This is a genomic window from Hydrogenophaga sp. FW305-3-2-15-A-LB1 (assembly GCF_058787875.1).
In genome coordinates this window covers 1-41,783 of sequence record NZ_JBYTAE010000004.1, presented here as the reverse complement: position 1 = coordinate 41,783, position 41,783 = coordinate 1, and the positions used below count along the sequence as shown (strand labels likewise).

At 69.2% G+C, this 41,783-nt stretch carries 44 protein-coding genes; 20 read left to right on the top strand and 24 right to left on the bottom strand.

The window, feature by feature from the left end:
• On the bottom strand, window positions 1-1,632 hold a 1,632-nt coding region (locus AC3WPZ_RS01905; protein WP_492437879.1), incomplete at its 3' end, for an ABC transporter permease.
• A 166-nt stretch (window positions 1,633-1,798) separates the two neighbouring features.
• Between AC3WPZ_RS01905 and AC3WPZ_RS01900 the strand changes: the two genes are divergently transcribed.
• Window positions 1,799-2,680, top strand: coding sequence for a transglutaminase-like domain-containing protein (locus AC3WPZ_RS01900; RefSeq protein ID WP_444686953.1), 882 nt, complete (start codon window positions 1,799-1,801; stop codon window positions 2,678-2,680).
• Here the strand turns inward: AC3WPZ_RS01900 and AC3WPZ_RS01895 are convergent.
• Complete coding sequence (locus tag AC3WPZ_RS01895) at window positions 2,677-3,366, bottom strand: GntR family transcriptional regulator (protein ID WP_382320746.1); 690 nt, start codon at window positions 3,364-3,366, stop codon at window positions 2,677-2,679. The two genes, AC3WPZ_RS01900 and AC3WPZ_RS01895, sit on opposite strands and share 4 nt — an antisense overlap.
• Before the next feature lie 176 nt (window positions 3,367-3,542).
• Between AC3WPZ_RS01895 and AC3WPZ_RS01890 the strand changes: the two genes are divergently transcribed.
• From AC3WPZ_RS01890 to AC3WPZ_RS01850, 9 genes are all read left to right on the top strand, one after another.
• Window positions 3,543-4,580 carry a porin gene (locus AC3WPZ_RS01890; RefSeq protein ID WP_382320744.1) on the top strand — a complete coding sequence of 346 codons (1,038 nt, stop codon included), beginning with the start codon at window positions 3,543-3,545 and terminating at the stop codon, window positions 4,578-4,580.
• A 49-nt stretch (window positions 4,581-4,629) separates the two neighbouring features.
• Window positions 4,630-5,628, top strand: coding sequence for a Bug family tripartite tricarboxylate transporter substrate binding protein (locus AC3WPZ_RS01885; RefSeq protein ID WP_444686952.1), 999 nt, complete (start codon window positions 4,630-4,632; stop codon window positions 5,626-5,628).
• A gap of 38 nt (window positions 5,629-5,666) precedes the next feature.
• Complete coding sequence (locus AC3WPZ_RS01880) at window positions 5,667-6,554, top strand: alpha/beta hydrolase (protein ID WP_444691258.1); 888 nt, start codon at window positions 5,667-5,669, stop codon at window positions 6,552-6,554.
• 11 nt (window positions 6,555-6,565) lie between these two features.
• Window positions 6,566-7,315 (top strand): SDR family NAD(P)-dependent oxidoreductase, encoded by a 750-nt coding sequence (locus tag AC3WPZ_RS01875; RefSeq protein ID WP_444686950.1) that lies wholly within the window; start codon window positions 6,566-6,568, stop codon window positions 7,313-7,315.
• A gap of 10 nt (window positions 7,316-7,325) precedes the next feature.
• A complete protein-coding gene (locus AC3WPZ_RS01870; RefSeq protein ID WP_382156563.1) occupies window positions 7,326-7,676 on the top strand; it encodes an EthD domain-containing protein in 351 nt (116 codons plus the stop codon).
• Between the two features lie 137 nt (window positions 7,677-7,813).
• Window positions 7,814-8,788 (top strand): VOC family protein, encoded by a 975-nt coding sequence (locus AC3WPZ_RS01865; RefSeq protein WP_382320738.1) that lies wholly within the window; start codon window positions 7,814-7,816, stop codon window positions 8,786-8,788.
• 21 nt (window positions 8,789-8,809) lie between these two features.
• A complete protein-coding gene (locus AC3WPZ_RS01860) occupies window positions 8,810-9,034 on the top strand; it encodes a recombinase-like helix-turn-helix domain-containing protein (RefSeq protein WP_382156567.1) in 225 nt (74 codons plus the stop codon).
• 43 nt (window positions 9,035-9,077) lie between these two features.
• On the top strand, window positions 9,078-10,106 hold the full coding sequence (locus AC3WPZ_RS01855) for a Rieske 2Fe-2S domain-containing protein (RefSeq protein ID WP_382156569.1): 1,029 nt from the start codon (window positions 9,078-9,080) through the stop codon (window positions 10,104-10,106).
• 10 nt (window positions 10,107-10,116) lie between these two features.
• Window positions 10,117-11,085 carry a PDR/VanB family oxidoreductase gene (locus tag AC3WPZ_RS01850; RefSeq protein WP_382320733.1) on the top strand — a complete coding sequence of 323 codons (969 nt, stop codon included), beginning with the start codon at window positions 10,117-10,119 and terminating at the stop codon, window positions 11,083-11,085.
• On the opposite strand, the gene AC3WPZ_RS01845 is transcribed toward AC3WPZ_RS01850, so the two are convergent.
• Window positions 11,082-11,642 (bottom strand): MarR family winged helix-turn-helix transcriptional regulator, encoded by a 561-nt coding sequence (locus AC3WPZ_RS01845; protein ID WP_492437876.1) that lies wholly within the window; start codon window positions 11,640-11,642, stop codon window positions 11,082-11,084. The two genes, AC3WPZ_RS01850 and AC3WPZ_RS01845, sit on opposite strands and share 4 nt — an antisense overlap.
• 250 nt (window positions 11,643-11,892) lie before the next feature.
• Between AC3WPZ_RS01845 and AC3WPZ_RS01840 the strand changes: the two genes are divergently transcribed.
• From AC3WPZ_RS01840 to AC3WPZ_RS01820, 5 genes are read left to right on the top strand one after another with little or no spacing between them, the layout of a single operon-like run.
• Window positions 11,893-12,873 (top strand): Bug family tripartite tricarboxylate transporter substrate binding protein, encoded by a 981-nt coding sequence (locus tag AC3WPZ_RS01840; RefSeq protein ID WP_444686947.1) that lies wholly within the window; start codon window positions 11,893-11,895, stop codon window positions 12,871-12,873.
• 19 nt (window positions 12,874-12,892) lie between these two features.
• Entirely contained in the window at window positions 12,893-15,178 is a 2,286-nt protein-coding gene (locus AC3WPZ_RS01835) for a xanthine dehydrogenase family protein molybdopterin-binding subunit (protein ID WP_492437874.1), read from the top strand.
• Window positions 15,171-16,037: an FAD binding domain-containing protein gene (locus tag AC3WPZ_RS01830; protein WP_492437872.1), complete on the top strand. Its 867-nt coding sequence runs from the start codon at window positions 15,171-15,173 to the stop codon at window positions 16,035-16,037. Before AC3WPZ_RS01835 ends, AC3WPZ_RS01830 begins: the two co-directional genes overlap by 8 nt.
• A gap of 3 nt (window positions 16,038-16,040) precedes the next feature.
• Complete coding sequence (locus tag AC3WPZ_RS01825; protein WP_492437870.1) at window positions 16,041-16,517, top strand: (2Fe-2S)-binding protein; 477 nt, start codon at window positions 16,041-16,043, stop codon at window positions 16,515-16,517.
• Window positions 16,507-17,220: an SRPBCC family protein gene (locus tag AC3WPZ_RS01820; RefSeq protein WP_382320724.1), complete on the top strand. Its 714-nt coding sequence runs from the start codon at window positions 16,507-16,509 to the stop codon at window positions 17,218-17,220. The genes AC3WPZ_RS01825 and AC3WPZ_RS01820 overlap by 11 nt, the downstream gene beginning before the upstream one ends.
• Before the next feature lie 48 nt (window positions 17,221-17,268).
• Here AC3WPZ_RS01820 and AC3WPZ_RS01815 read toward each other — a convergent pair whose 3' ends face one another.
• Genes AC3WPZ_RS01815 through AC3WPZ_RS01805 form a run of 3 tightly spaced genes read right to left on the bottom strand, consistent with a single transcriptional unit; the run spans window position 17,269 to window position 21,017 of the window.
• Window positions 17,269-18,849 (bottom strand): sulfatase family protein, encoded by a 1,581-nt coding sequence (locus tag AC3WPZ_RS01815; RefSeq protein WP_492437868.1) that lies wholly within the window; start codon window positions 18,847-18,849, stop codon window positions 17,269-17,271.
• A gap of 13 nt (window positions 18,850-18,862) precedes the next feature.
• Window positions 18,863-19,846 carry a Bug family tripartite tricarboxylate transporter substrate binding protein gene (locus tag AC3WPZ_RS01810; protein ID WP_492437866.1) on the bottom strand — a complete coding sequence of 328 codons (984 nt, stop codon included), beginning with the start codon at window positions 19,844-19,846 and terminating at the stop codon, window positions 18,863-18,865.
• 31 nt (window positions 19,847-19,877) lie between these two features.
• Window positions 19,878-21,017: an FAD-dependent monooxygenase gene (locus AC3WPZ_RS01805; RefSeq protein WP_444686942.1), complete on the bottom strand. Its 1,140-nt coding sequence runs from the start codon at window positions 21,015-21,017 to the stop codon at window positions 19,878-19,880.
• Window positions 21,018-21,109: 92 nt separating this feature from the next.
• Between AC3WPZ_RS01805 and AC3WPZ_RS01800 the strand changes: the two genes are divergently transcribed.
• Entirely contained in the window at window positions 21,110-22,099 is a 990-nt protein-coding gene (locus AC3WPZ_RS01800) for an AraC family transcriptional regulator (protein ID WP_382320715.1), read from the top strand.
• 1 nt (window position 22,100) lies between these two features.
• On the opposite strand, the gene AC3WPZ_RS01795 is transcribed toward AC3WPZ_RS01800, so the two are convergent.
• From AC3WPZ_RS01795 to AC3WPZ_RS01780, 4 genes are all read right to left on the bottom strand, one after another.
• Complete coding sequence (locus tag AC3WPZ_RS01795) at window positions 22,101-23,885, bottom strand: alkaline phosphatase D family protein (protein ID WP_444686941.1); 1,785 nt, start codon at window positions 23,883-23,885, stop codon at window positions 22,101-22,103.
• Window positions 23,886-23,899: 14 nt separating this feature from the next.
• Entirely contained in the window at window positions 23,900-25,015 is a 1,116-nt protein-coding gene (locus AC3WPZ_RS01790; protein ID WP_444686940.1) for a DUF4062 domain-containing protein, read from the bottom strand.
• A 146-nt stretch (window positions 25,016-25,161) separates the two neighbouring features.
• Entirely contained in the window at window positions 25,162-25,656 is a 495-nt protein-coding gene (locus AC3WPZ_RS01785) for a DUF1579 domain-containing protein (protein WP_444686939.1), read from the bottom strand.
• 24 nt (window positions 25,657-25,680) lie between these two features.
• Window positions 25,681-26,490, bottom strand: coding sequence for a phosphatase PAP2 family protein (locus AC3WPZ_RS01780; RefSeq protein WP_444686938.1), 810 nt, complete (start codon window positions 26,488-26,490; stop codon window positions 25,681-25,683).
• Window positions 26,491-26,742: 252 nt separating this feature from the next.
• On the opposite strand from AC3WPZ_RS01780, the gene AC3WPZ_RS01775 reads away from it, so the two are divergent.
• The 3 genes from AC3WPZ_RS01775 (at window position 26,743) to AC3WPZ_RS01765 (ending at window position 28,053) form a co-directional block, all read left to right on the top strand.
• Window positions 26,743-27,111 carry a DUF1428 domain-containing protein gene (locus tag AC3WPZ_RS01775; RefSeq protein WP_382156601.1) on the top strand — a complete coding sequence of 123 codons (369 nt, stop codon included), beginning with the start codon at window positions 26,743-26,745 and terminating at the stop codon, window positions 27,109-27,111.
• 121 nt (window positions 27,112-27,232) lie between these two features.
• The gene (locus AC3WPZ_RS01770) at window positions 27,233-27,604 is read left to right on the top strand and encodes an ArsR/SmtB family transcription factor (protein ID WP_444692736.1); all 372 of its coding nucleotides are present in this window, start codon (window positions 27,233-27,235) and stop codon (window positions 27,602-27,604) included.
• Window positions 27,601-28,053, top strand: coding sequence for an SRPBCC family protein (locus AC3WPZ_RS01765; RefSeq protein ID WP_382320702.1), 453 nt, complete (start codon window positions 27,601-27,603; stop codon window positions 28,051-28,053). The genes AC3WPZ_RS01770 and AC3WPZ_RS01765 overlap by 4 nt, the downstream gene beginning before the upstream one ends.
• Before the next feature lie 51 nt (window positions 28,054-28,104).
• Here the strand turns inward: AC3WPZ_RS01765 and AC3WPZ_RS01760 are convergent, their stop codons facing one another.
• A complete protein-coding gene (locus AC3WPZ_RS01760) occupies window positions 28,105-28,614 on the bottom strand; it encodes a DUF1993 domain-containing protein (protein ID WP_444686937.1) in 510 nt (169 codons plus the stop codon).
• A gap of 393 nt (window positions 28,615-29,007) precedes the next feature.
• Between AC3WPZ_RS01760 and AC3WPZ_RS01755 the strand changes: the two genes are divergently transcribed.
• Window positions 29,008-29,466: an NYN domain-containing protein gene (locus AC3WPZ_RS01755; RefSeq protein ID WP_444686936.1), complete on the top strand. Its 459-nt coding sequence runs from the start codon at window positions 29,008-29,010 to the stop codon at window positions 29,464-29,466.
• A gap of 7 nt (window positions 29,467-29,473) precedes the next feature.
• On the opposite strand, the gene AC3WPZ_RS01750 is transcribed toward AC3WPZ_RS01755, so the two are convergent.
• From AC3WPZ_RS01750 to AC3WPZ_RS01690, 13 genes are all read right to left on the bottom strand, one after another.
• On the bottom strand, window positions 29,474-30,697 hold the full coding sequence (locus tag AC3WPZ_RS01750; protein ID WP_492437861.1) for an MFS transporter: 1,224 nt from the start codon (window positions 30,695-30,697) through the stop codon (window positions 29,474-29,476).
• An 86-nt stretch (window positions 30,698-30,783) separates the two neighbouring features.
• A complete protein-coding gene (locus AC3WPZ_RS01745; protein WP_382156613.1) occupies window positions 30,784-31,152 on the bottom strand; it encodes a RidA family protein in 369 nt (122 codons plus the stop codon).
• 17 nt (window positions 31,153-31,169) lie between these two features.
• Window positions 31,170-32,156, bottom strand: coding sequence for a Bug family tripartite tricarboxylate transporter substrate binding protein (locus AC3WPZ_RS01740; RefSeq protein ID WP_382156615.1), 987 nt, complete (start codon window positions 32,154-32,156; stop codon window positions 31,170-31,172).
• A gap of 79 nt (window positions 32,157-32,235) precedes the next feature.
• On the bottom strand, window positions 32,236-33,015 hold the full coding sequence (locus tag AC3WPZ_RS01735; RefSeq protein WP_382156617.1) for an SDR family oxidoreductase: 780 nt from the start codon (window positions 33,013-33,015) through the stop codon (window positions 32,236-32,238).
• A 6-nt stretch (window positions 33,016-33,021) separates the two neighbouring features.
• On the bottom strand, window positions 33,022-33,468 hold the full coding sequence (locus tag AC3WPZ_RS01730) for a RidA family protein (protein WP_492437859.1): 447 nt from the start codon (window positions 33,466-33,468) through the stop codon (window positions 33,022-33,024).
• Window positions 33,468-33,857 (bottom strand): hypothetical protein, encoded by a 390-nt coding sequence (locus AC3WPZ_RS01725; protein WP_382320691.1) that lies wholly within the window; start codon window positions 33,855-33,857, stop codon window positions 33,468-33,470. The genes AC3WPZ_RS01730 and AC3WPZ_RS01725 overlap by 1 nt, the downstream gene beginning before the upstream one ends.
• A 5-nt stretch (window positions 33,858-33,862) precedes the next feature.
• Window positions 33,863-34,852 carry a Bug family tripartite tricarboxylate transporter substrate binding protein gene (locus tag AC3WPZ_RS01720; protein ID WP_382156623.1) on the bottom strand — a complete coding sequence of 330 codons (990 nt, stop codon included), beginning with the start codon at window positions 34,850-34,852 and terminating at the stop codon, window positions 33,863-33,865.
• A 4-nt stretch (window positions 34,853-34,856) separates the two neighbouring features.
• On the bottom strand, window positions 34,857-35,840 hold the full coding sequence (locus tag AC3WPZ_RS01715; RefSeq protein WP_444686932.1) for a Bug family tripartite tricarboxylate transporter substrate binding protein: 984 nt from the start codon (window positions 35,838-35,840) through the stop codon (window positions 34,857-34,859).
• A 34-nt stretch (window positions 35,841-35,874) separates the two neighbouring features.
• On the bottom strand, window positions 35,875-37,347 hold the full coding sequence (locus tag AC3WPZ_RS01710; RefSeq protein WP_382320689.1) for an aldehyde dehydrogenase: 1,473 nt from the start codon (window positions 37,345-37,347) through the stop codon (window positions 35,875-35,877).
• 125 nt (window positions 37,348-37,472) lie between these two features.
• Window positions 37,473-38,333 (bottom strand): aspartate dehydrogenase, encoded by an 861-nt coding sequence (locus tag AC3WPZ_RS01705; protein ID WP_444686931.1) that lies wholly within the window; start codon window positions 38,331-38,333, stop codon window positions 37,473-37,475.
• Window positions 38,330-40,003 (bottom strand): thiamine pyrophosphate-binding protein, encoded by a 1,674-nt coding sequence (locus tag AC3WPZ_RS01700; RefSeq protein ID WP_382156629.1) that lies wholly within the window; start codon window positions 40,001-40,003, stop codon window positions 38,330-38,332. Before AC3WPZ_RS01700 ends, AC3WPZ_RS01705 begins: the two co-directional genes overlap by 4 nt.
• Window positions 40,000-40,827: an IclR family transcriptional regulator gene (locus tag AC3WPZ_RS01695; protein WP_382156631.1), complete on the bottom strand. Its 828-nt coding sequence runs from the start codon at window positions 40,825-40,827 to the stop codon at window positions 40,000-40,002. Before AC3WPZ_RS01695 ends, AC3WPZ_RS01700 begins: the two co-directional genes overlap by 4 nt.
• Window positions 40,828-40,841: 14 nt before the next feature.
• The gene (locus AC3WPZ_RS01690) at window positions 40,842-41,666 is read right to left on the bottom strand and encodes an alpha/beta fold hydrolase (protein ID WP_444686930.1); all 825 of its coding nucleotides are present in this window, start codon (window positions 41,664-41,666) and stop codon (window positions 40,842-40,844) included.
• Window positions 41,667-41,783 lie beyond the last annotated feature (117 nt).

Sequence of the window (41,783 nt, the reverse complement as noted above, 5' to 3'; positions counted from 1 at the left end):
CAGCGTGTCCACGCGCGCCACGCCGGGGACACCGGCCACGGCGGTCACGAACCCGGTGGGCAGGTGGCTGCCGTCGCCCGCGCCGCTGCCCACGCTGCGCACGTAGAGCTGGGCGGGCAGCACGGCGTCGAGCCAATGCGTGACCGAGTCGCGAAAGCTCGCCACCATCACCGTGAGCGCGACCGACAGCGCCAGGCTCGCGACCACGCCGCTGGTGGCCACGGCGGCGGTCTCGCGCAAACGGCGCGCGCGCTCCACCGCGAGCACCGGCAGGGCGTGGCGCGCGATGCGCGGCGCGATGCGGTCCAGCAGCCAGCCCACGCCCAGCGGCAGCGCCGCGATGCCACCCACCAGCAGCAGGCCCACCGACACATAGGCCGCCAGGGGAATGCCCGCCACCGGTGGTGCCCAGGCCATGGCGGCGGCCAGCAGCACCAGGGCCAATGCCAGCGTGTGGCGGCGCGCGCCGGGCCGCGGCGGCGCGCCCAGGCCCTTGAGCGCGAGCGCGGGCGCCAGGCGCGCGGTGGCCTGCGCGGGCCACCAGCCGCCCACCAGCGCCGCCACCACGCCCAGCAGCAGGTAGACCATGGCCGCGAGCGGGCTCCACAGCAGCGGCGCCACGCCCGAGAAATAACCCCCGCCCAGGTCGCCGCCGAGCAGGCGCAGCGCGAGCGCGGCCAGGGCCGTGCCCAGCGCGATGCCCAGCGCGCTGCCCAGCAGGCCGAGCAGGGCCGACTCGGCCAGCACCAGGCGCAGCCGTTCGCGGCTGGACAGGCCCAGCACGCCCAACAGCGCGAACTGCGGCTGGCGCCGCGCCACCGACAGCGAGAGCACCGAGAACACCAGGAAGGCGCCGGTGAACAGGGCCACCAGCGCGAGCACCGTGAGGTTGACGCGGTAGGCGCGCGAGAGGTTGCTCACGCGCTCGCCCGACTGCTCGGGCCGCTGCGCGATCACGTTCGGCGGCAGGTCCAGCGCGGCCAGCACCTCGCTGGCGCGCGCGCCGCTGGCCAGGCGCAGGTCGATGCGGCTGAGCTGGCCCACGCGGTCCATCAGCGCTTGCGCGGCGGCCACGTCCATCACCAGCAGCGGCGCGCCGGGGGCGTTCACGCGGCCGGCCACGCGCAGCACCGCGCCGTTCTGCAGCCGCACGGTGCTCTGCCCCGCGAAGGCCTGTTGCGCCGCCGCGTTGAGGAACACGGTGTCGGGCGCGAAGAGGTCGAAGCGCCGCGTGGTGTTTTCGCCGTCGGTCACCGGCATCAGGGCGGGCGAGAGGCCGGCCACCACCAGCGCGTCCACACCCACCAGCTTCGCGCCCAGGCGCTCGCCGTCGCGCGCGAGGGCCTGCACGGGGCCTTCCAGCACCGGGCTGGCGAGCGCCACGCCGGGGTGCGCGGCCACGCGGGCGAGCAGGGTGTCGTCCAGCGAGCCCTGACGCGCGCGCAGCTCCACGTCGGGCTGGCCGTTGACCGAGCTCACCGCGCTGGAGAACTCGGCCAGCGCCGAGGCGTTGATCAGGTGCACCGCGAAGGCCAGCGCCACGCCCAGCATGACCGCCACCACCGCCGAGGCGTTGCGCCAGGGGTGGTGGCGCAACTCTTGCAAGGAGAAGGTCGAGAGCAGCGCGCGCATGGCGTGGAGCTTAAGCCCTCGCGCTTGGTGAGGCAGCGCACCGACGAAGCCGCGGCAAAGGCCTAAGATGGTCCAACGGTTGTCTGGCGTTCACCGATCACACAGCGCCTTCACGCGCTGCCGCCCGCCGCAAGGCGGGTCCACTTCTCCCCACACGGTGACCCCCATGGTTCGCATCCACCTCGCCATCGATCTGCAGTACGAGATCCACCCACCCGGTGCCGATTTCATCTTCAACGTGCAGGCCGCGCATTCGCCCCAGCAGACCGTGAGCTGGGAGCAGCTGCAGGTCAGCCAGCCCGTGCCCCTGCTGATGCACACCGACGCGGCCACGCGCACGCGCACGCTGCGCCTGAGCGCCGGGCCGGGCGCGCTGTCGGTGCGCTACCGCGCCACGGTGGACATCGAGCACCACGTGGCGCAGCCCGACAGCGTGTTCGAGACGCCCGTGGCCCAGCTGCCGCCCGAGGCGCTGGCCTACATCTACCCCAGCCGCTACTGCCAGTCCGACTGCGTCACCGCCATGGCCAACGAGCTGTTTGGCCAGTTGCCCATGGGTTACACACGGGTGCAGGCGATCCAGCAATGGGTGCAGAGCCAGGTGACGTTCGAGTCGAACACCAGCAATTCCATGACCTCGGCGCTGGACACGCTCAACGACCGCAAGGGGGTGTGCCGCGATTTCGCGCACCTCATGATCACGATGTGCCGCGCGCTCAACATTCCCGCGCGCTTCACCACCGCGGTCGACTTCGGCGCCGACCCCGCCCTGGGCCCGACCGACTTCCACGCCTACGTGGAAGCCTATGTGGGCCACCGCTGGTACATCTTCGATCCCTCGGGCACCGCGATCCCCATGGGCTTCCTGCGCATCGGCACCGGGCGCGACGCGGCCGACGCCTCGTTCGCCACCATCTTCGGCGGGGTGGTCACGCACGCGCCGCGCATCGACATCTCGGCCCAGACCAGCCCGCAGCACGGCTGGCTGATGCCGGTGCACCGGCCCGAGGCCTTGTCGACCGACGGCGGCTGGCAGGCGGGCGGCTAACGCTGCTCAAGCGCGGCGCGGGCCGCTTTCTCCGTGGCGAGCAGGTGCTGCTCCATGAGGGCGACCGCGGCCGTCGTATCCCTGCGCAGGACCGCGTCGAGGATCGCCTGGTGTTCCGCCTGCACGTCCCGGGCCACCAGCGGGCCCTTGTGGCGGGCCTTGCGGTAGCGCTGCGAATGGTCCATCAACTGGTTCCAGAACCGCAGCAGCCACTCCGAACCACAGGCGCTCACCAGCGCCGCATGAAAGTGGCGGTGCTGCTTCTCCCACTCGAGATCCGTGGTGCTGCCTTCGCTCCCGGGCAGGGGGGTGCGCCCCAGCACGTGCAGGGCGGCAACCACCTCTGCTTCCCAGCGGGCGTCGCCGTGCTGGATGGATTCGGTCAGGCAAAGGCGTTCGATCTCACGGCGCGTCTTCATCAGATCGGCCAGCTCGGCGAGTGAGATCTCCAGGACGCGCGCGCCCCGCCGCGCTTCCATGGACACCAGCCCCTCGCTGGCTAGGCGGGCCAGCGCCTCGCGGATGGGCGTGAGCCCCAGGCCGAACCGCTCTTCCAGCTCCGCGACCCGCAAGCGGTCGTTCGCCCCCAGGTCGCCCAACAGGATTTCCTGCCGCAGGCGGTGGTACGCGCGCTCGGTGCGCGAGCCCGAATCGAGGGCGGGGTCTTCTACAACGAACTGATTCATGAAGTAAATAGGAGTTTATACGAAGCACAATATTTCATGAAAAACGTATATTTCATGAAATTCAGCGACTTTCGCAAACGGAGAAATTATCGCACCGACCGCCCTCCGTGGGCCGGTGAGCCGCCTTCTCCCCGCCGCGAAAGAGGCGTTTTCACCCCCCTGTCCCGAAAGTACCCATGAAACTGAAACGATGCACCCTTCTCCCCGCGCTGGTCCTGGTCAGCGGCGCCGCGTGGTCCCAGAGCACCAGCACGGTCTACGGCCTCGTCGACCTGGCCTTCGTGCGCGAAAGCGGCGGGCCCAACGGCGCCAGCGCCTCCAAGCTCACCAGCGGCGTCGCCGGCGGCTCGCGGCTGGGCTTTCGCGGCACCGAAGACCTCGGTGCGGGGCTCTCGGCGTTCTATGTCCTGGAAATGGGGCTCAACGCGGACAACGGCACGCTGGGGCAGGGCGGTCTCGCGTTCGGGCGGCAGTCGCTCGTGGGCCTGCAGGGCGGTTTCGGCAGCCTCTCGCTCGGCCGCCAGTACACCCCCATCGCCTTCGTCCAGACCGAGACGGATCCCTTCATCACGGGCCTGGCCGGGACGTCCGCCAACCTGATCAGCGCCGGCGGCGCGGGCGGCAACAACCGCATGGACAACACCGTGCGCTACACCTACGCGGCCAAGGCCGGCTGGACCGCCGATGTGGTCTACGGCCTGGGCGAAACGCCCGGCGACAGCAGCGCGCGGCGCCAGTACGGTGGCGCGATCGGCTATGTGTCGGGTCCGGTGTACGTCAAGCTGGGCCACCACAACGTCAACAGCGCCGCATCGGTGCCGGCGAAGATGAGCTTCCTCGGGGCGAAATACGACTTTGGCGTGGCGACGGCGCATTTCAACTACGTGGTGAACAAGGGCTCGGCGGTGTTCGGCCTGGTCAACGCGGATTCGCGCGACGTGTTGCTGGGGGTGTCGGTGCCTTATGGGGCAGGGCGGTTCATGGCCTCGTACATCCGCAAGAACGACCGGACCGCCGCCCACCACGATGCGAGCCAGTGGGCGCTGGGCTACACGCACGCCCTGTCCAGGCGCACGGGTGTCTACGCCTCGATCGCGCGCATCGACAACAGCGTGCCCGCGGGCTCCCCCACCGGCTTCTACCGGGTGGGCAACGCCACCGAACAAGGGCTGGGCAACCGGGCCTACAACGTCGGCATCCGCCATGCCTTCTGACGCCTGCCGCGCGCCAGAAGCGTCCTTCCCTCCATTGCCTTCAGACACCATGAACACCTCCTTCCATCGCCGCTCCTCGCTGCGGCTGCTGCTCGCCACCTTCGCCGCCGCGGCGCTGCTCGCGCCGAAGGCGCAGGCCCAGGCGCCGAACTACCCCAACAAGCTGGTCACCATCGTGGTGGGCTACCCCGCTGGCGGCGACACCGACGTGCTGGCGCGGTTGATCGCCGAGAAGCTCGCCCCCCGCCTGGGACAACCCGTGGTGGTCGACAACCGCACCGGCGCCGCCGGCACCATCGCGACCAACTACGTCTCCAAGGCACGCCCGGATGGCCACATCCTGCTGCTGGCCCCCAACACCGCGGCCATCACGCCCCACGTGATGACGGCCGCCGGCAGCGCGATCGACCCGAGCACGGAACTGACCTCCATCGTCCAGCTGGGCAGCCAATCGCTGTTCGTCGTCGCGGCGACCGTGACCGGCGTTTCTTCCGTGAAGGAGCTGGTGGCCAAGGCCAAGGCCGGCGGCATCGTGAGCTACGCCAGCCCTGGCAACGGTTCGCCCATGCACATCCTCGGCGAACTCTTCAACAAGTCCACCGGCACGAAGATCACGCAGATTCCGTACCGGGGCAGCATGCCCGCCATCGCCGACGTGGTGGGCGGGGCGATCCCGCTGATGTACACCACGCTGGGTCCCGCCGCGCCGCACATCAAGTCGGGCCGCCTGGTGCCGCTGGCGGTGGCCGACCTGAAGCGCTCGCCCTTTCTGCCCGATGTGCCCACGCTCGCCGAGCAGGGCATCATGGGGGCCGAGGTCGGGGCCTGGCAGGCGCTGATGGGGCCCAAGGGCATGCCCGCCGACCTGGTCCAGCTGATCAACCAGCATGTCAACGAGATCCTCAAGATGCCCGATGTGATCGCGCGGATGGAGACCATCGCGCTCGCGCCAGCGGGTGGAGACCCTGGCAAGCTCGCGAAGCTGGTGGCCGCCGACTATGTCCGCTATGGCAAGGTCGTGGCCGAATTTGGTATCAAGGCGGACTGAGCGCCGCAAGCACCGTGACCCACCATCCACAGAACCTTTTGTCCCGCCTTTCACCGCAGCCGCCGCTTCCCTTCGAAGCCGCGCAGGCCTACGAAGAGACCGTGCTGGGCTGGGCCGCCGACGCGCCGCTGCCGGCCGGCATCGCCGTCGCGCGCGACCGCGCCTATGGCCCCGATCCGCAGCACCGCTGCGACGTGTACCGGTCCACCGATGCGCGGGACGACGCCCCCATCCTGATCTTCTGGCACGGCGGTGGCTGGACCAACGGCTACAAGGAGTACGTTGCCTTCATGGCGCCAGCCGTGGTCGGCCTGGGCATGGTGCTGGTGGCGCCGGGCTACCGGCTGGCGCCGGGGCACCGGCTGCCGGCGGCGTTCGAAGACGGCCTGGCGCTCACCCGCCATGTGATCACCCATGCGGCCGACTTCGGCGGTCGCGGCGACCAGATCTACCTGGCGGGGCATTCCGCCGGCGCGCATCTGGCGGCGCTGGTGGCCTTGCGGCGCGAGGAAGCGGGCGGCGCCGGCATTCCCCCGGGCGCGATCCGGGCCTGCCTGCCCGTGAGCGGCATCATGGATCTGCACCACCCCGATCCCCCCGCGGCCAGCCTGGAAGAGCGCATCTACAGCATGGTGCTGAGCGACGCGGCGCACGACGCCGTGATGAGCCCGCTGTGCTGGACGGTGGGCAACACCATCCCCATGTACCTCAGCCATGGCGAGTCCGACAGTGCCCGGGTGGTTCATTCGAACCGCCGCATGGCGGCCTTGCTGGCCAGGCAGCCGGCGCCGTCCCAGCTGCACGAAGAGCCCGGCCTGGACCATTTTGCGACCCACACCTGCCTGCGCGACCCGAAGGCGGCGTGGTACCAGCGCCTGGCCGGCCTGCTGCAGGCCCACCGGCGCCTGGATCCATCCGCTGTTTGAGAGGAAAAAGAATGCAGACCACCCCCACCCCCGCCGAGAGGGAAACCGCTTTCATCACCGGAGGCGCCTCCGGCATCGGCCGCGCCACGGCGCTGCGCCTGGCCGAGGACGGTTTCCGCGTCGTGGTGATCGACCGCAACGCGGCGCAGGTCGACACGCTGCTCGCGGAACTCACCCAGGCCGGGCGCGACGCGGCCGGCCACGCGGTCGACGTGTGCGACCGCCCGGCCATCGCGGCGCTGATCGCCGCCGAGGCGCGGGTCGACGTCATGGTGTGCGCGGCGGGGATCGGCCCCGCCCGGTCCTTCGACGACATCCGCGACGAAGACTTCCGCTCTGTGCTGGACGTGAATGTGCTGGGCGTCTTCATCGCCGCGCAGGAAGCCACGCGGCGCATGAAGCCGGGCGGTCGGGTCGTGACGGTGTCCTCGCGCGCGGCGCTGGGCGGCACTGGTTTTGCGCACTACGTGGCCTCGAAAGCCGCGGTGGTGGGCCTGACCCGGGCCATGGCGATGGACCTTCGCCAGCGGCAGATCGCGGTCAACTCGATCGCGCCGGGCTTCACCGACACCGGCATGACGCGCGCCATGACGCCCGAGCAGCACGCGGCGGCCAGCGCGCTCGAACCGAGCGGGCGGCCCGCCGATCCGGGCGAGATCGCCCATGCCATTGCCTTCCTCGCGTCGCCGCGCACCCGCTTCATCACGGGCCAGACCCTGTTCGTGGATGGTGGCAAGTCGCTGGGCGGCCTGGGCCTGTGAGGAGGCCGCGATGATCGTTCGAACCGCGTGTCTCGAAGGCACCGTGAAGCCGGAGGACGTGGACCGCCTGGATGCCTTCGTGATCGAGCAGGTGGTGCCGCTGATGAAGCGCTTTCCAGGCGTGCGCGCCGTGCGGGTGCTGCGCGCCCTGTCCATCGAGGACGGCGGCCCGCGCCTGCACATGACCTTCGAATCCTCCTACGACTCGGTGGACGCCATGGAGCGCGCCTTTGCCGATCCCGTTCGCCAGGTGCTGAAAGCCCAGCTCGCGCAGATCCGGCCCTGGTTCCAGGGCCGCCTGTTCCACGTCACGCAAAAGGTGCTGGCCGACGGGCCTTGCCCGACGCCCGACAGGGCATAGCCGACCAAATTAGTCTGCATGCCACTTCCCACGCCGAACGTTTGCCGGTAGAATTCAGTTTGTTTCAAGTAAGAAACACGGGTTTACTAAAGAAACGTTTGGCGCCCGGAGGCGGCCAGGCACTTCAAGGATTGCAGATGAGCGTACTGGGCATCGATCAAATCACCTACGGCGCCGCCGACCTGCCGCGCTGCCGCCAGTTCTTCCTGGACTGGGGCCTGTCGCTGGTGCAGGAATCTCCACAGGAACTGGTGTTCGAATCGCTCAACGGCTGCCGCGTGGTCGTGGCGCACTCCGACAAGCCCGGCCTGCCGGCCGGCGTGGAGCCCGACCCGACGCTGCGCGAGGTGGTCTGGGGCGTGGACACGGCCGAGAGCCTGGCGCTCTACCGCAGCCGCCTGCAGGGCCAGCCCGGCTTCGTGGAGGCCGATGGCCGCTTCGGCTGCACCGACCCCAATGGCCTGGCGGTGCGCCTGCAGCTCACGAAAAAGCGCGAGGTGCAGATCGAGAGCGCGCTCGTCAACACCTGGAGCGACCGCCCGCGCCGCAACCAGCGCAGCCCGGCCTACGACCGCGCCACGCCGGTCGAGGTGGGCCACGTGGTGTTCTTCGTGACCGACCTCAAGGCCACCGGCGCCTTCTACATCGACAACCTGGACTTCGTGGTCTCCGACCTGTACCCCGAGCGCGGCCTGTTCCTGCGCTGCGCGGCCGAGGGCGGCCACCACGACCTGTTCCTGCTGCAGCCGCCCGAGCCGCGCAAGGGCCTGAACCACGTGGCCTTCTCCGTGCGCGACCTGCACGAAGTGGTCGGCGGCGGCATGCACATGTCGCGCAGCGGCTGGAGCACCGAGCTCGGCCCGGGCCGACACCCGATCTCCTCGGCGATGTTCTGGTACTTCGAGAGCCCGGCCGGCGCGCTGGTGGAGTACTACACCGACGAGGACGAACTCACCGCCGACTGGGAGCCGCGTGAATTCACGCCCGGTCCGACGGTGTTCGCCGAATGGGCCATCAAGGGCGGCATCGACGGCCATACGCGCCGCCAGGTGAACGCCGGTGCGCCCAGCGGCAAATTCATGACCGACAAGCCCAAGCCGCCCACGGAATGACGACACCGAAGGAGACACCGCATGCGAACCCCCGACCTCTACAACGAAACCCACCAGACGCGCACCGCACCCCCGACCTCGTATGAGGGTTTGCTGGGCGATTCGATCGAACGCGCCTACGCTCAGGGCATCCACGACCTCGAAGGCCTGGTGAAGTACCTCAACGACGCGGGGCCCTCGGGCCCCAATGGCCAGCGCTGGACCGAGCAGTCCTTCCAGCAGGAAATGGCCCGCCTCGGCGCCTGAACCCCGCCGCCCGACCCCAGCCCCACCGCCAGGAGACACGTCCATGGATACCTCTGTCATCAACGTTCAGCTCGACCCGGTCGACGCCGTCCTCGAAGTCGGCCTCAAAGACCTGTGGTTCCCGGTCTGCCCGTCCAGCTTCGTGAAGAACGACCCGATCTCGATCCGCCGCCTGGGCTACAAGATCGCGCTCTGGCGCGACCAGGCCGGCCAGGTCCACGCGCTGGAAGACCACTGCCCGCACCGCGGCGCGCCGCTCTCGCTGGGTGTGAACCTGGGCGACCGCCTGGCCTGCCCGTACCACGGCGTCGAAGTGCGCTGCGACGGCACCGTCACCCGCGTGCCCGGCAGCCCCGGCTGCAAGCTCGAAGGCTCGCGCCCCGCGCGCATGTTCCACGCCGCCGAAGCGGCCGGCGCGATCTTTCTCTACAACGCGAGCAACCCCATCCTGGACGACGCGCCGCCGCTGCAGCTGCCCGAGGAACTGACCTCGCCCGAGTGGTCGAACTTCCTCTGCTACACCGAGTGGGGCGGCGACTACCGCTACGTGGTCGACAACGTGATGGACCCGATGCACGGCGTGTACCTGCACAAGCAGTCGCACACCATGAGCGAGGGTGACAGCCAGGCCGAGTTCCAGATCCGCGACATCCCCAACGGCTTCTGCTTCGAGAAGAAAGGCCAGCGCGGCGTCAACTTCGACTGGACCGAGTGGATGGACCTGGGCATCCACGTGATGCGCCTGGAGATCCCGTACCCCAAGACCGGTGGCCCCGGCGGCAACTTCACCATCATCGGCAGCTACACGCCCATCAGCAACCGCACCTCGGGAGTGTTCCACTGGCGCTGCCGCCGCGTGACCGGCTGGCAGCGCGACACCTGGCGCTTCCTCTACAAGAACCGCCTGGAAGAGCGCCACTGGAACGTGCTGGAGCAGGACCGCGTGGCGGTGGAGAACATGGAGCCCGACGCCAACAAGCGCGAGCACCTGTACGCGCACGACATGGGCATCGTGCGCCTGCGCCGCCACCTGAGAAACCTGGCCAAGGCCCAGCTCGACAAGCCCATGTGAGAATCGCGGGATGAGCAACAACGCCACCACCCTGCAAGCCTGGGTCCACACGCTGCGCCACGAAGCCGATGACGTGATCAGCGTGGACCTGCGTCCCGCCCCCGATGTCGTGTTCCCGCCGTTCGAGGCCGGCTCGCACATCGACCTGCACCTGCCCAACGGCATGGTGCGCAGCTACTCGCTGTGCAACAACAGCCAGGAGCGCCACCGCTACGTGGTGGGCGTGCTCAAGGACCGCACCAGCCGCGGCGGTTCGCGCTGCGTGCACGAGCAGTTGCGCGTGGGCATGCGCATCACCATCAGCGCGCCGCGCAACCACTTCGGCCTGCACGAAGAGGCCAGCCACACGGTGCTGGTGGCCGGCGGCATCGGCGTCACGCCCGTGCTGTGCATGGCGCGCCGCCTCAAAGACCTGGGCCGCAGCTTCGAATTCCTGTACTTCGCGCGTTCGCGCAAGAGCGCGGCCTTCATCGCCGAGATCGAGGCCCTGGGCGTGCCCGTGACCTGGCACTTCGACGACGAGAAGGGCGGCCCGCCCGACCTCACGGCCCTGCTGGGCCGGCGCGCGCCCGCGGCCAGCGAGCACTTCTACGCCTGCGGCCCGGCCGTGATGCTCGACAACTTCGAGAAGACCTGCGCCGCGCTGGGCCACAGCAACGCCCACATCGAGCGCTTCACGGCGGTCGAGGTGGCGGCCGCGGACGACGCGAAGACCAGCTTCACCGTCGAGCTGCGCCGCAGCGGCCAGATGTTCGAGGTCACGCCCGACACCACGCTGCACAAGCGCCTGATCGAGATCAACGCCGACGTGCCCTTCAGCTGCGAAGAGGGCATCTGCGGTTCGTGCGAAACCAAGGTGCTCGAAGGCATCCCCGACCACCGCGACATGGTGCTGACCGACGCCGAGCGCGCGGCCAACAAGGCCATGATGGTCTGCGTCTCCGGTTGCAAGAGCGACCGGCTGGTGCTCGATATCTAAGCGTCGATCGAGCCGTCGGCGTCGGCAGCCCCGCACTGCCGCCGCAGCTTGCCGAGCACCGTGTACAGCACGCGGCGCTCGTCCCGGCTGAGCGTGAGGATCATCTGCGCCTGGCTGCGCCGCGCCAGCGGCATGATTTCCTGGTACAGCGCCTGACCGGCTTCGGTCATCAAGCAGATGAGGCCCTTGCGACCCCGGGGACCCGGCGTCTGCATCTCCACCAGACCCCGGTCACCCAGCAGCCGCAGCGCGCGGCTGACCTGCGCCTTGTCGGCGGCCGCGAGTTCCACCAGTTCCGCGAACGGCCGTGAGCCCGCGTGCGCCAGCACGGACAGGATGCGCCACTCCGACACCGTGAGCTCGAAGCGGTTGGCATAGGGCAGGGTGATCGCGCGCCGCAGCCCGTTGCTGGTGTGGCTGAACATGGTGGTCAAAAAGTCGTGCACCGCCAGACCCGCGCCATCGGGCGCCAGATCGGCCCAGGGGTTGCTGGCGCCGTCGTCGACCCCTTCGGGCGGCAGGGCAGAGGGGTTCGTCAGGGGCTCGTCTTGGGGCATGCGGGGATTCTCAGGGAAGCGGCGCGCCCGATCGGCCTCGCGCCCCGATCTCGTCGTTGATCAGTCAATTAAATTGCAACAAATTGTCAGAAATCGGGATTTCATCGTTGATCAGTCAACGACGAAGGCATACGATGAAGGTGTTTCTGTTGTGAACCCATGTTTCCAATATGAAACGTCTAAATGGCGCGGACGGACACCGGCCTGGACCCCACCCAACGGCATGAATCGCCTTCACAGGAGTGCATTGATGAAAACGGATCGTCGACAGTGGATGGCCATGGCCCTGGCGGCCACGGCCTTGTTTGCGGGTGGCGCGGCCGCCCAGGCCTACCCCGAGAAAACCATCAGCCTGGTCGTGGCCTATCCGCCCGGTGGCGACTCGGACGCCACCGCCCGGCTGTTCGCCGAGAAGCTGTCGCAGCGGCTCAAGCAACCCGTGATCGTGGACAACCGGCCCGGCGCGGGCGGCACGGTGGGCAACACCTACGTCTCGCGCGCCAAACCCGATGGCTACACGCTGCTGTTCACGCCCAACCCCTTCACCACCGCGCCCATGGTGCTCAAGCTCGCGCCCAACGCCAGCTACGACGCGCTCAACGGCTTCGACCCGGTCGTGCTGAGCGCCATGCAGTCGGTGCTGCTGGTGACGCACCCCGAGAGCGGCATCAAGAGCGTGGCCGACCTCGTGGCCCAGGCCAAGGCCGGCAAGCAGCTCACCTACGCCAGCCCGGGCGCGGGCTCGCCGATGCACATCGTGGCCGAGTGGCTGAACCGCGCTGCCGGCATCCAGGTGCAGCACATCCCGTTCCGCGGCGTCGGCCCGATGATTCCCGACATGCTGGCCGGGCGGGTCAGCATGGGCTACGTCACCCTGGGCGCGGTGGAGCAGCACCTCAAGTCCGGCAAGCTGGTGGCGGTGGCGCTCACCGACGGCGAGCGCACGCCGCTGCTGCCCAACCTGTCCACCGTGGCCGAGCAGGGCTACAAGGACGTCAAGCTCGGCGCCTGGAACGGCATCTTCGCGCCCAAGGGCACGCCCCCGGCCGTGGTCAAGCAGCTCAACGAGCACATGAACGAGATCCTGCGCATGCCCGACGTGGTCGAGAAGATGGCGACCTTCGGCTCACGCCCGGTGGGCGGCAAGCCCGAGGCGCTGGCGAAGATCAACGCCGACGATTACGCGCGCCTCTCCAAGCTCATCAAAGACCTGAACATCCAGGCCGACTGAGCCCAGGCGAGGAACTCCCATGAGCGAATCCACCCTGGGCCGCGACACGCCGCAGGTCAACGCCCGCGCCAAGGTGCTGGGCCGCGCGGTGTACGCCGGCGACATCAAGGTCGCCGGCATGCTGCACGGCAAGATCCTGCGCAGCCCTTACCCCCATGCGCGCATCGTCCGCGTGGACACCTCGGCGGCGCTGGCCCTGCCCGGTGTCAAGGCGGTGCTCACCGGCGCCGACGCGCCGCGCACGATGTGGGGCGTGCACCAGAAGGAGCGCCGCATCCTGGCCGAGGGCGTGGTGCGCTTCGCGGGCGAAGAGGTGGCGGCCGTGGCGGCCACCACCGAAGAGATCGCGCGCGACGCGCTGGACCTGATCCACATCGAGTACGAGGAACTGCCGCCGCTGCTGACCCCCGAGGAAGCGCTGGCCGAGGGCGCGCCCGGCGTGCACCCCGGGCGCGGCAACGTGGCGCACGAGATCCGCTTCGAGCGCGGCAGCGTGGACGCCGGTTTCGCGCAGGCGGACCTGATCCATGAGGCCACCTACACCACGCACGCGCAGTACCCGGGCTACCTCGAACCCATGGCCAGCGTGGCGGCCATCGACGCGGACGGCCGCCTGCAGGTCTGGACCTCGACGCAGTCGGTGTTCCTGGCGCGCGCGCGCCTGGCCGCGGCGCTGGAGCTGCCGGTCTCGCGCGTGCGGGTGCTGGCGGCCACCGTGGGCGGGGGCTTCGGCGGCAAGATCGTCGAGGACGACAACCAACTGGTGGCCGGCCTGCTGGCCCTCAGAACCGGGCGCGCGGTGCGCCTGGTCAACAACCGGCTGGAGGACTTCCAGGCCGCGTGCTCCAGCGTGCCCGAGCGCATCACGCTCAAGCTGGGCATGACGCGCGAGGGCCTGATCGTCGCCAAGGACGTGCACATCGTGGCCGACTGCGGCGCCTACTGCGGCCTCTCGCCCGAGGTCATGCACGTGAGCGCCATGCGCAGCGACAACATGCACCGGCTGCAGCACGTGCGCTCGCACGCCACCATGGCCTACACGCACACACCGCCGCACGGCGCGTTTCGTGGCTTTGGCGGCACGCAGATGCTGTTCGCGCTCAACAGCCACATCCACACCATGGCCGAGCGGCTCGGGCTCGACCCGGTGGAGATCCACCGGCGCAACGCCATCGGCCGTGGCGAGACCTCCATCCACGGCTGGCAGATCGGCAGCACCGGCCTGCTCGAATGCATCGCCCAGTGCACCGAAGCCATCGGCTGGGGCGAGAAGCGCGCGCGCTCACCGGGCACGGGCAGCCGCCGGCGCGGCGTGGGCATGGCCGCGGCCATGCACGTGAGCGGCAACCGCACCATCGGCAACTGGGACGGCTCCACCGTGATGATCAAGGTCAACGAAGACGGCCGCCTGGTGGTGCATTGCAGCGAAGGCGACATGGGGCAGGGCGCCATGACCATGCTGAGCCAGATCGTGGCCCACGAGCTCAACGTGCCATTGGCCCATGTGCTCGTGGTCGCGCCCGACACCGACAGCGCGCCGTTCTGCATCGGCACGCTGGCCTCGCGCGTGACCATGGCGGCCGGCAACGCCGCCATCGTGGCCGCGCAGGCCGCGCGCGACAAGCTCTTCGCCCTGGCCGCGCAGATGCTCGGTGCGCCAGCCGACCAGCTGGAGATCGCCGAAGGCCACATCCGCGTGCGCGAGCAACCCGGGCAGCGGCGCACGCTGGCCGAGGTGGCGCGCCAGCACATCTGGCGCCACGGCGGCGAAGGCATCCAGGTCATGGGCAGCTGGGACGCCAAGACCCAGATGCACGACGACCAGGTCCACGGCAACATCGCGCCCGCCTACTCGTTCGCGGCGCAGGCGGTCGAGGTCGAGGTGGACACGCAGACCGGCCAGGTCACGGTGATCGACAGCTACGTCAGCGACGACTGCGGCAAGGCCCTCAACCCGCTGGCGATCCACGGCCAGACCAACGGCGCCACCGTGCAGGCCATGGGCTGGACGCTCTACGAGCAGCTGCAGCTCGAAGGCGGCCGCCTCATGAACGGCAACTTCGCCGACTACAACATGCCCACCGCCGACGCCGTGCCCCTGCTGCGCGGCGGGCTGGTGGAATCCCACGAACCCAACGGCCCGCACGGCGCCAAGGGCGCGAGCGAGACCGCCATCCTGCCCGGCGCGCCGGCGATCGCCAACGCGGTGTACCACGCGGTGGGCGTGCGCATCACCGACCTGCCCATCACGCCGCAGAAAGTGCTGGCCGCGCTGCGGGCCATGAAGGAGACGGCCCATGCTTGACTTCGACTTTCTCGAACCTGACAGCGTGGCCGAGGCCAGCCGCATGCTGGCCGACCTGGGCGACGAGTGCCGCGTGATCGCGGGCGGCACCGCGCTCATGCTCGGCATGCGTCAGCGCATGCTCACGCCCTCGCACCTGGTGTCGCTGGGCCGGCTCGGCGCGCTGCGCGGCATCGCGCTGGACGAGCGCGGCGGCCTGCGCATCGGTGCGCTCACGCTGCACGCCGAGGTGGCCGCCTCGCCCCTGGTGCGCGAGCGCTGGCCCATGCTCGCCAGCATGGCCGCGCGCGTGGCCAACCCGCAGGTGCGCAACCAGGGCACGATCGGCGGCAACCTCTGCTACGCCGACCCGTCCACCGACCCGCCGGGCTGCCTGCTGGCGCTGAACGCGCAGGTGGTGCTCGCCAGCGCGCGCGGCGAGCGCGTGTTGGCCCTGAGCGACTTCCTGGTGGACTACTACACCACCGCGCTCGAACCCGACGAGCTGCTCAGCGAGATCCGCGTGCCCGCGCTGCCCGCCGACGCGAGCGGCCAGTACGCGCGCTTCCTGCGCACGGCGGCCGAGCACCGGCCGCTGGTCAGCGTGGCCTTCGTCGCGCGGCGCCAGGGCGCGGTCTGCACCGAGGCGCGCATCGCCGTCGGCGCGTCCACCCCCATCCCCGTGCGCCTGCCGCGCGCCGAGGCGTACCTGGCCGGCAAGACCCTCACCACCGACGTGGCGGCCGAGGCCGCCGACATCGTCGCCGCCGACATCGAACCCGTGTCCGACGCCCGGGGCGACGCCGACTTCCGGCGCGACATGGTGCGCGTGGTCGCGCGGCGCAACATCGCGGGCCTGTTCGGCCTGCCGCAGGAGTAAGCCATGAGCCAACACCCCATCACCCTCACCGTCAACGGCGAGGCCGTGCAGAGCACCGTGCCCGCGCGGCGCCTGCTGTCCGACTTCCTGCGCGACGACCTGCACCTCACCGGCACCAAGCGCGGTTGCGAAACCGGCATCTGCGGCGCCTGCTCGGTGCTGATCGACGGGCAGGTCGTCAAGTCCTGCCTGAGCCTGGCCGTGCAACACAGCGGCCGCGCCATCACCACCGTGGAAGGCCTGTCGCAGGGCGAGACCCTGCACCCCTTGCAGGAGAGCTTCATGCAATGCGGCGGCCTGCAGTGCGGCTACTGCACGCCGGGCTTCCTCATGACCTCGTGCGCGATGCTGGCGGCCAACCCCTCGCCGAGCGAAGACGAGGTGCGCCATGGCCTCAACGGCAACCTCTGCCGCTGCACCGGCTACACCCAGATCGTCGAATCCATCCTGACCGCTGCGGAGAAGATGCGTGGAAATTGAAAAAACCCTGTTGCTGGACGCGCCACCGGCGCGCGTCTGGGCCCTGCTGCTGGACCCGAATGCCATGGGCGCCTGCGTGCCCGGCATGGAGTCCATCGAGGTCGTGAGCGACGACGAGTACGTGGCCGTGATGAAGGTGAAGATCGCCTTCATCAGCGCGCGCTTCAAGCTCAAGACCCGCATTGTCGAACGCGACGAGCCGCGCTACCTGCGCGCCGAAGGCACGGGCGAGGACGCCTCGGTGGCCAGTTCGCTCAAGCAGAACAGCGAGATGTGGCTGCAGGAGCGCGAGGGCGGCGGCACCGAGCTGCGCATGAAGGTCAAGGTGGACGTGCTCGGCCGCATGGGCACCTTCGGCCTGGGCGTGATGAAGACCAAGGCCGACCGCATGTGGGATGAGTTCGGCGTCAACGCGGCGGCGCGCCTGGCCGGCGGCACCGGGGCGGCGGTGGACGTGCCGGTGCCCCCGGTGGTCGTCGAAGCCGCCGTGCCCGTGGAGCCGGTGCCGCCGCCCCCGGCGCGTCCCGAGCCCACGCCGCCGCCGGAGGCGAGCGCGCAACGCCCCGGCTTCTGGGCGCGCCTGTGGGGCGGCTCGGGTCAGGACATCCGCGTGGAAGTGCGGCGCGGCGACACCACCATCACCGTGCACTGGCCGGTGCAGGCCTCGCAGGACTGCGCGGCCTGGCTGCGCACGCTGGTCTGACCCACCGCATCTTCAAAAGAAAAGGCCCGCTCGAGCAAGCCTTTCTTTCTAGGCGGCGGCGCCCGGGTAGGGGCTGGTGTCCGCCGCCGTGAGCATGGCGCGCGCCAGCTGCTCCATGAGCGACTGACGCAGCGGCAGCGAGGCCGCGTCGGCCCACAGGTTGCGCAGCTCCAGCGGGTCCTGCCGCAGTTCGTAGAGCTCGCCCCAGGGTTGGCCGTCGTACACCGTGAGGCGGTGGTCGTGGTTGCGCAGGGTGCGCATGCGCACGCGGCGGTCCATGCCGAAATCGCTGCGCTGGCTTTCTTCCTCGATCAGCAGTTGCTGGCGCACCCCGCTCGCCTGGCCGGTGACCACCGGCAGCAGGGAAGCGCCCTGCATGCCGTTGGTGGGCTCCAGGCCGGCGCGCTCCAGCACGGTGGCCGCGATGTCGATGGTCTGCGTCAGCGCGGCCGTGGCCGCCGTGGCCGGTGCCTGCGCGCCATCGCGCCAGATGAAGGGCACGCGGGTGAGCGCGGGGTAGTGCAGGCCGCCCTTGAACATCAGGCCGCGCTCGCCCAGCAGGTCGCCGTGGTCGCTGGTGAACATCACCACCGTGTGTTCGTCCAGGCCGAGCGCGCGCAGCCGCGCCATCACCAGGCCGATGTGGTCGTCGATGTTGGCCAGGCTGCCGTGGTTCAGCGCGATGGCCTCGCGCGCTTCCTGTTCGGAGCAGGCGAAGCTGCCGTAGCCGGGGCGGAACGCGGGGTTGTCGCGGCGCTGCTCGCGCAGCCATTGCACCGGCGGTGGTGGGTCGGTCAGCTCGGCGTGGAACGACGCGGGCAGCGACACGTCGTCGGGCCGGAACAGGTCCCAGTAGCGGCCGGGCGGCGTGAAGGGGTGGTGCGGGTCGGGGAACGAGCACTGGATGAAGAACGGCTGCTCCGCGCTCGCCATGCGGTCCAGCGCGTGGCAGGTCTGCTCGGCGATGTAGGCCGTGGGGTACAGCGCTTCGGGCACGCGGGTGCGCCAGGCGTGGCCGATGCGGGCGAGGTGCAGGTCGGGCGTGGGGATCGCGTGGGCGGGGCCGATCAGGCGGTCCGCGTCGGGCGTCTGCTGCCGCAGCCAGCGCCGCCAGTGGCCGTGCTGTTCGTCGGCGTGGCCGATGGTGAGCGCGACCTGCTCGAAGCCATAGTAGGGCAGCTCCAGCTCGTGGGCCGGGTCTTCCTCCCAGCGCTGCCACACCTCCTGGCCGTAGCGCCCCGGGTAGGGGCGCAGGGCCTCGTGCGGGCGGCGCGGGCCCTTGCCGGGCCAGGCCGTGGGCAGGGTGGTGATGTTCTGCAGGTGCGATTTGCCCACCAGCGCGGTCTGGTAGCCCGCCTCGCGCAAGGTCTCCACGAAAGTGCGCTCGCCCAGCGAGAGCTCGCGCCCGTTCATCTGCAGCCCGTGCACGCTGGGCAGGCGCCCGGTCATGAGCGAGGCGCGGTTGGGCTGGCAGATGGGCGTGGCGACGTGGAAGTCGTCGAAGCGGCAGCCCTGCGCCGCCAGCGCGTCGATGTGCGGCGTGCGCACCTCGGTGTTGCCGTAGCAGCCGAGGTGGTCGGCGCGGTGCTGGTCGGTGATGAACAGCAGGAAGTTCGGTCGCCGTGCCATGCCGCTGTGCGCCTCAATCGGCCTTGATGTTGAGTTCCTTGGCCAGCTTGCCGTAGCGCTCGTTGTCGGCCTTCATGAAGTCGGCCAGCACCTGCGGCGTGCCGCCCAGCACGTCCAGGCCGGCGCCGGCGAGCTTCTCGCGCACGTCGGGCAGCTGCAGCGCTTCGTTGAAGGCCTGGTTCAGGCGCGCGATCACCGGCGCGGGCGTGCCGGTCGGCACGAACACGCCGTACCAGGCGTTCACCTCGACGCCGCTCACGCCCTGCTCGGTCGCGGTCGGCACATCCGGCAGCAGCGGCGAGCGCTTCTTTTCGGTCAGCGCCAGCGGCATCAGCTTGCCGCCCTTGATGTGCGGCACCGCGCCACCCAGGCCGGTGAACAGCAGCTTGACCTCGCCACTGAGCGCGGCGGTGATGGAGGGGCCCACGCCACGGTAGGGCACGTGCATCAGATCGACCTTGGCCGCGCTCTTGAGCATCTCGCCCGCGAAGTGCATGGGCGAGCCATTGCCGGGGCTGCCGTAGGGCAGGCCGGGCGATTTGCGCGCGGCGTCCAGCGCGGCCTTGAGGTTGGTCACGCCCAGCGAGGGGTTGGCCACCAGCACCATGGGCGTGGTGGCGGGCGAGATCACGGGCACCAGGTCCTTGTGCACGTCCACGCCACCGCCCGCGCCGGCCGGCAGCACGTGGGGCGAGATCACCATGGTGTTGGGCGTGAGCAGCAGCGTGTGGCCGTCGGCGGCCGAGCGCGCCACCGCGCCGGCACCCAGCAGCGCACCGGCGCCGGGGCGGTTGTCCACCACCACCGGCTGGCCCAGCTTGGGCGCCATCTTCTCGGCCAGCACGCGCGCGGCCAGGTCGGGGCCGCCGCCGGGCGGGAAGGGCACGACGATGGTGATGGGCTTGCTCGGGAAGGTCTGTGCCGCCGCGAAGGGCAGGGCCGAGGCGAGCGCGAGGCCGATCAGGCCCAGGGTGAAGTGGCGTTTCTGGTTTTTCATGGTGTGTCTCCTAGGGAAAGGTGGGGAAATCTCAGGCCTGGGCGAGCGGCACGTTCCAGGCGTCGTAGCCGTAGACCCAGTCGGCGTTGCCCTGGCCCTTCATCCACTGGTTGCCGCGCGAACCGATCTGGATCTTGGCCGTGCGCTCCTGGCGCGTCTTCTCGTAGCGGCGCAGCGCCTCGGCGGCCTGCGCACGGGTGCCCACACCGGCCAGCGCGCGGCCCAGCACCACGGCGTCTTCGATCGCCATGCCCGCGCCTTGCGCCATGAAGGGCAGCATGGGGTGGCAGGCATCGCCCAGCAGGGTCACCGTGCCCTGCGACCACTGCGGCAGCGGCTCGCGCTCGTACAGCGCGCTCTTGAGTGTGGTGTCGCAGGCCTCGAGCAGGGCGCGGGCGTCGGCGTGGAAGTCCTTGTAGAAGCCGCGCAGCTCGTGCACGTCGCCCGGGCTGGTCCAGGACTCTTCGGTCCAGCTCTCCTGGCCGGTGGTGGCGAAGACGAAGGTCTCCTTGCCCTGGTTGAGCGGGAAGGTGACGATCTGGCTCTGCGGGTTGGGACCCCACCACTTGGTGAAGGCCTCGATCTCGGGCACGTGCTTCACGCGCTCGGTGGGCACCACCGAGCGGAACGACACCACGCCGGTGAAGCGCGGGCTCTCTTCGCCGAACAGGGCGGTGCGCACGCGCGAGTGGATGCCGTCGGCGCCCACCACCACGTCGAAGCTGGCTTCGCTGCCGTCGTCGAACTGCAGGGTCACGCCCGCGTCGTTCTGGCTCAACGTCTTCAGTCGCTTGTCGAACGCGATCTGCTCGATGGGGAACTGCTCGGCCAGCGCGGCCAGGATGTCGGCGCGGTGGATCGTGACCTGCGGCGCGCCGTACTGCTCTTCGGCGACGTTGCCCATGCCCAGGCGCGAGGTTTCCTTGCCGGTGTCCCAGTCGCGGCTGATGCGGAAGGTGGGCTGGGCGCCGGTGCGGCGGATGAAGGCGCCCGCGCCCAGGCCGTCGATGGCGCGCACCACGTTGGGCGTGAGGTTGATGTCCGCGCCCACGCGCGAGAAGCCCTTGGCCTGCTCGAACACGGTCACCTCGTGGCCCTGCTTGCGCAAGGCGATCGCGGCGGCCAGACCGCCCACACCGCCGCCGGCGATACCGATTTTCAAACTGCTCATGGGGCTGCTCCTGCAATGTCGAAGCGTGCATTGTTCAGCGCGGGCCCCGCGCACTCAACCGCTTGGGCGCCTGAAATGGGTACGATTCGTCCATGGATGTCCTCAGCGAAGTGCTCGCCATCTGCCGCGCCGAACGCGCGGTCACGGCCCGGTTCCACCTGTCTGCACCCTGGGGCTTGCATTCCAATGGGGTGTCTGGCGCTGCCATGATCCGCATGGCGCGCGGTGCGCCCTGGTGGGTGGAAGCGGCCGGCGGCGGCGGGCCGCTGCGCGTGGAGCCTGGCGATCTGGTCATGATGCCGCTGGGCGCGGCCCACCGCATGGGCTCCGCGCCCGACGCGCCCACCGTGCCTTTCGCCCAGCTGCTCACCCAGCGCACGCCCGGCGCGCGCGACGAAGCGCCGCTGGACCTGCGCCACGGCGGCGGCGGCGAAGGCTGCGAGATGTTCAGCGCGCTGCTCTGGTTCTCGGCCTACTGCCGCCATTCCGTGCTCAGCGTGCTGCCGCCGCTCATCCACGTGCGCGCGAGCGAACTGCCCACGGCCGTGATCCTCGCCGCGTCCATGGAAACGCTCGTCACCGAAACGCTGGACCAGCGCCCGGGCTGGCGCCTCTCGGCCAGCCGCATGGGCGAGCTGCTGCTCATCAACATCCTGCGCGGCCACCTGCTGCGCGGCGCCGGCCCGGTGGAGGCCAACTGGTGGCGCGGCCTGTCCGACCCCGCGATCGCGCGCGCCATCGCCGCCATGCACCGCGAGCCCGCGCGCAGCTGGACGGTGGAGACCCTGGCGCGCGAAGCCGCCATGTCGCGCTCGCGCTTCAGCGACCGCTTCAAGGCCCTGGTGGGCGACACGCCCATGGGTTACCTGGGCGGGCACCGCATGGCGCTGGCGGCCGAACAGCTGGAAGCCGGCCACCTGCCGCTGGCCCAGGTGGCGCAGGACGCGGGCTACGAGTCCGACAAGGTGTTCGCGCGCGCGTTCCGGCGCTGGTCAGGCCTGTCGCCCACGGCGTATGCCAAGCGCGAGGTGGCGCGCCGCACCGCCATGACCGATCCGCACACGGCGTCGGCGGGGGACTGACTCAGGGCGCGATGGGCGCCACGGCCAGCAGGTGGTTGGAGAAGCTGGTCTCGGTTTCGCAGCGCCAGGTGGCCCACAGCTTGCAGCCTTCGGCCGACCCCATGTCCAGCTCCAGGGCCAGCCAGTTGCGGGCCGCCATCACATGCTTGTCGTGCCCCGGGAAGGGCATCACCTCCGCGACGTACTGCACGTCGATGTTCTGCGGCTGCTTGGCATGGCTGTTCAGCCACGACAGGAACAGCCGCTCTATCACCCCCATGAGCGAGGGATGCACCACGGCCGACGAGGTGAACTGATGGATCTGGGACCAGGTCTCCGTGGCCGGCAGGTCCTTGCGGTAGGCCGTGCCCCAGGCCGCGACGTGCACATCGCCAGACACCAGGGACACGCGGATCTTCTTGTCGCGCGCGAGGTTGGAGAGCACCTCCAGCAGGCGCTTTCGTTCGCCCTCGTGGTCGTCGTGGGACCAATGGTCCTTCAGGTCGTCGGCATTGCTGTCGGTGACGTGCTCTTGCCCGAACTTGTCCATCAGCAGCTCGGCCAGGGGCAGCTTCGGGTGCACCACGGGCACCGAGGACATGAACAGCAGGTGCTGGCACGCGCTCTTGGGTTGTGTGCCCGCGTTGCCGGATGCCAGGCTGGTCGTCCATTTCTTGATCTGGCCCCAGGTGTCCGAGCCCATGACCTGCGCCCGCGAGCGCTCGGTGCGCAGGTCGGCCGCCACGATGGCCACCGGCCCGATGGCGTGCGCCGAGGTGAAGCCCGGCTGGCCATCCAGCAGGGGCAGCGCCAGCGCATCCTTGGCGAGCACCTGGCTCCAGGCGATGGGTTTGAGCAGCGGGTCCTGCCGGGAAAAACCCGCCGGCGTCGTGTCTTCCAGTTCGGGCAGATCTTCCAGCGCATGCTGCATCTGGAACACCCAGAAGGCGCGCCGGGCGTGGCGGAACAGCGTCTGGAAAAGCGGGCTGTTCTGCATCTCGCAGCTGTACGAACCCCAGCCGTCGAAGATGTCGTGGTCGTCCCACATCATGATGGTGGGCATGGACGCCATCGCCGCGCTCGCATCCAGCGCGGGCGTGGGCGACGACCAGGGCTTGCGCTCAGCGGGCAGCCAGCGCTGCTTGTACAGCCCGAAGTAATAAGCCTCGATCTCGCGCTCCAGCGCCTTGGTGACCTTGAAGTCCAGCTGCGCCTGCCGGGGCAAGGCCACCCACTGCCGCAGGGACTTGATGTCTTCCCAGATCGAGTCGAAGTAGATCTGATCGCCCCCCATCAGCATCAGGTGAAAGCGCTGCAGGCCCTTGTCGTGGATGCGCGTCTCGTGCCACAGCTGTTCCTTGTCCAGCAGCTTGACTTCACCCGCACCCTTCTTCCTGCGCAGCGCGCGGTCGTGGCTGTAGAGCAGGTCTTCCCACACCGCATCGGACGTGCGGATGAGCTTGCGCATCACGGCCGGGTCGGAAAACCCGTTGCACGACACATAGGCCATGCGCGGCGAGAAATCCTTGCCCGGCACCGTCATGCGCCACGTCGGTCCGCCCGGCACGCCGTAGCTCACCGTGCGCTCGCTCTTCAGGACCTTGCAGGAAACGTCGTAGCGCAGATAGCGTTCGCCGGGGATGGCCAGCAGCTCCTTCGGTGCGGGGCAGGCCTTGCCGTCCACCTCCAGCACAGGCACGGCCGCGCCCGCCTTGAGGCCCACCAGCGCGCTCACCTTCCAGACATCACCCTTGCCGATGCCGCGGAACGACAACACCGGCCCCAGCAGAAGATCCTTTTCATTCATGGTCGTCTCCCCTTTCAAACATCCATTTCTTTGGCCACCACCTTGACGATGCGGGCGCGAGACACCGCCCTGCGCGCCACCAGCGCCGCTTCGCCCGTCTGCTGCAGCCATTCGAAAAACCGCTGGCTCGCGTGGCGCGTCTGCGAGTCGTCGCGGCAGTTGGCCAGGAAGGCGAACTGCACCTTCTGCACGTCGTCCGCCACGAACACCCCGAAGGGGCCGCTCACCACCGTCGCGCCCGGAAACCCCAGCAGCGAGGTGGCCTGGGTCTCCGTCGCGCCCCGGTGGCAGGCGATCAGGTGCAGCGGCCCGTGCGCCGAAGCCAGCAAGTCGATGCGCTGGTGATCCTCCAGAAAGGGCCGCCCCACCAGCTCGCGCGCGGCGGCCACGCTGAACGAGGCCGGAATCGCGTGAACCACCACCGCCACGTCCTTGCCATCCAGCTTGACCACCACACCGCCGTCCACCACCTTGGCGCCCTGCAGCCCGCGCAGCGCCGTCCTGAGCGTCGACTCCATCGCCGCCTTCCGCTGGCGGAAATCGAGCCGGGTCCAGTCCAGGGCCGCGCCGACATCGAAGCGCGTCGAGGCACCCGCCTGCACGCCGCGTTGCGCCAGCGAGATCACGGCATCCGAGAGCGCTTCGAACACGCGCTTCTTCGCGTCGGCCACCGTCTTCACCTCGCCGCCCCGGAAGGCCGTCTGCCGCGAGAGGTAGTCCTGGAAGCGCCGGTTGCGCTCACCCGCCGCGCCCTTGGCCTCGGCCACGGTCGGCAGCGCCACCAGGCGCACCTTGGCCTGCGCCGAGCGAAGGCCCTCCATGTACTCCGCGTGGCAGATGCCGATGTCCTGCTCGCCCGCGGCCCAGCCCGCGTTGCCGTTGCTCAGCACGATAAGCACATCGCAGTCGCGCACGGCCTGCAGGCAGGCATCCCAGCTGTCCTGCGTGCCTTCGGCGGGCGGCGCGTCTTCGTTGATCCAGACCTCGAACAGCTTTCGCCCCAGCACCTGCGCGGACTCGATCTCGGCTTTCAGCGCCTGGCGCAGGTCCGTCAAGGTGGTCTTGCTGCCGGCGGGGAAGGGGTCCCGGCAACGGCTGGAGAGCATCACGCGGATGAGAGACTTGGCCAAGAGGCGTTCCTTGTTGTTGTTGTTGAACCTGGCGGATCGGCCCGCAGGTCTTGCGCCAGAGGACGCTGCTGGATTCTGGGCAAGATTTCCCTCGGCATCAACCGCTGGCGCCCGTTTCGCCGCTGCTCTTCCCCCATCTGTGCATGTCAGACGCGGCGGTAATTCACCTCGACGGCCAAGGCCTCTTCGCCGGTGGGCGAGATGTTGTACATGCGCAGGTCCAGCGTGTCGTCGTCCGGCTGATCGATCGCGGTGCGCCAACCCCAGCGCGGGCCGCCCTGGCCGTCGGCGTAGCTGCCCAGCATCGACAGGCGCGGGTCGCCAGGCGTGCTGGTGCTGAACATGAGGGACGTGCCCGTGCCGAAACTCTCGGCCCACGCCGACTCGTAGCGGCGCTCGTCGAGGTGATGCGCGATCAGCGCCACCCCTTCCATGGGCTCACCGCCGCAGTGGCCGCTGTACTCGTGCAACAGCACGCGGCCACCCAGCAGCACGCGGATGCTGCCGCGCTGCACCGAGTGTTCGGCCGGCTCGCCCGGCTCGAACCAGAGGCGAAAGCGCCCCTGCCACTGCCCGGCCATGCGCGCCAGCTGGGCGTGCACGCCGCCCGCCAGCGAGACTTCGAACTCCTTGCGACCCATGATGTCTCCTTCCCAACCGACCGGCTACGCGCGGGCGCGGCGCCGGGTGATCTCGATCGCGGCGATGCACACCGTCAACCACGCCACACCAAAGGCGAACCCGGCGACCACATCGCTCGCCCAGTGCACCTGCAGGATCACGCGGCTCCAGCCGATGCTGAAAGCCAAGGCCGAGGCCAGCAGCACGCTGGGCAGATGCCAGCGCGGCGGCAGCAAGCGCAGGCACAAGTAGGCCAGCATGCCGTACACCACCAGCGAACCCGAGGTGTGCCCGCTGGGAAAGCTGTAGCCATCGGCCTGCGCGAAGCCGTGGTCGTGCAAAGGGCGAACCCGCTCGAAGATGTGCTTGAGCACGCGGTTGAGCAAACCCGCGCCCGCGCACGCCACCACCCAGCCCAAGGCCAGCGAGGTGCGCCGGCGAACGAGCAACAGCACACCCACGCCGATCACCAGCAGCGTCAGCGGCAAAGGGTCGCCCAGGTGCGTCAGGTTGCCGAAGAAACGCAGGGCAGCAGGGGGCAGCTCGCGCGCCAGGGTCTCGGTCAGCCGCACATCGAACTGGCCGATCTCCTCGTCCGCATCGAACACCTCCAGCATCTCGGCGAACAGGGACGCCGTGGCGACCAGCACACCCGCGCCGAGCGCCAGGCACACGCCCAGCAGCAGCGGGCGCGGCCAGCGGTCCCAGGCGGCGTAGGGGCCGTAGCGCCTGAAGCCGATGACGAAGGCGGTGACGGCGATGAGCACCAGCACGAGGGCGGCGGCGAGCATGGGGATCGCGTGGCGGCCGAGCCATTCGGCGCTGGCGAGGGCTTGGGTCAGGTCGTTGTCCATGGGTGCTGGTGCTCTCCTGGCTGGATCGTCGTGGCTGCGGTCGATTTTTGCACGCGAGGCCCGCCCGCAAAAAGCGCGGCTGTCCTACAGCCTCGAGCTCCGGCATTGCTCACCATGTCCTTCGATACGTTCACGGCGGCTGTTGAGACCTGACGCTGGCAGGTCGTGTCGATTTGTCCTGCTGTCGTTCGTCGTGTAGCTACAAGGTGCCCACAGGGGGCACCTTGCAGGTCAACCCCACAGGAGTCTGATATGTCTTACATCGATGGTTTCGTGATCGCCGTTCCCACCGCCAACAAGCAGAAGTTCATTGAACACGCACGCCAGTTCGACCCGATATTCATCGAGCTGGGCGCCCTTCGTGTGATCGAGGGCTGGGGTGACGACGTCCCCGACGGCAAAGTCACCGACTTTCGCCGTGCGGTCCAGGCGACGGCCGAGGAGACGGTGGCCTTTTCGTGGGTCGAATGGCCGGACAAAGCCACGCGCGACGCGGCCATGAAGAAGATGATGGAAGACCCGCGCATGGACCCGTCCAAACCCGGCAACCCGCCCATGCCCTTCGACGGCAAACGCATGATCTTCGGCGGCTTTGAACAGGTGGTTGAAGTGAAGGCTTGATGGGGCGCAGCGCTGCCACTGGATGTTGCGCAGCGCGCACGCTCCGCTTCGCGAGCAGGCAGTGGAACGTCCCGTCTCGAGTTCTGTTGACAGCTTGATAAATATTCACCAAAATGGGTGAATGAATAACGCGTTGACGGCCAACCGACTCGACAACATGTTCGTCGCCTTGGCCGACGAGACCCGTCGCGCCATCCTGGCGCGGTTGTCCCTGGGCGAAGCCCGAGTGACCGAGGTGGCCGTGCCGTTCGACATCTCGCTCAACTCCGTGTCCAAGCACATCCGCATCCTGGAGCGCGCCGGCCTTGTCACGCGCCGCCGCTCTGGCCGCGAACATATCCTGCGTCTCGAACCGCGACCGCTGGCAGAGGCGTCGGACTGGCTTCAGTCGCGCCAACGCGACTGGGCGGGCCGATTGCAGCGTCTGCAGGCGCTGCTGGACGAGGAGGATGCAATTTCATCCCGGCAAACCAAAGGAGTCCATCGATCATGAAGAGCGAAGACCATCTCGCAGTTGCTGTCCATCACAGATTCCGCCAATCGGCCGAGAGGGTGTTCGATGCCTGGCTCGATGCGCGCCTGGCGAGCCGCTTCCTGTTCTCGACTGAAACCGGCGAGATGGTCCGCTGCGACATCGACCCGCGTGTCGGCGGGCAGTTCGTGCTGACCGACAGGCGTCCCGACGGCGATGTGGAGCACACCGGGGAGTACCTCGTCATGGAGCGGCCACGGCGGCTCGTGTTCACATTCGGTATCCCGGCCGCATCGCCGACCTTCGACATCGTGACCATCGAGATCACGCCGGAAGCGGACGGCGGCTGCACGCTGCATCTCACGGCGGAGATGCAGCCTGAGTGGAAGGATTACGCCGACCGTGCACGCCAGGGTTGGGCCCAGATCCTTGCCAGCCTTGAGGCCGCGCTGCGTGAGACCGGCGCCTGAGCGAGCGCGGCAAGGCGCGCTTGGCGCCCGGCTGCACTCAGGCGTCTTGCGTCAATAGGCACCCATGTAGTCGCGCTTGCCGACCTCAACACCGTTGTGGCGCAAGATGGCATAGGCGGTGGTCACGTGGAAGAAAAACTGCGGCAGGCCGTAGTGCAGAAGATAGGCGCTGCCGATCAGCTTCTTTTCCTTGGGGGTGCCGGGGCGCAACACGATTTCGCGGCTTTCACTGGCATCGAATTGCTCGGGCTTGAAGGAGCCGATGTGGGTCAAGGCCTTGGCGATCAAGGCTTGCAGGTCCGCGAAGCTGGCTTCCGTGTCGGGCCAGGAGGGCACTTCGGCGCCCGCCAGGCGGGACGTTATGCCCTTGGAGAAGTCAGCGGCGATCTGTACCTGACGAACCAGCGGAAACATGTCGGGGAACAGCCGCGCTTGCAGCAGGGCGTTGGGATCAATGTTTTTCTGCGTCGCGTGGTCTTCGGCCTTCTTGAGCACATCGGACAGGGCGCGAAGCATCTGCTGCAGGACGGGAATGGAGGCGGTGTACAGCGGGCTGGTCATGGGGAATTCACTTTTTGAATGGGACAGGATCGTGGAGGCTAACAGGACTCGGTCACACCCGTACTGGCCGGCGAGACTCGTGCTCGCTGCAGATTTTTCTTGCGCGCGTCATGAATACTTTTGGCGTATTAATGTAAAGTCTCCCCCGCTCACGAAAAAGGTGGGCCGGGCCTGAGAACCCGAGGATCCCTTGCGGCTTGAAAGGCCGCTGTACACCGCTAGGACAGCGGCCTTCATCATTCACGCTTGCTTTTTATGGCGGCCTGGATGGGAAGCCGCGAGGCTTGCCGGTTCTTCGCAAGGGGTCCCCGGTTCTCAGCCCGTTCGGGCCGCCGCCACTCTGTGTTGTGTGGCGGCGGCTGTTCCTTAACGAACAGGGAAGGCAGGCATCCCATGCCCAGGCTGCAGCACAAGCAACAGAAGATTGCCGTGTTGATCGACGCGGAAAACGTCTCTCACACACTGATCCGTTCCATCCTGCTGCGCGCCGCCTGTTACGGCGCGCTCATCGTCAAGCGCGCGTACGCCGACTGGACGCGGCCCCACATGAGCCGCTTCAAGAACGTGTTGCTCTACAACGCGATCGAGGCGGTGCAGCTTTTCCCATACGCCAAGGGCAAGAACGCGGCCGACATCATGCTCAGCGTGGAGGCGATGTCGCTGGTGAACACGGGGCAGTTCGATGCGGTCTGCCTGGTGTCGTCGGACAGCGATCTCACGCCGCTGGCGTTTGGCGTGCGGCGCGAGGGGTTGCGTGTGTACGGCTTCGGCGCGCGGCAGACGCCACGGGCCTTCGTGGCGGCGTGCAGCAGCTTCATCTACACCGAGTCGATCGCGGCAACGGCCGAGTGAGGTGCCGTCAACGTCCGCCGGCGTGTGTCCGGGGAATCCAGTACGCCAGCGAGCCCGCCGCCGCGAAGGCGATGAGCCCGGTGACGGCGATGCCGGTGGCCAGCGACAGGCTGCCGGCCAGGAGCGAGAGCAGCACCGGCCCGCACGAGGCGCCGATGTCGGACATGAGGCGCCACACACCGAGGAAGTGCGCGCGGCCATGGCGTGGGGAATGGTCCGCGCCCAGGGTCATGATCATTCCGGAACCGATGCCGTTGCCGAAGCCGATGGCCAGCGAGGCCAGCAGCAGTGTGGTGAAGCCCGAGGTGAAGGGCATCAGCAGCAGCGCCGTGCCCATGATGACCATGGATGGCACGGCGACCCAGCGCCGGCCTTTGTGGTCCATCACCTTGCCGGCGGGGTAGAACACCAGCATGTCGATGCCGCCGGCCAGGCCGTAGATGAGCGAGGCCACGGCCGGCGCCAGCGCGAGGTGATCCGCCCACAGGGGTATGACCACCTGGCGCGAGGCGCGCACGGCGCTGACCAGCACCACGCCGATGCCGAGCGTGAGGAACACGTGGCGGTGGTCCCTGAGCGTGGAGGCGATGGTGGTGGCCGCGGGTGGCGTCTGGCCGGCCGGCAGGTGAGGCATCTCCAGGTCCGGCACGCGCGCGCCGAGGGCGGCCGCCGCCACCACCCCGGCGATGCCGACGCCGAAGGCGCCGGCCAGGCCGAACACATGCACGGCGGCCGCACCGAGGAACGGGCCGATGAACATGCCGATGCGGCTCACCCCGCCCAGTGTCGAGAGCGCCCGCGCGCGGTACGCGATCGGCACGGCCTCGGCCATGTAGCTCTGGCGCGCCAGGTTGTAGACGGCCCGGGACATGCCCACCATGAGGCAGCCCGTGGCGAACAGCGCCAGGTGCGAGGTCCCCACGCACAGCGCCATGCCCAGGGCGCTCCAGAGGCCCGCGGCGACGATGGCCCAGCGCTCGCCCCAGCGCATGGTGATGAGCGACGCGGGAATGTTGTTGAGCAGCGAGCCCAGGCCCATCAGCGCGACGACCAGCGCGGCCATGGGCACGGAGGCGCCCAGCTCGCGCGCCACGAGCGGGATGATGGGGGGAATGGCGCCTTCGCCCAGCCCGAAGAGCAGGGACGGGCCAAAGACCGGCACCGCGATTCGCTTGAGGGAAAACTCGGCCGAGGAAGAGGCGGCGCCGGGCGGGGCGGGAGGAGGTGGCATGCGCGGCGTGAGGGCGAGGGAACGGCGGTGGGGACGCCATTGTCCCCTTCCGCTGTTCGGCCCGCTGAAGGCCGGCGCGGTGCCCCTCAGGCCACGTAGGCCACGATCTCGATCTTCATCCCCGGCACCACCAGCGCCACCCCGGCGCTGGAGCGGTTGGGCCAGGGCGCGCGGAAGAACTCGCGGTACACGGCGTCGATGGCCGCCATGTCGGCCACGTCGGTCATGTAGATCAGCACCTGCGCCACGTCGTCCATGGTCTTGCCCGCGCGCTCCACCGCGCGCTGCAGGTTGCTGAAGGTCAGGCGGGCCTGCTGTTCGATGCTGCCGGTGGTGTCCACGCTGCCGTCTTCGCGCACCGGGCCGTGGGCGGTGTAGAGCACGCCGCCGGCGCGCACCATCCACGAGAACGGTTGCTTGAACGGCGGCAGGCCGACGTCGATGACTTCCTTCATCGCTGCGCGCGCTTCGCTCAGTCGGCCATGATGCCGGTCTCCCGGATCACCTTGCCGTAGCGTTCGTTGTGGTACTGGTTGATCTTGGCCAGCGCCGCCGGGTCGCCACCGGCCGGAATCAGCGCCATGGTGTTCATGCGCGCGATCACGTCGGGCATCTTGAGGATTTCGTTGAGGTGGCCGTTGAGCGTGCGCACCACGTCGGCGGGCATGCCTTTGGGGCCCATGAAGCCTTGCCAGGCGCCGACTTCGGCGTCTTTCACGCCGGCCTCGGCCAGGGTGGGCACGTTGGGCGCGAGCGGCGAGCGCTGCGGGTCGGCCACCGCCACGTTGACCAGCTTGCCCTGGGCGATGTACTGCGCCACCGGGCCGAGCGTGGTGTACATCATGGGGATGTGGCCGGCCACGAGGTCGACGATGGCCGGGCCGCTGCCCCGGTAGGGCACCTGGGTGAGCTTCACGCCGGCCGAGCGGTTGAACATCTCGCCCAGGATGTGCATGGGCGAGCCGCTGCCGGGGCTGGCGTAGTTGGTGACCTTGCCGCTCTTGGCCGCGGCCACCACGTCTTTCACGGTGTTCAGGCCCGAGCCGGCGTGGGTGACGAGGAACAGCTGTTGCGTGCCGGCCAGCAGGATGGGCGTGAAGTCGGTGAGCGGGTTGTACACGGCACCGGTGCCGGGCTTGAGCACCAGCGGGGCGGTGGCGAAGGTGTTGGGCGTGAACAGCAGCGTGTAGCCATCGGGCGCGGCCTTGGCCACGAAGGCGTTGCCGATGGTGCCGCTGGCGCCGGTCTTGTTCTCCACCACCACGGTCTGGCCGACGCGGGCCTGCAGCTTCTCGGCGAAGGTGCGCGCGAGCGCGTCGGTGTCGCCACCGGGCGGGAAGGACACGACGAGGGTGATGAGCTTGCTGGGGTAGGTCTGCGCCAGCGCGCTGCCGGCGGGCAGGGCGAGGGCGGCGGCTGCTGCGAGCGCGGTGAGCAGCAGGGGGCGGCGGGCGGTCATGTTCGATGTCTCCTAGTGGGGTGGGCTGGCAGGGAAAACTGAAACCGAAACAGAGAAAGCGGGGCCGTCGGGTGCCTGTTCAGAACACGCCGGTGAACGATCCGCCGTCGAGCAGGATGTTCTGGCCGTTGATGTAGCCCGCGTGCACGCTGCACAGGTAGGCACAGGTGTGGCCGAGTTCGCTGGGCTGGCCGATGCGGTGGGCCGGGTGTTTGGCCAGGCGCGCGGTGCGCACCTCGTCCACGGTCTTGCCTTCGCGCTTGGCTTGGGCGGCGAAGTTGCTTTCCAGGCGCGCGGTGTCGAAGGTGCCGGGCAGCAGGTTGTTGATGGTCACGCCGCGCGCCACGGTGGTGCGCGCCAGGCCCGAGACGAAGCCGGTGAGGCCGCTGCGCGCGCCGGTGGACAGGCCCAGGCCGTCCAGCGGCGATTTCACGGCGCTGGAGGTGAGGTTGATGATGCGGCCGAAGCCGCGCGCCATCATGCCGTCCACGGTGGCCTTGATGAGTTCGATCGGTGCGAGCATGTTGGCGTCGATCGCGCGGTGCCAGGTCTCGCGGTCCCAGGTGCGGAAGTCGCCGGGCGGCGGGCCGCCCGCGTTGGTGACGAGGATGTCGAAATCGGGGTGCGCGGCGAAGATGCGCGCGCGGCCTTCGTCGGTCGTCACATCGGCGGCGACCCAGTCCACCTGGCCCGCGCCGTGCGCGGCCAGGCGTTGCGCGGCCTCGCGCAGCGGGCCTTCGGTGCGCGCGGCGATCACCACGTGCACGCCGTCTTTCACCAGCGCCTCGGCGCAGGCGTAGCCCAGCCCCGAACTCGCGCCGCACACGAGCGCCTTCTTGCCGGCAATGCCCAGGTCCATGGTGGTTCAGCTTTCAGTAGAGAGAAGGGGTTGGGCTTCGCGAAGGTCCACGTCGAGCCGGGCCCAGGCGTCGATCTCCACGCGCAGCTCCGGGAACACGAGGGCCTTCACGGCCACCAGGGTGGAGCACGGCGTGTGCTCGCCAAAAAAATCGCGCCGGGCGCGGCCGACCTCGTCCTTGTCGGCGATGTCGGTCAGGTAGACCACGGTCTTGATGAGGTTGTGCCGGTGGCCGCCCGCGGCCGTCACCAGGGCTTCGAGCTTCTTGAGCACGACGATGGCCTGCTCGTAGGCGCCCAGCGCTTCGCCGCGCTCGGCGGCCTGGCGCGTGGCGGGATGGCCGGTCATGCCCGAGACCACCACCTCCTGGCCGATGCGGTAGCCGTTGGTCCAGCTCGCGGTGGGCAGGTCGGGCACCTGCGGGCTCTGGATCTTGTGCGCGACGGTCGTCATCACTGGCCTCCGGCGCGCACGCGTTCCTTGATGCGTTCGCGCACCGGCACGAAGTCGTAGGTGGGGTAACACTCGGTCTGGAAGACGCCCCAGGCGGAGCGCTCCAGTTCGAGGTTGACGCGGCCCAGCAGGTGCGGTGGCACTTCGAGCGTGACGATCTGGCCCAGGCCCATGGCCACGGTCCACGACACCACGCGCGTGCCTTCCACCGGGAAACGCTCCCACCATTCGCTGGCCTTGAGCTTCGCCTGCACGTCGTCCAGCGTGAGGCCGGCGTGGTGTTTCAACACGATGGTGATCAACACATTGGCGCAGGCGTGCACTGGCGTACCTTCGCCCTGCGGGCTGCGGTGCGAGCTTGCTTGGGAGCGGCCCTGCGCTGCGCTCATGACCTTCACTCCATCGTGATGTTGCGTGCCTTGATGACCTTGGCCCAGCGCGCGGTCTCGTCACGGATGTGGGCGTCGAACGCGGAGGTCTGGATGTCCCAGGCGCTCAGGCCCTGGCCTTGCAGGCGCTCGCGCACGGCAGGCTCGGCCAGGATGGTGGTCGCATCGCGCGCGAGTTGCGCCACCACGTCGGCCGGCGTGCCGGCGGGCGCCAGCAGGCCGTACCAGGACGGCACCACCACGCCCGGCACACCCAGTTCAGTCAGCGTCGGAATCTCGGGCGCCGTGGGCGTGCGCGCGCTGTCGGTCACGGCCAGGGCGACCAGCTTGCCGCTGCGGATGTGCGGCAGCACGGTGGGCAGGTTGCTGAACATCAGGGGCACGGTGCCGCCGATCACGTCGTTGATGGCGGGCGGCGTGCCTTTGTAGGCGATGTGCAGGATGTCCACGTTGGCCTGCGACTTGAACAGCTCGCCGGCGAGGTGCAGGCCGCTGCCCACGCCGGGCGAAGCGTAGGCGAGCGAGTCGGGCTTGGCCTTGGCCCGCGCGATGAGATCGGCCACGCTCTTGATGCCCGTGGCCGGGTTCGTCACCAGCACGTTGGGCGTCTTGGCCAGCATGGCCACGGGCACGAAGTCCTTCTGGATGTCGAAGGGGAACTTCGGCATCAGCGTGGGGTTGACCGTGAGGTTGCCGGCCGGGATCACCAGCAGCGTGTGGCCATCGGCCTTGGCGCGCTTGACGCGCTCCATGCCGATGTTGCCGGCTGCGCCCGGGGCGTTGTCGACCACGGCCACCTGGCCGTAGCGCTTGGCCAGGCCATCGGCGAGCACGCGGGCCAGTGTGTCGATCGGGCCGCCGGCGGGGAAGGGCGCGACGAGCGTGAATTTGTCGGCGGCCAGTTGTTTCTCGGCGGCCGTCTGTGCGTGGGCGGTGGTGGTGCCCAGCAAGGCGAGCAGCGAGGTGACGGCAAGAAGGGTGCGGCGGTTGGTCATGGTGTCATTCCATCGTGATGTTGCGTTGCTTGATGACTTTGGCCCAGTTGGCCGTTTCGGTGCGGATGTGCGCATCGAAGGCGGCGGGCTTCATCGTCCATTCGGTCATGCCCTGGGCCTTGAGCGTGTCGCGCACATGCGGTTGCGCCAGGATCTCGACCATGTCTTTCGCCAGCTGATCGACCACGTTGGCCGGCGTGCCCGCGGGCGCGAGCAGGCCGTACCACGAGGGCACCACCACGCCGGGCACGCCTTGTTCGGCCAGGGTGGGGATGTCGGGCGCGTTGGGGGTGCGCGCGCGGTCGGTCAGGCCCAGCGCCACGAGGCGGCCGCTTTCCAGGTGCGGCAGCATGGTGGGCAGGTTGCCGAACATCAGCGGCACCGTGCCCGCCATCAGGTCGTTGATGGCCGGCGTCGAGCCCTTGTAGGCCACGTGCTGGATGTCGATGTCGGCCTGGTCCTTGAACAGTTCACCCGCGATGTGCAGGCCGCTGCCGATGCCGGTCGAGGCGTAGAACAGCGTGCCGGGTTTGGCCTTGGCCGCCTTGATCACGTCGGCCACGTTCTTGAAGCCGCTCTTGGGGTGGGTCACCAGCACGTTGGGCGTGGTGGCCAGCATGGTGACGGCCACGAAGTCCTTCTGCACGTCGAAGGGGAACTTCGGCATCAGCGTGGGGTTGATGGTGAGGTTGCCGGCCGGGATCACCAGCAGGTTGTGGCCGTCGGCCTTGGCGCGCTTGATCTTGCCCATGCCGATGGTGCCGGCGCCACCGGGGGCGTTTTCCACGATGGCCGTCTGGTCGTAGCGCTTGGCCAGGCCGTCGGCCAGCAGGCGCGCCAGCGCATCGATGGCGCCACCGGCGGGGAAGGGCGCGACCAGGGTGAACTTGTCGGAGGCCAGCTGTTTCTCGGCGGCGGTCTGGGCTTGCGCGGTTCCCATGAGGGCGAACAGCGAGGCGAGGGCGAGAAGGGTGCGGCGGCTTGTCATGTCGAGAGAAGGTTGCAAGGTTGGAAAAAGAAAATCAGCTGGTCGCCCAGGGCATGGGCGATTCGTTCAAGCCCCAGTAGAAGCTTTTCTGGCTGGTGTATTCGAGGATGCCCAGGCGGCCCTTCTCCTGGCCGTAGCCGCTCATCTTCACGCCGGTGAACGGCGTGCTGATGGAGAAGACCTTGTAGGTGTTGATCCACACGGTGCCGGTCTGCAGCGCGCGCCCGATGCGCCAGGCGCTCTTGAAGTCGCGCGTCCAGATGCCCGAGGCCAGGCCGAACATGTTGTCGTTGCACTGCGCGATCAGGTCGTCCTCGTCCTTCCACGGCAGCAAGGCCAGCACCGGGCCGAAGATCTCTTCCTGGCACATGCGCGCGCTGTTGGGCAGGCCTTCGAAGATGGTGGGCAGGTAGTAGCTGCCGCCGTCGTAGAAGCTGCCCGTGGGCCGCTCACCGCCGCACAGCACCGTGCCGCCTTCGTCGCGGCCCAGCTGCACGTACTTCTCCACCGAGGCGCGGTGGCCCAGGTTCACCAGCGGGCCCATCTGCGTCTCTTCCCTGGACGGGTCGCCCACGCGCAGCTTCTTCACGCCTTCGAGCAGGCGGGCCTTGAACTCGTCGTAGACGCTTTCGTGCACGAAGGCGCGCGAGCCGGCGATGCAGGACTCGCCCGAGGAACTGAAGATGCCGTAGAGCACGCCGGCCACGGCGTGGTCCAGGTCCGCGTCGGGCATGACGATGGTGGGGGACTTGCCGCCCAGCTCCAGCGAGGTCGGCATGAGCTTCTCGGCCGCCAGGCGCTGGATGCCCATGCCCACGGTGGTGCCGCCGGTGAAGGCGATGCGCTTGATCAGCGGGTGCTTGACCAGGGCGTCGCCCACGATGCTGCCCTTGCCCGGCAGCACGCTGATGATGCCGGCGGGCACACCGGCCTGCTCGGCGATCTTGGCCAGTTCCAGGGCCATGCGCGGGGTGATCTCGGCCGGTTTGAAGACCATGGCGCAGCCGGCGGCGAGAGCCGGGGCGAGCTTCTGGGCCTCGCTGGCGATGGGGGAGTTCCAGGGCGTGATGGCGCCGACCACACCGAGCGGTTCGTTGACGCTCATGCTGAGGTAGTCGCCGCGCGAGGGGGTGATGGTGTCTTCCCAGGTTTCGGCGGCGGCGCCGAAGAACTGGAAGGTGCCGGCGGCGCTGGCGACCAGGGCGCGGCATTCCTTGATGGGCTTGCCGTTGTCCAGGCGCTGGAGCTGGGCGAGCTCTTCGCCGCGCTCGCGGATGCCGTTGGCGATGCGGTAGAGGATGCCGGCGCGTTCGTGGTGCTTGAGCCTGGCCCAGGAAGGCTGCAGGCGGGCGCGTTCGGCCGTCTGCACGGCCTCGTCCACGTCGGCGGCGGTGGCCGCGTGCAGGCGGGCGACGGTGCTGCCGTCGTGCGGGTATTCGGTGGTGTATTCCGGGCCCGAGGCGTCGCGCCATTGGCCTGCGAAGTAGCTTTGAAGTTTGTCGGTCATGGAATGTCTCTTTTGTCGGCGCGAAAGGCTGTTGATCCAGAGGCGTCGCGGATCCGGCTACGCCGGTCCCAGACGCCGCCCCCTTGAGGGGGTGACGCGCTGCAAGCGCGGCGCGGGGGTGGGCTTCATATCGTCACGGAGGAAGTGCGGTTGTGCAGGAAACGCAGGGCGGACAACACGGTCAGCGCCGAGGTCTTGGGGTTGTCGGGCAGGGGCTTGCCGCGCATGGTGATGCGCATCTCGCCGAAGGCGCCGCGCACGTCGACCTCGTGGATGTTCTCGGTCACGGTCGGGTCGGCGATCAGGCGCACGCGGGTCGCGTCCAGCCCCAGGCCGGCGAGCGAGACGGTGGCGGCCACGTTGGCGTTCTTCGGGTACAGGTGGGCGGCTTCGCGCGCCGTGGCTTCGAGGATGACGGTGGGCTCGGTGATCGTGCCCAGGTCCGCCACCTGTTCGGCGGGGGTGCCGCGCCAGCCTTCGGGCGGCTTGCGGCCGGTGTAGGTGACGCTGTCCAGGCCGGCCAGGCGGGCCGAGGCGATGGCGTCGATGCCACCGATGGCGCCGGCCAGCAGGTGCACCCGCGTGCCGCCGCGCTGCGCGGCCTCGGCCAGCTTCTCGGGCAGGCCGTCTTCGGACAGCGCGCCGATGGACAGCACGGCGCATTCGATGCCGCGCTCCAGCGCGGGCAGCACGTGGCTGCCGATGGCGGCGTGGCCCGCGCATTCCAGCAGCAGAGAGGTCTCGGGCGGCACCTCGGTGCACACGGTCGCGGCCGTGCCGAGCGCGGCTTGCGCGTCGGCGACGTGGCTCTCGGACAGCACCACGTGCGTGATGCGCACCGTGGGGTGGCCGGCCATGCGCGCGAAGAGCGTGCGGCCGATGGCGCCGTAACCGATCAGCGTGACCTGCTGAAAATGAATGCCAGAACCTTCGTGCTGCGCACTGCGGTGCGAGCTTGCTTGGGAACGGCCCTGCGCGTCGCTCATGTTTCTTCCTTCTTCTTCGGGGGGCCGGCGAACTTCACGGCAAACGGGCCCCAGGCGTTCATGTCCACTTCCACCACCACCGGGCCGCTGGCGTGGGCCAGGGCTTTCTGCAGCGTGTCCTTGGCGGCGGCCGGGTCGGCCAGCTTGTGGTGAGGCACCTGCAGGCTGGCGCAGAGCTGAGCGAAGTCGGGCGTGTGCAGTTCCACGTAGGCGTGGCGGCTGCCGTAGATGTCGTCCTGGATGTTCTTGATGACGCCGTAGCGCTGGTCGTTCATGACGATGAAGACCACGTTGGCCTTCTCCTGCGCGGCGCAGGCGAGTTCGCCCACGTTGAGCATGAAGCCGCCGTCGCCGCAGAGCGAGATGGTGCGGCGGCCCAGCGCGTGTTCGGCATCGGCCACGGCCGCGCCCACGCCCATGGCCAGGCCCTGGCCGATGCCGCCGCCCAGGGCGTGCACGCCGGCGCGCGGGTGGTCCAGCACCGGGGCGCGGTTGCCCCACATGCTGTTGGAGAGCGTGATGTCGCGCACCCACCAGAGTTTCTTGCCGACCACCTCGGCCAGCGTGTTCTTGAGCTTGGCGTACTGGCCCAGCGTGCCGTCCACCAGCGAGGCTGCTTCGGCGCGCGCGCGCTTCACATCGGTCGCCAGCTTCGGGTCGATCCGCATGCGGCCTTCGAGCCGGTCGGCCAGCGCGTTGAGCGTGATCTCGGCGTCGCCGTGCACGAACAGTTCGCTGCTGTAGCCGCGGCCGTCGGTGAGGGGGTTGGCGTCGATGCGGTAGCGCGTGGCCGGCAGCTTGAGCTTGTAGTTCAGCGTCTCGTTGCTGCGCAGGCGCGTGCCCACGGAGAGGAAGGCGTCCACGGTTTCGTAGAACTCTTCGGCCGGCTTCTGCAGGTTGTAGGAGCCCAGCGTGGCGGGGTGGTCTTCGGGCACGATGCCGCGGCCCTGCACGGAGGACACCACGGCCCAGCCCATGTTCACGAGCCGCATCGCGGCGGCGCTGGCGCCGCGCGCGCCGCCACCCAGCCACAGCAGGGGGCGCTTGGCGCTGAGCAGGCGCTCGGCGAGCAGGTCCACGGCGGCCAGGTTGGGCTGCACGGGTGGCACGGCCAGCGGCGAGAGATCGGCCGGCAGGTCCAGCTTCATCTTCTGCACGTCGATCGGGATCTCGATGCTCACCGGGCCGCAGGGCGGCGTCTGCGCCAGGCGCACGGCCTCGCGCAGCGTGGCCAGGGCGGTCTCGGGGTTGCGGATGCGGAAGGCGTCCTTGCCCACCGCCTTGAGCATGGCCAGCTGGGCCGGGTGCTCGTGGATGTAGCCCAGGTCGCGGTCCAGGAAGGGGGACTCGATCTGGCCGGTGAGGTGCAGCAGCGGCGTGCCGGCGGTGATGGCCTCGACCATCGCGCCCGCCGCGTTGCCGCAGCCGGTGCCGGTGCTGGTGACGCACACGCCCAGCGTGCCGCTCACGCGGGCATAGGCGTCGGCCATGTTGCACGCACCTGCCTCGCCGCGCGCCGAGACGAAACGGATCTTCTGGCGCGTGTGGAACGCGTCGAGGATGGGCATGTTGTGGATGGAGATCACGCCGAAGGCGGCGCGCACGCCGCACTGCTCCAGGAAGCGGGCGGCGAGTTCCCCCACGGTGATGCGTTGGTGAGATGGGCTCATGCGACTTTCTTTTCGGTCGGTTTGGTTTGCCAGCCACCGCGGTTGGGCAGGTGGCTGATGCGTTCGGTGAGCTGGGCCGCGGCCTCGCGCACCTGGTTGACGAGAACTTCGAGTTCGCCGGGCTGCACCTGCTGCGCCGGCACGGTGATGCTGATGGCTGCCGAGACCTCGCCCCGGTCGTTGAAGACCGGTGCGGCGATGGTCGAGATGCCGGATTCGAATCCGCCCTGGCTCACGCCGTAGCCGTTGGCGCGGTCCTGGTCGATCAGCTGCTTGAGCTGCTCGACCGTGGCCGGCGTGCGGGGGGTGTACTTCGGCAGCTCGGGTTCGGGGTAGAGCTGGCGCAGGGCGTGCAGGTCGAGGTCGCTGAGCAGCAGGCGGCCCAGCACGGTGGCGTGGGCCGGCAGGCGCGCGCCGACCTGGATGGAATGGAACAGGGCGCTGCGCCCGGCGACCTTGGCGATGAAGACCACGTCGCGCGCGTCGCGCACCACCACATGGGCCGAGTAGCCGCACTGGTCGCGCAGCGCCTCGATGATGGGGCGGCCGTGCTCGGTGAGTTCCATGGAGGCCAGGAACTCGAAGCCCAGGCGCAGCACGGACAGGCCGAGCTTGTAGTAGGCGCCATCGCCCACGCGCTCGACGAAGCCGCCTTGCTCCAGCGTCTGCAGCATGCGGAACACCGAGGCGCGCGGCAGTTCGAGCCGGCGCGAGATTTCGGCACCGGTGAGTTCGCGCTCGTCGCGGTTGAACAGCATCAGCAGCTGCAGGCCGCGCATGAGCGCGGGCACGGTGTAGCGGTCGTCGTTTTTCTCGGTGGCCATGGTCTTCTCCTTGTTCAGTTGAGACCCAGCAGGGCGTTCACCGCGCCGGGGGCTTCCAGCGGGCACGCGTGGCCCGCAGAACCCAGATCATTCCATGCCACGCCGGCGGCCTGGGCCACGGCCTGGCAGGAGGCGGGGGTGGTGATGCCGTCGGCGGCGCCGCTGGCCACCACCACCGGCAGGCGCAGCTGCTTCAGGTCGGCCGCCAGGGTGCCGTGGGCGAGCAGGCGCGCGGCCTGCGTGTAGCCGGCGGGAATCACCTGCGACATGCTTTCGCGCACGGCCTCGACCAGCTCGGGCGCCGCGCCGGGCGAGAGCATGGCCGCGCCGCGCGCCTGCGCCATGCCTTGCGGGCCCAGGCGCTCCAGCGTGGCCAGGCGGTCGCGCAGTTTCTGCTCGCGCACGGCCGGCTCGGCGTTGCCATACCCGCCGGCGGGCGAGAGCAGCACCAGGCGCTGCACGCGCGCAGGCGCCAGCAGGGCGGCCCGGCCGGCCATGAGCGCGCCCAGGGAGTGGCCCACCAGCGTGATGGGCGTTGCAACGCCCAGCGCGTCGAGCCAGGCCCAGAAGCGCTCGGCGTAGTCGTCGGCGCGTGGCCAGTCGGCCTTCACCGGGTCGCTGGTGCCGTAGCCCGGCGCGTCCCAGGCCAGCACGCGCACGGGCTTGCCCGCCGCGGCGTCGAGCTGGCGCACCCAGCTGCCCGAGGCCGAGCCGATGCCGTGCAGCAGCACGTGCGTCACCGACGCGGCCGTGCCCGCTTCGCGGTACGACACGCGCGCGCCATCCGCCAGTGCGATGTTGCGCAGCGGGTGGGAGGCGAGGGCTTGAAGAGGCGTCATGAGGATTGAAGGGAAGTTGAACCAGAAACACCGCGGAACCGGCTTTGCCGGGCCGCTGGTGTTGCCCCCCTTGGGGGGTGACGCGCAGCGGCGCGGGGGGGATTCACCTCTTGATCT

Coding starts and splice junctions, on each gene's coding strand:
- AC3WPZ_RS01900 (WP_444686953.1), top strand. CDS start 1,799: ATGGTTCGCATCCACCTCGCCATCGATCTGCAGTACGAGATCCACCCA.
- AC3WPZ_RS01895 (WP_382320746.1), bottom strand. CDS start 3,366: ATGAATCAGTTCGTTGTAGAAGACCCCGCCCTCGATTCGGGCTCGCGC.
- AC3WPZ_RS01890 (WP_382320744.1), top strand. CDS start 3,543: ATGAAACTGAAACGATGCACCCTTCTCCCCGCGCTGGTCCTGGTCAGC.
- AC3WPZ_RS01885 (WP_444686952.1), top strand. CDS start 4,630: ATGAACACCTCCTTCCATCGCCGCTCCTCGCTGCGGCTGCTGCTCGCC.
- AC3WPZ_RS01875 (WP_444686950.1), top strand. CDS start 6,566: ATGCAGACCACCCCCACCCCCGCCGAGAGGGAAACCGCTTTCATCACC.
- AC3WPZ_RS01870 (WP_382156563.1), top strand. CDS start 7,326: ATGATCGTTCGAACCGCGTGTCTCGAAGGCACCGTGAAGCCGGAGGAC.
- AC3WPZ_RS01865 (WP_382320738.1), top strand. CDS start 7,814: ATGAGCGTACTGGGCATCGATCAAATCACCTACGGCGCCGCCGACCTG.
- AC3WPZ_RS01860 (WP_382156567.1), top strand. CDS start 8,810: ATGCGAACCCCCGACCTCTACAACGAAACCCACCAGACGCGCACCGCA.
- AC3WPZ_RS01855 (WP_382156569.1), top strand. CDS start 9,078: ATGGATACCTCTGTCATCAACGTTCAGCTCGACCCGGTCGACGCCGTC.
- AC3WPZ_RS01850 (WP_382320733.1), top strand. CDS start 10,117: ATGAGCAACAACGCCACCACCCTGCAAGCCTGGGTCCACACGCTGCGC.
- AC3WPZ_RS01845 (WP_492437876.1), bottom strand. CDS start 11,642: ATGCCCCAAGACGAGCCCCTGACGAACCCCTCTGCCCTGCCGCCCGAA.
- AC3WPZ_RS01840 (WP_444686947.1), top strand. CDS start 11,893: ATGAAAACGGATCGTCGACAGTGGATGGCCATGGCCCTGGCGGCCACG.
- AC3WPZ_RS01835 (WP_492437874.1), top strand. CDS start 12,893: ATGAGCGAATCCACCCTGGGCCGCGACACGCCGCAGGTCAACGCCCGC.
- AC3WPZ_RS01830 (WP_492437872.1), top strand. CDS start 15,171: ATGCTTGACTTCGACTTTCTCGAACCTGACAGCGTGGCCGAGGCCAGC.
- AC3WPZ_RS01825 (WP_492437870.1), top strand. CDS start 16,041: ATGAGCCAACACCCCATCACCCTCACCGTCAACGGCGAGGCCGTGCAG.
- AC3WPZ_RS01815 (WP_492437868.1), bottom strand. CDS start 18,849: ATGGCACGGCGACCGAACTTCCTGCTGTTCATCACCGACCAGCACCGC.
- AC3WPZ_RS01810 (WP_492437866.1), bottom strand. CDS start 19,846: ATGAAAAACCAGAAACGCCACTTCACCCTGGGCCTGATCGGCCTCGCG.
- AC3WPZ_RS01805 (WP_444686942.1), bottom strand. CDS start 21,017: ATGAGCAGTTTGAAAATCGGTATCGCCGGCGGCGGTGTGGGCGGTCTG.
- AC3WPZ_RS01800 (WP_382320715.1), top strand. CDS start 21,110: ATGGATGTCCTCAGCGAAGTGCTCGCCATCTGCCGCGCCGAACGCGCG.
- AC3WPZ_RS01795 (WP_444686941.1), bottom strand. CDS start 23,885: ATGAATGAAAAGGATCTTCTGCTGGGGCCGGTGTTGTCGTTCCGCGGC.
- AC3WPZ_RS01785 (WP_444686939.1), bottom strand. CDS start 25,656: ATGGGTCGCAAGGAGTTCGAAGTCTCGCTGGCGGGCGGCGTGCACGCC.
- AC3WPZ_RS01780 (WP_444686938.1), bottom strand. CDS start 26,490: ATGGACAACGACCTGACCCAAGCCCTCGCCAGCGCCGAATGGCTCGGC.
- AC3WPZ_RS01775 (WP_382156601.1), top strand. CDS start 26,743: ATGTCTTACATCGATGGTTTCGTGATCGCCGTTCCCACCGCCAACAAG.
- AC3WPZ_RS01770 (WP_444692736.1), top strand. CDS start 27,233: ATGAATAACGCGTTGACGGCCAACCGACTCGACAACATGTTCGTCGCC.
- AC3WPZ_RS01765 (WP_382320702.1), top strand. CDS start 27,601: ATGAAGAGCGAAGACCATCTCGCAGTTGCTGTCCATCACAGATTCCGC.
- AC3WPZ_RS01760 (WP_444686937.1), bottom strand. CDS start 28,614: ATGACCAGCCCGCTGTACACCGCCTCCATTCCCGTCCTGCAGCAGATG.
- AC3WPZ_RS01755 (WP_444686936.1), top strand. CDS start 29,008: ATGCCCAGGCTGCAGCACAAGCAACAGAAGATTGCCGTGTTGATCGAC.
- AC3WPZ_RS01750 (WP_492437861.1), bottom strand. CDS start 30,697: ATGCCACCTCCTCCCGCCCCGCCCGGCGCCGCCTCTTCCTCGGCCGAG.
- AC3WPZ_RS01745 (WP_382156613.1), bottom strand. CDS start 31,152: ATGAAGGAAGTCATCGACGTCGGCCTGCCGCCGTTCAAGCAACCGTTC.
- AC3WPZ_RS01740 (WP_382156615.1), bottom strand. CDS start 32,156: ATGACCGCCCGCCGCCCCCTGCTGCTCACCGCGCTCGCAGCAGCCGCC.
- AC3WPZ_RS01735 (WP_382156617.1), bottom strand. CDS start 33,015: ATGGACCTGGGCATTGCCGGCAAGAAGGCGCTCGTGTGCGGCGCGAGT.
- AC3WPZ_RS01730 (WP_492437859.1), bottom strand. CDS start 33,468: ATGACGACCGTCGCGCACAAGATCCAGAGCCCGCAGGTGCCCGACCTG.
- AC3WPZ_RS01725 (WP_382320691.1), bottom strand. CDS start 33,857: ATGAGCGCAGCGCAGGGCCGCTCCCAAGCAAGCTCGCACCGCAGCCCG.
- AC3WPZ_RS01720 (WP_382156623.1), bottom strand. CDS start 34,852: ATGACCAACCGCCGCACCCTTCTTGCCGTCACCTCGCTGCTCGCCTTG.
- AC3WPZ_RS01715 (WP_444686932.1), bottom strand. CDS start 35,840: ATGACAAGCCGCCGCACCCTTCTCGCCCTCGCCTCGCTGTTCGCCCTC.
- AC3WPZ_RS01710 (WP_382320689.1), bottom strand. CDS start 37,347: ATGACCGACAAACTTCAAAGCTACTTCGCAGGCCAATGGCGCGACGCC.
- AC3WPZ_RS01705 (WP_444686931.1), bottom strand. CDS start 38,333: ATGAGCGACGCGCAGGGCCGTTCCCAAGCAAGCTCGCACCGCAGTGCG.
- AC3WPZ_RS01700 (WP_382156629.1), bottom strand. CDS start 40,003: ATGAGCCCATCTCACCAACGCATCACCGTGGGGGAACTCGCCGCCCGC.
- AC3WPZ_RS01695 (WP_382156631.1), bottom strand. CDS start 40,827: ATGGCCACCGAGAAAAACGACGACCGCTACACCGTGCCCGCGCTCATG.
- AC3WPZ_RS01690 (WP_444686930.1), bottom strand. CDS start 41,666: ATGACGCCTCTTCAAGCCCTCGCCTCCCACCCGCTGCGCAACATCGCA.